Origin of the sequence: Kibdelosporangium aridum (assembly GCF_900176515.1) — a bacterium.
GTDB classification, from domain to species: Bacteria; Actinomycetota; Actinomycetes; order Mycobacteriales; family Pseudonocardiaceae; genus Kibdelosporangium; species Kibdelosporangium aridum.
The window spans coordinates 460,562-516,482 of record NZ_FWXV01000001.1 but is presented as its reverse complement, the minus strand read 5'-3'; the positions used below and the strand labels follow the sequence as shown (position 1 = coordinate 516,482).

Annotated in this window: 55 protein-coding genes (1 of these 55 only partly in view); 28 read left to right on the top strand and 27 right to left on the bottom strand. The window is 65.6% G+C overall.

Annotated elements, in window-relative coordinates:
- Positions 1-137: 137 nt before the first annotated feature.
- Entirely contained in the window at positions 138-542 is a 405-nt protein-coding gene (locus B9C43_RS01870; protein WP_143446027.1) for a hypothetical protein, read from the bottom strand.
- Positions 543-603: 61 nt separating this feature from the next.
- Positions 604-1,539, bottom strand: coding sequence for an SMP-30/gluconolactonase/LRE family protein (locus tag B9C43_RS01865; RefSeq protein ID WP_084424304.1), 936 nt, complete (start codon positions 1,537-1,539; stop codon positions 604-606).
- 350 nt (positions 1,540-1,889) lie between these two features.
- On the opposite strand from B9C43_RS01865, the gene B9C43_RS01860 reads away from it, so the two are divergent.
- The 6 genes from B9C43_RS01860 to B9C43_RS01835 are packed head-to-tail and all read left to right on the top strand — an operon-like array spanning position 1,890 to position 6,456.
- On the top strand, positions 1,890-2,432 hold the full coding sequence (locus B9C43_RS01860; RefSeq protein ID WP_033390506.1) for an RNA polymerase sigma factor: 543 nt from the start codon (positions 1,890-1,892) through the stop codon (positions 2,430-2,432).
- Between the two features lie 42 nt (positions 2,433-2,474).
- Positions 2,475-3,770, top strand: a complete 1,296-nt coding sequence (locus B9C43_RS01855) for an ABC transporter substrate-binding protein (protein ID WP_084424303.1) — start codon at positions 2,475-2,477, stop codon at positions 3,768-3,770.
- Between the two features lie 11 nt (positions 3,771-3,781).
- Positions 3,782-4,045 (top strand): Lsr2 dimerization domain-containing protein, encoded by a 264-nt coding sequence (locus B9C43_RS01850; RefSeq protein ID WP_033390498.1) that lies wholly within the window; start codon positions 3,782-3,784, stop codon positions 4,043-4,045.
- A 31-nt stretch (positions 4,046-4,076) separates the two neighbouring features.
- Positions 4,077-4,712, top strand: a complete 636-nt coding sequence (locus B9C43_RS01845) for a hypothetical protein (RefSeq protein ID WP_051897148.1) — start codon at positions 4,077-4,079, stop codon at positions 4,710-4,712.
- A gap of 13 nt (positions 4,713-4,725) precedes the next feature.
- Positions 4,726-6,093 carry a xylulokinase gene (locus tag B9C43_RS01840; RefSeq protein ID WP_200825399.1) on the top strand — a complete coding sequence of 456 codons (1,368 nt, stop codon included), beginning with the start codon at positions 4,726-4,728 and terminating at the stop codon, positions 6,091-6,093.
- A 30-nt stretch (positions 6,094-6,123) separates the two neighbouring features.
- Positions 6,124-6,456 (top strand): hypothetical protein, encoded by a 333-nt coding sequence (locus B9C43_RS01835; protein ID WP_033390497.1) that lies wholly within the window; start codon positions 6,124-6,126, stop codon positions 6,454-6,456.
- Positions 6,457-6,500: 44 nt separating this feature from the next.
- Here the strand turns inward: B9C43_RS01835 and B9C43_RS01830 are convergent, their stop codons facing one another.
- Complete coding sequence (locus tag B9C43_RS01830; protein ID WP_033390496.1) at positions 6,501-7,784, bottom strand: MFS transporter; 1,284 nt, start codon at positions 7,782-7,784, stop codon at positions 6,501-6,503.
- Between the two features lie 145 nt (positions 7,785-7,929).
- Positions 7,930-8,310: a hypothetical protein gene (locus B9C43_RS55360; protein ID WP_143446026.1), complete on the bottom strand. Its 381-nt coding sequence runs from the start codon at positions 8,308-8,310 to the stop codon at positions 7,930-7,932.
- Positions 8,311-8,391: 81 nt separating this feature from the next.
- Here B9C43_RS55360 and B9C43_RS57400 point away from each other — a divergent pair, with 81 nt between their 5' ends.
- Positions 8,392-8,841, top strand: coding sequence for a hypothetical protein (locus B9C43_RS57400; protein ID WP_200825398.1), 450 nt, complete (start codon positions 8,392-8,394; stop codon positions 8,839-8,841).
- Position 8,842: 1 nt separating this feature from the next.
- Here B9C43_RS57400 and B9C43_RS01820 read toward each other — a convergent pair whose 3' ends face one another.
- Positions 8,843-9,322, bottom strand: a complete 480-nt coding sequence (locus B9C43_RS01820) for a winged helix-turn-helix transcriptional regulator (RefSeq protein ID WP_084424302.1) — start codon at positions 9,320-9,322, stop codon at positions 8,843-8,845.
- A 77-nt stretch (positions 9,323-9,399) separates the two neighbouring features.
- Between B9C43_RS01820 and B9C43_RS01815 the strand changes: the two genes are divergently transcribed.
- The 3 genes from B9C43_RS01815 to B9C43_RS01805 are packed head-to-tail and all read left to right on the top strand — an operon-like array spanning position 9,400 to position 12,222.
- The gene (locus B9C43_RS01815; protein WP_160096245.1) at positions 9,400-10,251 is read left to right on the top strand and encodes a ketopantoate reductase family protein; all 852 of its coding nucleotides are present in this window, start codon (positions 9,400-9,402) and stop codon (positions 10,249-10,251) included.
- A gap of 34 nt (positions 10,252-10,285) precedes the next feature.
- Complete coding sequence (locus B9C43_RS01810) at positions 10,286-11,674, top strand: MFS transporter (RefSeq protein WP_084425529.1); 1,389 nt, start codon at positions 10,286-10,288, stop codon at positions 11,672-11,674.
- Positions 11,671-12,222 carry an NADPH-dependent FMN reductase gene (locus tag B9C43_RS01805; protein WP_084424300.1) on the top strand — a complete coding sequence of 184 codons (552 nt, stop codon included), beginning with the start codon at positions 11,671-11,673 and terminating at the stop codon, positions 12,220-12,222. The genes B9C43_RS01810 and B9C43_RS01805 overlap by 4 nt, the downstream gene beginning before the upstream one ends.
- Here B9C43_RS01805 and B9C43_RS01800 read toward each other — a convergent pair whose 3' ends face one another.
- A complete protein-coding gene (locus B9C43_RS01800; RefSeq protein WP_033390493.1) occupies positions 12,223-12,768 on the bottom strand; it encodes a TetR/AcrR family transcriptional regulator in 546 nt (181 codons plus the stop codon). It lies immediately after the preceding gene.
- Between the two features lie 91 nt (positions 12,769-12,859).
- Here B9C43_RS01800 and B9C43_RS01795 point away from each other — a divergent pair, with 91 nt between their 5' ends.
- Positions 12,860-14,239 carry an MFS transporter gene (locus B9C43_RS01795; RefSeq protein ID WP_084424299.1) on the top strand — a complete coding sequence of 460 codons (1,380 nt, stop codon included), beginning with the start codon at positions 12,860-12,862 and terminating at the stop codon, positions 14,237-14,239.
- Here B9C43_RS01795 and B9C43_RS01790 read toward each other — a convergent pair.
- The 3 genes from B9C43_RS01790 to B9C43_RS01780 all read right to left on the bottom strand — a co-directional run bounded on the left by B9C43_RS01790 (position 14,236) and on the right by B9C43_RS01780 (position 16,879).
- On the bottom strand, positions 14,236-14,862 hold the full coding sequence (locus B9C43_RS01790; protein WP_084424298.1) for a hypothetical protein: 627 nt from the start codon (positions 14,860-14,862) through the stop codon (positions 14,236-14,238). The two genes, B9C43_RS01795 and B9C43_RS01790, sit on opposite strands and share 4 nt — an antisense overlap.
- A 2-nt stretch (positions 14,863-14,864) precedes the next feature.
- Complete coding sequence (locus B9C43_RS01785) at positions 14,865-15,623, bottom strand: hypothetical protein (protein ID WP_084424297.1); 759 nt, start codon at positions 15,621-15,623, stop codon at positions 14,865-14,867.
- A gap of 125 nt (positions 15,624-15,748) precedes the next feature.
- On the bottom strand, positions 15,749-16,879 hold the full coding sequence (locus B9C43_RS01780; RefSeq protein WP_084424296.1) for a S1 family peptidase: 1,131 nt from the start codon (positions 16,877-16,879) through the stop codon (positions 15,749-15,751).
- Between the two features lie 202 nt (positions 16,880-17,081).
- Between B9C43_RS01780 and B9C43_RS57395 the strand changes: the two genes are divergently transcribed.
- The gene (locus tag B9C43_RS57395) at positions 17,082-17,264 is read left to right on the top strand and encodes a hypothetical protein (RefSeq protein WP_200825517.1); all 183 of its coding nucleotides are present in this window, start codon (positions 17,082-17,084) and stop codon (positions 17,262-17,264) included.
- Between the two features lie 82 nt (positions 17,265-17,346).
- Positions 17,347-18,063 carry an NPP1 family protein gene (locus B9C43_RS01775; RefSeq protein ID WP_235038394.1) on the top strand — a complete coding sequence of 239 codons (717 nt, stop codon included), beginning with the start codon at positions 17,347-17,349 and terminating at the stop codon, positions 18,061-18,063.
- A 352-nt stretch (positions 18,064-18,415) separates the two neighbouring features.
- Here the strand turns inward: B9C43_RS01775 and B9C43_RS01770 are convergent, their stop codons facing one another.
- Positions 18,416-19,471, bottom strand: a complete 1,056-nt coding sequence (locus B9C43_RS01770) for a hypothetical protein (RefSeq protein ID WP_084424295.1) — start codon at positions 19,469-19,471, stop codon at positions 18,416-18,418.
- 104 nt (positions 19,472-19,575) lie between these two features.
- Between B9C43_RS01770 and B9C43_RS01765 the strand changes: the two genes are divergently transcribed.
- Positions 19,576-20,937, top strand: coding sequence for an MFS transporter (locus B9C43_RS01765; RefSeq protein WP_084424294.1), 1,362 nt, complete (start codon positions 19,576-19,578; stop codon positions 20,935-20,937).
- On the opposite strand, the gene B9C43_RS01760 is transcribed toward B9C43_RS01765, so the two are convergent.
- Together B9C43_RS01760 and B9C43_RS01755 are read right to left on the bottom strand one after the other, a co-directional pair.
- Positions 20,900-22,288 (bottom strand): dihydrolipoamide acetyltransferase family protein, encoded by a 1,389-nt coding sequence (locus B9C43_RS01760; RefSeq protein WP_084425527.1) that lies wholly within the window; start codon positions 22,286-22,288, stop codon positions 20,900-20,902. The two genes, B9C43_RS01765 and B9C43_RS01760, sit on opposite strands and share 38 nt — an antisense overlap.
- Before the next feature lie 22 nt (positions 22,289-22,310).
- Positions 22,311-24,482, bottom strand: a complete 2,172-nt coding sequence (locus tag B9C43_RS01755; RefSeq protein ID WP_084424293.1) for an alpha-ketoacid dehydrogenase subunit alpha/beta — start codon at positions 24,480-24,482, stop codon at positions 22,311-22,313.
- Positions 24,483-24,578: 96 nt separating this feature from the next.
- On the opposite strand from B9C43_RS01755, the gene B9C43_RS01750 reads away from it, so the two are divergent.
- Both B9C43_RS01750 and B9C43_RS01745 read left to right on the top strand, forming a co-directional pair.
- Entirely contained in the window at positions 24,579-25,079 is a 501-nt protein-coding gene (locus B9C43_RS01750; RefSeq protein ID WP_084425526.1) for a VOC family protein, read from the top strand.
- An 11-nt stretch (positions 25,080-25,090) separates the two neighbouring features.
- Positions 25,091-25,741, top strand: a complete 651-nt coding sequence (locus tag B9C43_RS01745; protein WP_084424292.1) for a GntR family transcriptional regulator — start codon at positions 25,091-25,093, stop codon at positions 25,739-25,741.
- On the opposite strand, the gene B9C43_RS01740 is transcribed toward B9C43_RS01745, so the two are convergent.
- From B9C43_RS01740 to B9C43_RS01730, 3 genes are all read right to left on the bottom strand, one after another.
- Positions 25,738-26,367, bottom strand: a complete 630-nt coding sequence (locus tag B9C43_RS01740; RefSeq protein WP_084424291.1) for a hypothetical protein — start codon at positions 26,365-26,367, stop codon at positions 25,738-25,740. The two genes, B9C43_RS01745 and B9C43_RS01740, sit on opposite strands and share 4 nt — an antisense overlap.
- A 188-nt stretch (positions 26,368-26,555) precedes the next feature.
- Positions 26,556-27,110 carry an NADPH-dependent FMN reductase gene (locus B9C43_RS01735; RefSeq protein ID WP_084424290.1) on the bottom strand — a complete coding sequence of 185 codons (555 nt, stop codon included), beginning with the start codon at positions 27,108-27,110 and terminating at the stop codon, positions 26,556-26,558.
- Positions 27,111-27,213: 103 nt separating this feature from the next.
- Positions 27,214-28,662 carry an FAD-binding oxidoreductase gene (locus B9C43_RS01730; RefSeq protein ID WP_084424289.1) on the bottom strand — a complete coding sequence of 483 codons (1,449 nt, stop codon included), beginning with the start codon at positions 28,660-28,662 and terminating at the stop codon, positions 27,214-27,216.
- Positions 28,663-28,855: 193 nt separating this feature from the next.
- On the opposite strand from B9C43_RS01730, the gene B9C43_RS01725 reads away from it, so the two are divergent.
- From B9C43_RS01725 to B9C43_RS59540, 3 genes are all read left to right on the top strand, one after another.
- Entirely contained in the window at positions 28,856-29,470 is a 615-nt protein-coding gene (locus B9C43_RS01725; protein WP_084424288.1) for a hypothetical protein, read from the top strand.
- Positions 29,471-29,551: 81 nt separating this feature from the next.
- Positions 29,552-29,845: an antibiotic biosynthesis monooxygenase gene (locus B9C43_RS01720; RefSeq protein WP_033390486.1), complete on the top strand. Its 294-nt coding sequence runs from the start codon at positions 29,552-29,554 to the stop codon at positions 29,843-29,845.
- A 68-nt stretch (positions 29,846-29,913) separates the two neighbouring features.
- Positions 29,914-30,045: a hypothetical protein gene (locus tag B9C43_RS59540; protein WP_268811556.1), complete on the top strand. Its 132-nt coding sequence runs from the start codon at positions 29,914-29,916 to the stop codon at positions 30,043-30,045.
- A gap of 2 nt (positions 30,046-30,047) precedes the next feature.
- Here B9C43_RS59540 and B9C43_RS01715 read toward each other — a convergent pair whose 3' ends face one another.
- Positions 30,048-31,034, bottom strand: a complete 987-nt coding sequence (locus tag B9C43_RS01715) for a glutathione S-transferase family protein (protein WP_084424287.1) — start codon at positions 31,032-31,034, stop codon at positions 30,048-30,050.
- Positions 31,035-31,037: 3 nt separating this feature from the next.
- Positions 31,038-31,637: a DinB family protein gene (locus tag B9C43_RS01710; RefSeq protein ID WP_084425525.1), complete on the bottom strand. Its 600-nt coding sequence runs from the start codon at positions 31,635-31,637 to the stop codon at positions 31,038-31,040.
- A gap of 78 nt (positions 31,638-31,715) precedes the next feature.
- Here B9C43_RS01710 and B9C43_RS01705 point away from each other — a divergent pair, with 78 nt between their 5' ends.
- Together B9C43_RS01705 and B9C43_RS01700 are read left to right on the top strand one after the other, a co-directional pair.
- Positions 31,716-32,156 carry an MEKHLA domain-containing protein gene (locus B9C43_RS01705; RefSeq protein ID WP_084424286.1) on the top strand — a complete coding sequence of 147 codons (441 nt, stop codon included), beginning with the start codon at positions 31,716-31,718 and terminating at the stop codon, positions 32,154-32,156.
- 15 nt (positions 32,157-32,171) lie between these two features.
- Entirely contained in the window at positions 32,172-33,188 is a 1,017-nt protein-coding gene (locus tag B9C43_RS01700; RefSeq protein ID WP_084424285.1) for an LLM class flavin-dependent oxidoreductase, read from the top strand.
- Here the strand turns inward: B9C43_RS01700 and B9C43_RS01695 are convergent.
- Positions 33,185-33,916: a hypothetical protein gene (locus B9C43_RS01695; protein ID WP_143446024.1), complete on the bottom strand. Its 732-nt coding sequence runs from the start codon at positions 33,914-33,916 to the stop codon at positions 33,185-33,187. The genes B9C43_RS01700 and B9C43_RS01695 overlap by 4 nt on opposite strands.
- 14 nt (positions 33,917-33,930) lie before the next feature.
- A complete protein-coding gene (locus B9C43_RS01690) occupies positions 33,931-35,091 on the bottom strand; it encodes a hypothetical protein (RefSeq protein ID WP_235038393.1) in 1,161 nt (386 codons plus the stop codon).
- Between the two features lie 294 nt (positions 35,092-35,385).
- Here B9C43_RS01690 and B9C43_RS01685 point away from each other — a divergent pair, with 294 nt between their 5' ends.
- Positions 35,386-38,103, top strand: coding sequence for an ATP-binding protein (locus B9C43_RS01685; protein ID WP_084424283.1), 2,718 nt, complete (start codon positions 35,386-35,388; stop codon positions 38,101-38,103).
- Between the two features lies 1 nt (position 38,104).
- Here B9C43_RS01685 and B9C43_RS01680 read toward each other — a convergent pair whose 3' ends face one another.
- The gene (locus B9C43_RS01680) at positions 38,105-39,298 is read right to left on the bottom strand and encodes a cytochrome P450 (protein WP_084424282.1); all 1,194 of its coding nucleotides are present in this window, start codon (positions 39,296-39,298) and stop codon (positions 38,105-38,107) included.
- A gap of 227 nt (positions 39,299-39,525) precedes the next feature.
- Between B9C43_RS01680 and B9C43_RS01675 the strand changes: the two genes are divergently transcribed.
- The 5 genes from B9C43_RS01675 to B9C43_RS01660 all read left to right on the top strand — a co-directional run bounded on the left by B9C43_RS01675 (position 39,526) and on the right by B9C43_RS01660 (position 43,731).
- Positions 39,526-40,080: a hypothetical protein gene (locus B9C43_RS01675; RefSeq protein ID WP_084424281.1), complete on the top strand. Its 555-nt coding sequence runs from the start codon at positions 39,526-39,528 to the stop codon at positions 40,078-40,080.
- Positions 40,081-40,608: 528 nt separating this feature from the next.
- On the top strand, positions 40,609-40,767 hold the full coding sequence (locus tag B9C43_RS56555) for a hypothetical protein (RefSeq protein WP_160096243.1): 159 nt from the start codon (positions 40,609-40,611) through the stop codon (positions 40,765-40,767).
- 31 nt (positions 40,768-40,798) lie between these two features.
- Positions 40,799-41,068 (top strand): helix-turn-helix domain-containing protein, encoded by a 270-nt coding sequence (locus tag B9C43_RS01670; protein ID WP_037266345.1) that lies wholly within the window; start codon positions 40,799-40,801, stop codon positions 41,066-41,068.
- A 147-nt stretch (positions 41,069-41,215) separates the two neighbouring features.
- Positions 41,216-42,604, top strand: coding sequence for a hypothetical protein (locus tag B9C43_RS01665; protein WP_084424280.1), 1,389 nt, complete (start codon positions 41,216-41,218; stop codon positions 42,602-42,604).
- Entirely contained in the window at positions 42,604-43,731 is a 1,128-nt protein-coding gene (locus B9C43_RS01660; RefSeq protein WP_084424279.1) for an ARPP-2 domain-containing protein, read from the top strand. Before B9C43_RS01665 ends, B9C43_RS01660 begins: the two co-directional genes overlap by 1 nt.
- On the opposite strand, the gene B9C43_RS01655 is transcribed toward B9C43_RS01660, so the two are convergent.
- The 3 genes from B9C43_RS01655 to B9C43_RS01645 are packed head-to-tail and all read right to left on the bottom strand — an operon-like array spanning position 43,713 to position 48,399.
- The gene (locus tag B9C43_RS01655; protein WP_084424278.1) at positions 43,713-44,804 is read right to left on the bottom strand and encodes a glycerate kinase; all 1,092 of its coding nucleotides are present in this window, start codon (positions 44,802-44,804) and stop codon (positions 43,713-43,715) included. The two genes, B9C43_RS01660 and B9C43_RS01655, sit on opposite strands and share 19 nt — an antisense overlap.
- Positions 44,804-47,194, bottom strand: coding sequence for an FAD-linked oxidase C-terminal domain-containing protein (locus B9C43_RS60060; protein WP_084424277.1), 2,391 nt, complete (start codon positions 47,192-47,194; stop codon positions 44,804-44,806). Before B9C43_RS60060 ends, B9C43_RS01655 begins: the two co-directional genes overlap by 1 nt.
- Before the next feature lie 38 nt (positions 47,195-47,232).
- A complete protein-coding gene (locus B9C43_RS01645; RefSeq protein ID WP_084424276.1) occupies positions 47,233-48,399 on the bottom strand; it encodes a pyridoxal-phosphate-dependent aminotransferase family protein in 1,167 nt (388 codons plus the stop codon).
- A 158-nt stretch (positions 48,400-48,557) separates the two neighbouring features.
- Here B9C43_RS01645 and B9C43_RS01640 point away from each other — a divergent pair, with 158 nt between their 5' ends.
- Positions 48,558-49,691, top strand: a complete 1,134-nt coding sequence (locus tag B9C43_RS01640) for an SLC13 family permease (RefSeq protein ID WP_456077592.1) — start codon at positions 48,558-48,560, stop codon at positions 49,689-49,691.
- Between the two features lie 91 nt (positions 49,692-49,782).
- Here B9C43_RS01640 and B9C43_RS01635 read toward each other — a convergent pair whose 3' ends face one another.
- The 4 genes in view from B9C43_RS01635 to B9C43_RS01620 are tightly spaced (at most 39 nt apart) and all read right to left on the bottom strand, a layout consistent with a single transcriptional unit that may run on beyond the window.
- The gene (locus B9C43_RS01635) at positions 49,783-52,839 is read right to left on the bottom strand and encodes an AfsR/SARP family transcriptional regulator (RefSeq protein WP_084424275.1); all 3,057 of its coding nucleotides are present in this window, start codon (positions 52,837-52,839) and stop codon (positions 49,783-49,785) included.
- A 39-nt stretch (positions 52,840-52,878) separates the two neighbouring features.
- Entirely contained in the window at positions 52,879-55,161 is a 2,283-nt protein-coding gene (locus B9C43_RS01630) for a hypothetical protein (RefSeq protein ID WP_143446022.1), read from the bottom strand.
- 18 nt (positions 55,162-55,179) lie between these two features.
- Positions 55,180-55,500 carry a hypothetical protein gene (locus tag B9C43_RS01625; protein ID WP_143446020.1) on the bottom strand — a complete coding sequence of 107 codons (321 nt, stop codon included), beginning with the start codon at positions 55,498-55,500 and terminating at the stop codon, positions 55,180-55,182.
- Between the two features lie 32 nt (positions 55,501-55,532).
- Positions 55,533-55,921 carry the final stretch of a fumarylacetoacetate hydrolase family protein gene (locus tag B9C43_RS01620; protein ID WP_084424272.1) on the bottom strand. It continues 427 nt past the right edge of the window, so the window shows 389 of its 816 coding nt (coding positions 428-816); its start codon lies beyond the right edge, outside the window; its stop codon occupies positions 55,533-55,535.

The following is a 55,921-nucleotide window of genomic DNA, read 5'->3' as shown; positions in this document are numbered from 1 at the left end:
TCGCGCCGACTGCCACTTTTGGCGCGCCTACACTTTTGGGCTGGGCGCGCCTCCACTTAGGCCCGGGCGCGCCTACACTGTTCTTCGGGCGCGCCTTCGCTTTCCCCTTGGGGCGCGGTCTCTCTTGCACCTGTGCGTCACTCACTGAACCATTCGCGGACGTTGTCCTGGTTCAGCATCGACATCACGCCGATCGCCAGTGCGATCCCGGCGATCGCGGTGACTTGCCCGCTGAACAGGTTGATCGCTCCGCTGATCAGGCCGATCACCTCGATGCCGATCACCGTCATGCGGACCCATGCCCGCCGCGTTCCTGCCATCAGTACGCATGCCAGCAATGTCAACGCGATCGCGATGGACAGGAAGCCGATGAAGTAGAGCAGGCCCCCGTTGGGTGTTCTGGCGCCGTGGCTGGATCGTTCGCTGATCGCGTCGATGATCAGGAACCCGATGAACCCGTTGGCAAGCACCTGGAAGATCAGGATCCCCAGTGTCAGTTTGAGTCTGCCGGGCATCCGCTGCTGTGAGATCTCGTTTGTCATGGCCAGAACAGTGAACGTCGTTCTGGCCACGAACAACCGGAAATTTCCTCTTGTATCGCGTCTAACTATTGGTGACGACGACCTCGTAGGTGTCCGCGGTCGGTGGGAAGCCGGTGTCGAACTTCGCGTTCACCACTGCCAGCTTGTTCCCCAATTTCGCTGCTGTGGCAGGGGTTTGGAAGTTCGTGCTGGTGATGACCTTGTCCAGGACGCCTGCGCTTCCGTCGGCCGTCAGGCGGATCCGGCTCACCTGTCCGGTGACGGGATTTCCGCCGACGTGGTTGACGCCCTGCACCACCCATACGGTACGTCCGTCGCGGGCGACGCCGTCCGCTCCCGTAACACTAACGCCCGCAACGGTTTGACTCGTTCCGGTGCGTGCGTCGACCCTGATCAGCTCGCCGCGGGAGGAATGTGCCACGATCAGCGCACGGCCGTCCGGCGTTGTGTTGATGCCGTTGAGGTTGAAGGCTCCGCTCGTGTCGGCCGCCGGTCCGCTGAGCGCCAGCGTTTTCGCTGGGCCTGGCTTGCCGAAGCGGCTCACCGGCACGAAGTACAACCGCGGGTTCATCGAGTCGGTGAACCAGGCGCCTTCTCTGGTCAGTGTCACGTCGTTGATGAAGCCTTGGTTGGCGGGCACGAACTGGTACTCCGCAACCGTCGTTCCGCGTCTGGTGTCGTAGACGTACGCCTGGCCGGTGGTGCCGCCCGCCACGAACAGCAAGTCGTGCCGCAGGTCGGTGATCATTCCGACGGCGAGGCGGCCGGTGGGTGCGTCGATGAACAACTCCGCCTTGCCGCGCCGTGCGTCACCGCGGAAGATGTCGCCGCGGAACAGATCACCGGCGAAGAACTCGGTTCCGTACCCGGCGGCGATGCCCTCGGCCGAACTGGCTCCCGGCAGCACGATCACTTTCTCGGGCTGGGTCGCGGCCGCGGGTGCCGCCAACCCGATCACCAGCATCGACGATAGCAGCAGGGCTCTTCGAAGTCGCATTGATCAACTCCTTGTCCTCGGGTATGCCACAGGCCATCCTGCCGGGCCGGTCCAGCCCTTCCCGGCCATCGGGAAATTCCGCGAAAATGCCGGAAGAATCAAGCTCACCTGCTTGTGCGGTGCCGTTCAACTGCGTCCTTCGATATTCGGCGAACAGTACGCAAAGGCAATGATCTTTTCCGGCAATGGTCGTACAAATAATTCACATACACCGATCGGGTGACAGATATACATTTGGCGCGACATGACCCGTCAGATGTACGAGCACCAAGGACGCCTCGACCACCACCAACGCACACAAAGGCGAATGAAGCGTGCCGCATGTACCCCGGAGCCGGAACGACGATCCGATGCGAGATACCCAGCCGGACTTCTTCACGGACAGGTACCAGGACATCCGTGTACAGGTCCGCGTGTACCTGCGTCACCAGTTCAGAAGTCTGGTCGACATCGAGGAGATCGCCGACGCGGCGATGGAGCGGCTGTACGTCCGCTGGCACACGGTCGACGACCCGCTGCCGTGGGCGATCGCGGTCGCCAGGAATCTCGCTCTCGACGAGCTGCGCAAGGCACCCGTCGCGCGATTGGAGGAAGAGATCGTGAACAGCAACGGCACACTGGTCTCTGGTTTGGGTGTCGCCGACCAGCAGTTACGGGTGACCGCGATCCTGCAGTCGCTGCACGCCCTGCCCCGGTCGCAGTACACCGTGATCGTCCTGGCCGCGCTCGGTTTCTCCAATCCCGAGATCGCCGGCATCACCCGGCTGGCTGAGAATTCCATCGCCCATTACCTCTACGAGGGCCGGAAGAACCTGGAGAAGATCCTCCAGTACCGGCGGCGCCGCTCCCAGCGGCATCCCAATCGATCCGTCCGGCCGCCAGGCAAGGGTTAGCCCGCCTCGAAAGGATGCTCGTACAACGAAAGGGTCTTTAGGATGTTTCGTCGGACGCGGTCGCGATCGGACCGCCATGAGCGGCTCGTCGGTCCCCGCGATGTCGACCAATGGTTCGCAGAGCTGCGCCAGGCGGCCAACGCGGAACTGCCGCCGGGAATGGACCCTGACCACCGGGCGCGACTGCTGATCGAACTCGTCGACGCCATGCACCGGATGGATCCTCCCGATCCGCCCGAACCCCGGCCGCAAGGCCACAAACCCAGGCAGTACACCGTCCTCACCGAAGCCAAGCCCGGCCGCCGCTCGCCACGGCACGCGATGCCGACACGGCGGCAACTACGCAGGGCCGAGCCGAAATCACTGATGAACCGGTTGCACCGGATCCCGAAAACGGTGCAGGCGGGCATCATCGTGGTCGTCGTGGTGCTGATCGGAGTCGTCGGCGTCTTCATGACCCGGCCGGGGACCGATGGCAGCGCCACCGGGCTGACCAAGATCAGGGTCGCCGTGCTGCCCGTTGTCGACGTCGCACCGTTCTACCGCGCGTTGGACGCCGGATACTTCGCCGACGAAGGGCTTTCGGTCGACATGGTGGTCGCCGACAGCGGCCCCGCGGCGATCGAGAACCTGACCGCCGGCCGGCTGGACATCGCGTTCACCAGCTATCCCGGTGTGCTGAAGGCGCAGAGCGAGCGGCACGCCGACCTGAAGATCATCGCGCCCGCGTACACAGCGGACACCAGTCACCTGATGCTGGTGTCCAAACCGGGCGGTCCGATCGGCAAGGCGGAAGACGTCGCGGGCAAAAGGATCGCGGTGACGAGTGTCGGATCGATCTCCGACCTCGGCGCCATGTCGGAACTGCGGGCCCGCAACGTGGACACCTCCAAGATCCAGTGGGTGCAGCTGCCGATGCCGGAGATCGGCCCGGCCATCCAGCGTGGCGACGTGGACGGCGGCGTGATCGTCGAACCGTACATCCAGTTGAACAACAGGGCTTTCAACGCGTTGCCTATTCTCGACGTCGCGCTCGGCGCGACCGCGCGGATCCCGCTGTCGGGATATGTCGCGCGTAGCCAGACCGACGAGACCCCGAACGCCGTCGACAGGTTCGTCCGCGCGCTGCGGCACGGCATCGACGACGTGTCCGACCGCGAGGTGCTCGAGCCCCTGCTGGTGAAGTACCTGGGCATCGACGCCGACACCGCCAAGCACGTCCGGATCGCGCAGTTCCCGAAGGATCTGGATGCCGGCCAGATCCAGCGGGTGGCCGACCTGATGCTGCAGTTCGCCGTGATCAACCGACGGCTCGACGTCAAGCCGATGCTGCGATAGGGGAGTCCACAATGGCCATTCGAGTCCGTTTCCTGCTCATCGACGACATGGACGGCACCGCCGCACCCGACGTGCACCGGGTCACGTTCGCCCTCGACGGGGCCACCTACGAGATCGATCTGACCGCGGCCAATGCCGCGAGACTCCGGACAAGACTGGCGGCGTTCGTGCACGCCGCCCGGCAGACGGGGCGATCCCCGCTGCCCGTGCCGACACTGGCCGACCTACGGCGGTGGCCGACCGAACCTGTCTGGCACTACGAGAAAACCGCCTGACCACAACCAAAAGCCGAGGGGAACAACCGGCATGGCGAGACCACCTGCCGCGCATCGCACCATCTTCCTGGTCGATGTGGAAGCGTTCGGCGATCACAGCCGGACCAACAAGAACCAGATCGTCGTCCGGGAAGGCCTGAAACACGCGTGGCGGCGGGCCTTCCGCCACGCTGGGGTCGATCCGGACCGCTGCGCCGTGGAAGACCGCGGTGACGGCGTCTTCGTGCTCGTGCCAGCCGAAGTACCGAAATCCCTGTTCATCGACTACGTGCCGCTGGAGCTGGTGGCGGCGCTGAACGAGCACAACTCGTCGCATCCGAAGGCAGAGCAGATCCGCCTGCGGATGGCGATGCACGCGGGCGAAGTGGAGCTGGACGACAGCGGCTCGACCGGCGCGGCGATCATGCACGCGTTCCGGCTGCTGAGCTCCCAGCCGCTGAAGGACACCCTGGCCCGTTCACCGGGTGTGCTGGCGCTGATCACATCGGACTGGTTCTACAGCGAGGTGGTCCGGCACAGCGGGATCACCAACCCGACGGATTTCCGCGAGGTGCGCGTGTCGGTGAAGGAGACGACCGCGCGGGCATGGATCAGCCTGCCGGGGCAACCGATGCCGTGGCCTTTCCTGCGTGGCCTGAGGTCGATCTGGTCAGGGTCGCGCGTGTAGGTACTGTCGGGCTGTGGCTGAGTTGATCGTGGGTATCGACGTCGGGACAACGGCAGTCAAGGTCGCCGCGTTCACAGTGGACGGCACGCTGGTGCACACACACAGCGTGCCGTACCCGATCAGCAGGCCGAAACCGGGCTGGGCGGAGCAGGACCCGCTCGACTGGTGGCGCGGGACGCAAGCGGGCCTCGCCGCCCTGCCGCAAGGCGAGATCCGGTCGATCGGGATCGTCAGCCAGGTGAACACGCACGTGTTCGTCGACGCGGCAGTCAAGCCGCTGGCTCCGGCGATCATCTGGCAGGACCAGCGCTGTGCGTCAATCGCGGCCACGTTCGACGCACAGTTCAGCGCTGAGGACAAGACACGCATCTGGGGCGCGCCGATCGTCCTGGATGCGTCATTCCTCCCGGCTCGCGCGCAATGGCTCGCCTCGACCGCACCGTCCCGCTGGGACGCCACGCGGTGGGTGCTGAGCCCCAAGGATTTCATCGCCGCCCAGCTGACCGGCCGGGTGGCCACGGATTTGTTGTCGTCGGTCCGTATCGCCGGGCCGTCGGGCTACATCCCCGAGGCCGTCGCTCTGGTCGACGGCCTCAGCGACCGTCTGCCGCCAATGCTGCCGCCTGAGCAAGTCGGCACGATGGACGCCTTCGGCTCGGTGCTGGGTACCGGGCTGCCCTGGTCCGGGCGTCGGGGCATGGTGTTGTGCGGGACTTCGCTTGTTGTCGCCGGTGCTTCCACTTCCGGCGCCGCACCGGGCATTGTCACTTTTCCGCCGTATGACGGGGTTCTGGTGCATGCGGGGCCGACGCAGGCCGCAGGTGACGCGGTGCGGTGGTGGAGCCAGGTGAGCGGCCTGGACATCCCCGCTGTGTTCGAGTCCGCCGCTTCGGGTTCCTCAGGCGTGGTTTTCACGCCGTACTTGGCTGGTGAACGCGCACCGCTATGGGATTCCTCAGTGCGGGCAACGTTTCTGGGACTTCAGTCGTCCACTTCGCAGGCGGACATGTCCCGTGCGGTGCTGGAAGGCGTAGCCATGTCGGGCAGGCATGTGCTTGAGGTCGTCGAGCAGGCGTGCGGGTTCACGGTGGAGTCTCTGACCTTCTCGGGTGGTGGCGCGCGGAGTCCTTTGTGGGCGCAGATCTTCGCGGACGTACTGGGACGCCCTGTCGAGCGCTTGCGTGTCCACGACAGCGGCACGCTCGGCGCGGCATTGCTGGGCGCGGTCGGCGCAGGGGTCTATCCGTCGGTCGCGGAAGCCGCCGCGGCGACGGTCTCGGTGGACTCCGTGTTCTCGCCGACCAAGTCGATGGACACGCTCTACTCGGTATACCGCGACACGTACGCGGCATTGCGAGACATCCACGCGCGACTGGTTTGAACACCCCGGCGCGGTGGGCACCTGCATGCCATGAAGCGACTGCTCAGCATCCTGGCCGGCGCTCTGGCCGCCGGTGTGGTCGGATACGTCAAGAGCGGTGACGAGCCCACCGCGACCGGTGTGGCGTTGGCCTTCGCGATCCCGATCGCCATCATCGCGGTCGGCTTGCCGGGCTTCAGGTCCTTGGTGCCCGCCGCGGGCTTCGTGGCGTTGATGCTGATCTTCGGCCCGGCGGAGCGGACGGAAGGCAGCAACATCCTCACCGACTGGGCGTTCCTGTGGATGTGCTTCACGGTGGCCGCCCTGCTGGTGACGGGCTGGCTCGTGGTGAGTCGCCGGCGCAAGGCGTCGCGGACCCAGTAGGCGCCGCGGCCTTGCCATCACAGGGCAAGGCCGCAGCCTGCTCGTCAAAGAGCTTTCTCGTACGTCTCCTTCAATGCCAGCTGGCAGCCGAGCGTGATCAGAGATATCAGGAACACATAGGCCGCGATCGACCACGAAGAACCCGTGGCCCCGTAGAGCGCCGTGGCGATCAGCGGCGTCACGGCGCCACCGAGGATCGTGCCAAGCGTGAGGCTGAGCGAAGCACCGCTGTAGCGCATTCCTGTGGAGAACAGCTCGGCGAACATGGCCGGTTGCGGCCCGATATACGCCGACTGCAACGCCAGAATCATGATCAGGTCGATCGCGATCAGCGGGATGGATTTCGTGTCAGCCAACGGGAAGAAGATCAGCGCCCAGACCGCGTGTGCGGCGCAGCCCCACACCATCACCTTCCGTCTGCCTATCCGGTCGGACAGCCGCGCGAAGAACACCACCCCGATCGCGAACGCCACCGACGCGAAGATCAGCATCGTCAACACAGTCGGCGTGGGTATCCCGAGTTGGCGGTTGGCGTACGAGACGAAGTAGACGATGACGATGTACCCGATTCCGCTCATGCCGACGTAACTGCCCGCGGCCAGCAGCACCTTGCGCAGATCCGTGCGCAGCACGTCGACGATCGGCACGCGGCGGTGCTGCTCCAGCCGTTCGAAGACCGGGCTTTCGGCGATCCGCAACCGGATGAACAGGCCGACCACCACCAGCAACGCCCCGAACAGGAACGGAACCCGCCACGCCCAGTCGGTGAACTCCGACGGGGTCACCAGGCTGGTGACGATCAGGAACACCAGGTTCGACAGCACGATCCCGGTCGGCAGCCCGAATGCCACGAACCCACCGAAGAATCCACGGCGTTTGTCCGGTGCGTGCTCGACTGACATCAGCACCGCGCCGCCCCATTCACCGCCGAGCCCGAAGCCCTGCACACAGCGCATCAGCACGAGCAGGATCGGCGCCCACACACCGATTTGCGCGTACGTCGGCAGCAGGCCGATGACGACCGTGCCGATGCCCATCAACATGAGCGACCAGACCAACATCGATTTCCGGCCGATCCGGTCGCCGAAATGTCCCATCACGATTCCGCCAAGCGGACGCGCGATGAACCCGATGGCGAACGTCGCGAACGAAGCCAGCGTCCCGGTCAACTCCGAGACCTGGGGGAAGAACTGCGGCGCGAACACCAACGCTGCCGCCGTGCCGTAGATGAAGAAGTCGTACCACTCGATCGTCGTACCAATCGCGCTCGCGACCGCGACGCGCTTGGCTTCCTGATTCATCGATTTGGGTTGGGTGGAGCTCGTCATCGCACCTCCCGTTGTGCTCTTCGCACAGTGTCAGCGATTTCCCGACAAAGCGCTATGGCCCGAACGTGGCAGATTCCCGGCTCGCCGCCGCTGGTCAAATCGATCCTTTGTGGACAGGTAACGAAGTGTCGATCCTCCCGATGGGTTACGTGTCCGACGGCAGCCAGGAGATTTGATGACCGGTCTTTTCATGCTTCCGGCCGAGGTAACGGTGACCGTCACCCGCGAGGAGCAGCATCAGCAGGCGCTTGGCCGATATCCGGTCGCTGCGGGTGTCGCACGCCAAGTGGCCGCCGAACTCGCCTGGTGCACGATCGAAACGGGAAAATATCGCGGTGAACGTGCCGTCGAGGTCCGGCTCGACGGGATGCGTGTCGGTGAATTGACATACGCGATGTCGGAACGTTACCAAGACCTCCTGACCGAGATCACCGCGCGCGGCCACCAACCTGGTTGCCAAGCGCTTGTATACATTGGCAAGCGCGGTATCGAGGTCAGTTTGCGGATGCCCAAGGTCGAAAGCCACGTACCCATTCCATTGGCCCGGCCTGTGGCGTCCGCTCCTGCACAGGCACACGAAAAGAAACCACGTAACAAAAAGCGGCCGGTGTGGATTGCGGCCGCTGTCGCCGGGTTCTTGTTCCTGGTCGGTCTGATCAATTCGACCGACGAGAAGCCCACTTCCGGATCGACCGCGCCCGTCGCCGATGTGGCATCCGCGCCGCCGGCCACCACCACGACGACGACAACGACCACCGCGACCACGACATCATCCGCCGTTCCGGCGGCTCCTCCCCCACCACCGCCGCCACCGCCCGCAACACCGACGACAAAGAAGTCCACTACGACAAAGCAAGCCCCACCACCACCTCCCGTGCCGGAAGAGCCCGCGCAGAATTGCCACCCGAACTACGAACCGTGCGTGCCCGTTGCCAGGGATGTCGACTGCAAGGGTGGTAGCGGAAACGGCCCCGAGTACGTCGACGGCCCGATTCGCGTCATCGGCAAGGACGTCTACGGCCTCGACGACAACAAGAACGGCATCGGGTGCGAGTGACTCACGCGCCGGGCAGCCTGGCCTGCTTGGTGCTGTGCGCGGTTTTTGTTGCCGTGTAATGGAAGTTTTCGAGGTCGACTTCTTTGCCGGATTTCCGGTCGACGAGAACGGGATCGGCCAGTTCGCCAGTCTCCGTGTCAACCAGGCGGACCGCGCCTTTCCCGCTCGTCACGTGTTTGCGGCCCCACGCCGCAATGGCCTCGACGACGGGCTGAAGGTCACGGCCGCGCTCGGTCAGCCGGTACTCGTAGCGCGGCGGGTTGTCCTGATACGCCCGGCGCTCAAGCAAACCGTTGTCGCACAACTCTTTGAGGCGACGGGTCAGTGAGTTGGGCGAGATGCCCATGCTCTGCTGGAACTCGTCGAACCGGGTCAGGCCGTGCAACGCGTCCCGGATGACCAGCAGGCTCCACCACTCCCCCACCTGGTCCAGTGTGCGCGCCGTCGGGCACTCCATGGCGGCGAAGCTTTTGTGGCGCATGACTACACCCCTATGACTTCCATTGTGGAAGTCACTGTAGCAAGATGACTTCCATCATGGAAGCCACAGGAGGTCAGATGATCGGGGTTCTGGGACCGGGCGGGATCGGCGGGCTGGTCGCGGCCAGGCTGGCAGCGGCCGGGCACGACGTGACAATCGTCGCCAGCGAGCGCACGGCGGCCGAGATCACGGCGCGAGGGCTGCGTTTCACCGCACCCGGGATGCCCGAGGTCGTCTCGTATCCAGCAGCACGGGCGTACCTGACAGAGCCGGTCGACGTGCTGTTCGTCGCCGTTAAGGCAACCGACCTGCTCCCGGCGCTGCAGCGGATCCCCGCGAAGACGCTCGGAAACGCCACGGTTGTCCCGTTTCTGAACGGCGTCGACCACATGTCGTTGCTGCGGGCCACCTATCCGGAGGCGGACGTCGTCGGTGCGACCATCGCGGTCGAAGCCACGCGGCACCGCCCCGGTGTGGTCGAGCAGGTCTCGCCGATGACCAACGTGACCGTCACCGAAGGCAATGACGTAGCCGAACTGCTGGCCAAGGCGTCCTTCGACGTGGCGACCCACCCGGAGGAAACCACTGTCCTGTGGCGAAAGGCAGTCTTCCTGGCACCGTTCGCCCTGCTCACCACGGCGGCCAACGCGCCGCTTGGCGAAGCCCTCGAGAAGCGTGGGGAATGGTTGCGGCCACTGATCCAGGAGGCCGCGGCGGCAGCCAAGAGCCAGGGCGCGGACGTGGACGCCGACGCGATCGAGACGCGTCTGCGAGGCATGCCGTCCACGTTCCGGTCCTCGATGCTCAAGGACTTCGTCGACGGCCGCGCCCTCGAGCTCGACGCCATCGCCGGGCCGATCATCCGTGCCCTGGGCAGGGAAAACGCTCCTGCCACGGTGGACGCCGTCACGACGATCCTCGGGGGTTGACCTCAACATTACTTGAGGTTGCACGGTGGTCACCGTGCAACCGAGACGATTCCTCATCCTGACCGCTGTTCTGCTGTCGACTCTGTCGTTGTCGCTCACGGTCGCCGCCGCGTCGGTGGCGTTGCCCAGCATCGCCACCGATCTGCGAGCGGGACTCGCGGATACGCAGTGGATCGTGAACGGCTACATCGCGACCTTCGCCAGCTTCATGCTCGCCGCGGGTTCCCTCGCCGACCGGATAGGCAGACGACGGGTATTCACGGCGGGAGTCGCCGTGTTCGCCGTCGCCGGTGCGCTCAGCGCGGCAGCTTGGAACGTTGTCCTGCTTGATGTTCTCCGGCTGATCGCCGGGGTCGGCGGCGCGGCGGCGGCCAGCAGCGGCGTGGCCATCCTGGCGTCCGCCTTCGGCGGGCCCGCACGGATCCGGGCCTTCGGGTTGCTGGGCACCACGCTGGGTATCGGGCTGTCATTCGGCCCGACCATCGCCGGGTTGCTGATCGACTGGCTGGGCTGGCGCGCGGTGTTCGGCGCACCGGCCATCGCCGTCCTCATCGTCCTGTTCCTCGCCCCGACCCTGCCTGAATCACGGGCGCCGGGATCGCGCTCAGTCGACTGGGCAGGGACGACTTCGTTCACGCTTTCCTTGCTGCTGCTGGTGTTCGCGTTCATCGAAGGCCCAGAATCCGGCTGGTCTTCGGCCGTCATCCTGGCGGCGTTCATCGGTTCAGCGGTGCTGATGGCGGTGTTCGTCGCCGTGGAACGGCGCCAGCAGCACCCGATGTTCGACCTGAGCTTGCTGACCAATCCCCGGTTCATCGGTCTTTCACTGGCCGGGGCGGCGATCTTGTCGATCCCGTTCCCCCTTGTGGTCTATCTGCCCTCGTACCTCACCAACGTCCTCGGGATGAGCCCTGGCGCGGCCGGGGCCACGCTCCTGCTGCTCACTGGGCCCGTGCTGATCCTGCCGATGCTGGGCAGTGTGATCACCAAGTGGATCACGCCTCGGGCCGTGGTCGTCCTGGCAGTCGCACTGGCCGCGATCGGTGCAGGCTGGTTGACCGTGCTCGAACCCGATGCGTCCCTCACGACGTTGGCTGGCCCGCTGCTGACGATCGGGCTGGGGTTCGGGGTGGCTACCGGGCTTGTCGACGGTGTCGCGATCGGCAGCGTGCATCCCGATCGCGCGGGCACAGCAGCCGGCATGTTCAACACAGTCCGGTTGGCGATCGAGACGATCGCGATCGCCGTGGTCGGTGCGGTGCTGGCAGGCAGTACTGGCGGGCGGCTGGCCGAACCGGGCTTCACCAGCGGCATGAACACCGTGCTGTGGTGGATGGCTGGCATTGGCACGGCACTGGCGATCGCGCTGGTCCCCGTGCTGCTCAGGAAAAGCCGTGCGACGGAACTGGCGGTGGCGTCATGACGGACCCATTGCGGCTTGGAGTGATCATAGGCAGTATCAGGGAAGGCCGGTTCGGCCCGACCGTTGCCAACTGGATCGCGGCCCAGGCCTCGCAACACCCCGACATGGATGTCGACCTGATCGACCTGATCCATTACGCCACACCGACTCCGGACGCCCGGGCGTTCGCCGAACGGATCAAGGCCGCGGACGCGTACGTCATCGTGACACCGGAGTACAACCACGGCTATCCGGCGCCGCTGAAGCACGCAATCGACCTCTGCTACGCCGAATGGCACGCCAAGCCGGTCGGATTCGTGTCATACGGCGGGTTCGCGGGCGGCGTGCGCGCGGTGGAGCAGCTGCGTCAGGTTTTCGCCGAGCTGCACGCGGTGACGATCCGGGACTCGGTCAGTTTCGCCGGTGTGCACGGCAAGTTCGACAGGGACGGCACCCTCAAGGACCCGATGCCGTGCGAGACCGCTGCGAAGGACATGCTTGATCAGCTCGCGTGGTGGGCACACGCGCTGCGGGACGCGCGGGCTGTCAGGCCGTACGGCACCGCATGATCACTGCTTGCCCGCGCCCCTGAGGAGTATCTCGACGACCAGGTCGGCGGCCTTGGGCGGTTCCATCTCCGGGTTGCTGTGCGCCGCGAGCTTCACCAAGTCGTCCAGCAACTTCCTGACCCACGTCCTCGGCACGTCAGCACGGAAGAAGCCTTCGTCGACGCCGCGGTCGACGAAGGCGCTGAGCCGGGCACGCAGTTGCTGGCGACGCTTCTCGGTAACGTGATCAGGGCTTTCCAGGCTGGAGAAGTCCAACGGCCACTGCCGGGACACGGGCACGATGCCCTCGACGTAGCGGTGCAGCGCCACCGCGATCGGCGCCTCGGTCAGCCGGGCTTCGTCGAGCACCCGCTCGGCCTCGTCGAGCTTGGCTTCGAACAAGGCGACGAGCAGTGCCTCGCGGGTGGCGAAGCGCCGGTAGACCGTCCTGCGGTCCAGCCCGGCTTCGGCAGCGATCTGGGTTATCGACGCCGACGGGTCCCTGGCCAGCACTTTCGCACCGGTCTGCAGCAGGGTGTCGAGGTTTCGACAGGCGTCAGCTCTCACGCCGCCAAGTCTAGCTCTGTGACACCTGACATGCCTTCCGTCACATCTGCGTCGCTTTACTCGGCATAAATGTCGCAGTAGTGTGACAGTTATGAGCAGAACCATGGTCGTGCTGGCGATCGGCGCCGGCGTCTTCTCGCTGCTGCAGTCGCTGATCGCCCCGGTGCTCCCGACGATCCAGCAGGAGCTGCACACCTCACAGAACACCGCGACCTGGGTCCTGACCGCGTACCTGCTGTCCGCCTCGATCTTCACGCCGGTGCTCGGCCGCGTCGGCGACATGGTCGGCAAACGCCGCACGCTGGTGGCGGTGCTGACAGCACTGGCCGTCGGCCTGCTGCTGGCCGCGCTTGCGCCGACCATCGAGCTCCTCATCCTCGCCCGGGCCGTCCAAGGTGCCGGTGGCGCGGTGTTCCCGCTGGCGTACGGCATCATCCGGGACGAATTCCCCCGTGCACGGGTGGCCGGCGCGATCAGCACCCTGTCGGCGATCATCGCCGCGGGCGGCGGACTCGGCGTCATCCTCGCCGGTCCCATCGTCTCCACGCTCGGAATGCGTTGGCTGTTCTGGCTTCCGATGGTGACCGTGCTCGTGACAGCGCTCGCCGCGCACCGGTTCGTCCCCGAATCACCTGTGCGTACGCCAGGCCGGATCAACTGGGCAGCGACCTTGTTGCTGTCCGGCTGGTTGGTCGCCTTGTTGCTGGGCGTCAGCCAAGGCACGTCCTGGGGCTGGGGTTCGCCCGCAGTGCTGACGTTGTTCGCCGTTGCCGTTGTGCTGCTGGGGTTGTGGGTCCGACTCGAGATGCGTTCGGCCAACCCGCTGATCGACATGCGGATGATGCGGCTGCCCGCGGTCTGGACGACGAACGCCGTCGCGTTCCTGTTCGGCGCGGCGATGTTCGCGGCGTGGGCGTTCATCCCGCAACTCGCCCAAACGCCGCCGAGCCAGGGTTACGGCTTCGGCGCGAGCGTCTCCCAGGCCGGGTTGTTGATGCTGCCGATGCTCGTTGCGATGTTCATCGTGGGCATCCTCAGTGGACGGATGGCTCCGTTCTTCAGCTTCCGTGCCCAACTGGCTGCCGGATCCGTGCTGAGTGCGGTCGCATGCGCCGTCCTCGCGGTCGCTCACGACCGGGCGTGGGAAGTAGCCGTCGGTGGAGGTTTGCTGGGCCTTGGCATCGGCCTGGCGTACGCGACCATGACGAACCTCGTCGTGGAAGCAGTGCCGGTGACGCAGACAAGCGTGGCCAGCGGGATGAACGCGAACATCCGGACGATCGGCGGCTCGATCGGCGCCGGGGTGATGAGCAGCCTGGTGACCGCGCAGCTCGGGATCGCCGGCCTGCCACTGGAAGCCGGGTACACCACCGGTTTCGCGACGTTCGCGGTGATCTCGATCGTGGCGGCGGGCGCCGCGCTGCTCGTGCCCCGGGTCCGTAAGGCCGAACTCCAGCCAGCGGCTGCCTAGTGCGGCGCGCGCATCTCAAGGACTGATCCGTCAGCGAAGACGAACGCGGTGAACCTACGGAGATCGCTCAAGTTGCGGCCGTAGGTCACCGCGTTCACCGCGCGCAGGCGTGATCGGTCGATCTCCCACCACGTCACCAGTTCCTTGCGAGCCTCCTTGGCTTCCTTGTCCTTGGAGAACAGTCCAGCCACGCGGGTCATGGCGGAGACGCCGTCGACGTCCTGCTGTTCGATCACGACCGCGAGCCGCCTGTTGGTCGACACGAGGAAAGCGTTGCCGTGCCCGGCGATGAGGTGGTTCGCACAGCGCACGGCGTCCCGGTCAAGGTCAGCGGTGAGGATGCGGCCGTTGATGGACGGGTCGTACGCCCATTCGTCACGCTGGAACTCCTTGTTGGAGACCAGTTCACTGGGCAGCGGCCACTTCGGCGGTTTCATCCCGGACTTCGGCAGCTCCGCGTCCTCGGCGGGCTTGTGCGGCACGATCTGCTCGCCGTTGACCAGAGCCAGGAAGTGCCCGGTGTACGGCCGAACTGCCTGCAGGGTCTCGTCCCGCAGCCAGCCGGTCTTGTCCACCGATTCGGTCAGGCCCTCCACTTTGTGCTTGAACAAGCTGTCGTCCACCCTCAGCCCCCACTGATCCACTTGCGCGCCAAGTCGGCGACGACCGGGCCGCGTCCGAGGCTGAGCCGCAGTCCCGAGCCGTCCGCCAGGACGACCTGCAAGTAGCAGTGCTGATGCTCGGGGAGCGGCCGGGCCTGGTCGAAGAGCACGTCGACCGACCGGAAGGCTTCCCAGGGAATCTCCACTCCGGCCTCAAGCTCAGGGAACTCGACGGGCTTTCCTGCCGGGAACTCGTCGGCGAAGGCGGTGGCGACGTCGACGACCACTCCCGCGGTCGCCCGGACCAGGTTGCCGGTGAGCCCTGGCTTGCCCTTCTCCTCCACCTTGGCCAGCTTTCGGACGACTTCGGACTCCACCAGCCACGCCAGCCGCTGGGGAGTCAGCACCCAGGAGCCGCGGATGTCCTCCCAGCCGGGCAACTGCTTCTTGCGCCACGGCTGCACCGCTCGCACCGCCATGCACTCCGGGCCCGGCCCGAAGATCAGGATGTCCAGGAAGTCCGGTCCATTGTCCCTGTCGTTGCCGTCGTCGCTGTAGTTGTTGTCGGCGGACATGATCGCGTCGGCGGTGTAGAGGGTCGCGGCGAGCGCGCCCTTCCCCACCGCGCGGACCGCCTTCGTCAGCACGTTGCGCTTCGGATCACCGTTCGGTTCGAGGCCTTCGACCTCGAACTTCGGTTTGTCCAGTTTGCTGTTCCACATGAACAGAATCGGTTCGCCCGGGCGGCACCAGTGCTTCCGGGCGGACAAAACGACTGTCATCGCGCTTGGCCCCCTGTTTCGACAGCGCGGGAGCCTAATCGATGGTGCGCGTACGTGTCCGCCAGTTCACGCGAAAGGGAGCGTGCCGGGTCGGCACGCTCCCTTTTCTGTTTCTCAGACTGGCGTCACGAGGTCAGCAGCGTGACTCCGTAGTAGTTCGCCGCGTCCACGACCGGCTGGTAGAACGAGTAGGAGCCGGTGGCGTTCGCGCCCTGGTTCCACCCGCAGTCCACACCGATCGGGCCACCGGAGGTCATGCCCTGCGCGGTGTTGCCGGAGATGTAGGCACCACCGCTGTCGCCGCCCTCGGTGCAAACCGTGGCACGGGCAAGCCCCGTGGTGGTCGTCGACTCACCGGAGTACCGGACGGACTGGTTGTAGTGCGTGATCCGGCCGCAGGTCCAGCCGGTGGTGTTGCCCGCCTTGCAGATCGTGGTGTTGATCGGGGCCTTGGAGGCGCCGGTGATCCGGACCGTTGTGCCCATCCGGGTGTCCACATAGGCCCGCTGGGTGTCCTCGGCGTCGATGTTCACGATGCCCATGTCCACCGACGGGAAGCGAGTGCCCGCGCCCTTGCCGATGTGGGTTCCGTTGGCGTCAAGGATGTCCGGGTTGCCCTCGACGCAGTGGCCCGCGGTCAGCATGACCTTGGCGCCGTTGCGGGTGCCGTTGAAGCCGAGCGAGCAGTTGGTGCCCGGCTGCAGGTCCATGATCCGGCCGGGGACCACGTCGGCGTGCTTGACCAGCTCCGCGCCGGTCTCCACGACCACACCGTCCAATGCGGACAGCTTGCGGACCAGCGCCTCGCTCGCGTTCGGCTCGACGGTGACGACCACGCGGTCAGCCGCCACGTCCGGGCCCCACGACTGGACCTGGTTGATGTCGGCGCCGAGTGCCCGCTCGACCTGCGCGGACAGGGTGGTCAGCGCACGCTCGCCCTTGACACCGCTGCGCGGGGTCAGACCGGCGGCCTTGACCTTCGCCGAGTCCGAAGTGTTCACCACGAGAGCGCCGTTGTTGTCGAAGAACGCGCCATCCGTGGGAACTCCACTGGCCTGCAGGTCGGCCAGCTTGCGGGACAGGCGCTGCTCGAGGTCGAGGCGCTGCGCGGCCTTGGCCGGCGAGACACCCAGCTCGACCGCCGCGGCCTGAACCAATGCCTGATCGAATTGCGGCACGGCTTGTGCGGTCGGTGCGAAGACAGCACCGACCGTGGCGCCTACGGCAAGGCAGGCGCCGACAATACGCGTTTTCATTTGTTTCCAGCCTTCTTCGCAGGGGAAAGAAGCGGGAATTGCCCTCACGATTCCCGTTGTCGATCACCGTAACCGCGAGGTGCCGGTCCTCAGTACCCGACGAAAGTAGGCCGTTGAGCGAGACACGGCCGGGCTGAACCCGGGTCAACCCGGTATGCACCAGATGCCCGATCTCATTGCGTCCCAGCGATGTTGACCTTCCATGACCGACCTGTTCATGATCATGAAACCTGGCTGGGCTGTCATTGCCTTCGCACCGGTGACGATCCGGCATCGAGTCGACGCCCGTTCTGGCGGTAATGATCTTTGGCGTGGTCTCCTTGGCGGCGCGTCGCCTGTTCGGCCGCGGCATGTCGGTACCGCCGCGGTATCCCTGCCGAACTGACAAGGAGGTCACCTTGCGACCGTCGGTCACCCGGCCGCGCCTTCGCCGATCGATTTCAGTGGTAGTCGCGACTGCCGCCGGAATGCTGTTTGTTTTCACCGGAGTGGCTTTCGCCGAACCGCCGAAGGCCTTGGACTGGAACGCACCATGGCCGGACCGCACGTACGAACCGGCATTCGACTATGACAGCGACGGCTGCTACCCCACGCCCGCGATCGGCTCGGACGGGACCATCGCGCCCGGCCTGAACCCCAGCGGCGCGGTGAACGGCCAGTGCCACGACCAGTCCGATTTGGACAACACCAACGCGTACTCCCGAGTGAAGTGCAACAACGGTTGGTGCGCCTACCTTTACGCCCTCTACTTCGAAAAGGACCAGGCAGTCGCCGGGTCCGGCCTCGGTGGGCACAAGCATGACTGGGAGCACGTCGTGGTGTGGGTGCCGGACGGCGGCTGGCCGCAGTACGTCTCGGCATCGGCGCACGGCAAGTACAACACCAAGTCCCGCAACGACATCCCGTGGGACGAAAGCGGAACCCACCCGAAGATCATCTACCACAAGGACGGCATCGGCACCCACTGCTTCCGGTTCGCGGGCTTCGGCGAGCAGCCGGAAAACCACGAGAAGGCCTGGCAGTACCCGCCGCTGATCGGCTGGAACAACTACCCAGCCGGTTTCCGCGACAAGCTCACCAGCGCCGACTTCGGCGCAGCGCAGCTCGGCATCCGCGAGGGATCGTTCAACTACGAGCTCTCCAAGGCCAAGCCAGCCGGAATTCCGTTCGACCCCAACGCATGACAACAGCTCCCCATGCCCCCGATGCCAGTCGGCGTCGGGGGCATTCCTGTCCCGTCGTCGGTGACCACCAGCCGGTCGAGAAGGCCCGCGCCATCCGACGAGCCAGGCTGTCCAGAGACAACGATGTGCTGGACCACGCGCATCAGGCGCCGCAGGCGCGGTTGCACGATGGCACCGTGGCTATGCCCCGGCCAGGGTCGCACAGACAGTCCCGCTGCTACCCCTCGCGCCAGAGTTGGTCGCCAGCAACGACGTAGAATCTTCCGCCCACCTTCACCGCCGCGGGCGCGGTCGCACAAATGGCGCCGCACGCGGCTATCGGTCGGGCGGGGTCGCACAGACAGCCCCGCTACTACCCCTCGCGCCAGAGTTGGTCGCCAGCAACGATGTAGAGCTTCCCGGCCACCTTCGCCGCTGACGTCACCGTCCCACTTGGACCGGGCACCGCATCGGCTGTCCACTTGTCGCCGTCGGCTCGGACGATCTTCACTTGTCCGTTCTCGGACAACACCTGCGTCATGTTCTCGTCGATCGGCGCGGCCAGTTTGTCGCTGTCCTTGACCGGAATCGCTGGCAGACTCGGCACTCGCTTCCATGTGCCATCGGTCAACCGCCACAGCGCCAACGTTCCGTCGACCGACCCGGCGACACCGCACACCGAACCCCAGCACCGGATCCCTGAAGCCACAGCGATCTGGCCGGCGTCCGGCAGCGGAGTCACTGTCCACCCGGTATTGCCATTGCTCGATTGCCACACGGCCGGAATCTGGCGCCCGCCCGCCAACTGCATGCCCGCGACCAGAATCCCTTGCTTGTACGGCGTAACACTGTTGGCGAACCCCAGTGTGTCCCGGTTGCTTTCCAGAACGGTTCCCGCGGAGTCCTGGCGGGTCCATGTGTCCTCTTGGGCCGTCCACACTGCGATGTCCAGGCCGGCCTTCGCGCTCTGCCATGAGCCGATCACCAGTGGGCCTGCGGGCGTGATCGCCGCGCCGACCAGTTCACCGGCGCCCCAGCCGCCGAACGTGCTGAAGCCTTGGAGCTTCTCGGCGATCCCCGCCTGCGTTCCGGTCCACACCGACCACCGCACATTCGCGTGCGCCCCACCGCGTTCGCCGCCGACGGCCAGGATCTGCGTCCCGTCCGAGTCGATCGCGTACCACTTCGCCAGCATCCCGTACGGACTTTCCGGGCGGACCGGGATCTCGCTGACCGCGCCGTCCCGTCCGATCCGGATCAGTCCTGGCACGACTGGTTGGCCGTCACGGCGTACGCCGACCAACAGCGAGTCGCCCATCGCGGTCACCAGAACGGGCTGTCCCGGCAGCTCGATCCGGCTGAACGCGGACACTTCCGGGCCGCATCCGGCCACCGCCGCCACCAGCAGGCACACCAGGAGCAAACGCATGCCGACATCGTCCCCGATTCGCAAGGCCCCGTCTCGAAGTCGGGATTTGTCACATCCGGTTAATCCGGTGGCGAGACCGGACAAATGCTACATACTGTGACACGATGGCACCCAAACAACGCCTGGACTTGCGTGCGCCAGGGGCACGCACGTTCCTGCGACTACTGAGCAACACGTTGCTCGTCTCGGTCACCAACTACACCGTGTGGTTCGCCATCACGTTCTACGTGTACTTGGAGACCCGGTCGGTCTTCGCGACCGGTGTGCTCGCCGGTCTGTTCCTGGTTTTCACGGCGGCGACAGGCATCTGGTTCGGCAGTCTCGTCGACCACCACGACAAGAAAACCATGATGCTGCTGTCCGGCGTCGGGTCGTTGGTGTTCTACGTGATCGCGTTCGTCATCTACCTGGCCGCGCCCGAAGGCACGTTCAAGGACGCGACGAGTCCATATCTGTGGACGCTGGTGGTCGTGCTGATGTTCGGCGTGATCGTCGGCAACATCCGCACCATCACGCTGCCGACCATGGTCACCGCGCTGATCGAGGAAGGGCAGCGAGACCGGGCCAACGGCTTGACCGGTACGACGGCGGGTGTGTCGATGCTGGTCACATCCGTCATCAGTGGTGTGCTCGTCGCGCAGGGCGGCATGACGTACGTCCTGATCGGCGGCATCGCCGTGCTGACGTTGGCGAGCCTCGACGTCATCATCACCCGCGTTCCCAGGATCGTCGCATCGGAGGGTTCCGACGAGCCGAAACGGGTCGACGTCCGCGGCACGGTGAAGATCATCAGGGGCATTCCCGGCCTGATGGCGCTCATCCTCTTCGCCACCTTCAACAACTTCCTCGGCGGCGCGTTCATGGCGTTGCTTGACGCTTACGGCTTGTCGCTCGTGTCCGTCGAGGTCTGGGGTTTCCTGTGGGGCGGGCTGAGCTCGGCGATGATCCTCGGCGGTCTGCTGATCGCCAGGACCGGGCTGGGCAGCAACCCGGTCCGCACCCTGCTGCTGGTGAACCTCGTGCTCTGGACGATCACGCTGGGCTTCCCGATCCAGCCGTCGATCGCACTGCTGACCGCCGGGTTGTTCATCTACTTGCTGCTGATCCCGGCCGCCGAGGCCGCCGAACAGACCATCCTGCAGAAGGTCGTGCCCTACGAAAGGCAAGGCCGGGTCTTCGGCTTCGCGCAAAGCGTCGAGCAGGCCGCGTCCCCGTTGACCGCGTTCCTGATCAGCCCGATCGCGGAGTTCCTGGTCATCCCGTTCATGACCACCGGCTCGGGCGCCGACCTGATCGGCAACTGGTTCGGCACCGGACCCGACCGCGGCATCGCCCTCGTCTTCATCATGGTCGGCTTCCTCGGCATCATCACGACCGTCATCGCGCTGCGGTCCAGGCCGTACCGGAACCTGTCACGGCAGTACGCGGTCAAGCCACCAGTCGAAGTGGCTCCTCAAGCGCTGTGACCACGGCTGCCATCCACTGGGCCGCCAACGCTCCGTCGATGGCCCGGTGGTCGACGGACAAAGTCAGCGTCATCTGGGTCTCCACCCGGACTTCGCCGTCGACGACGACAGGGGCCTGACGGCCCGCGCCGACCGCCAAGATGGTCGACTGGGGAGGATTGATGATCGCGGAGAACTCGTCGACGCCGTACATGCCGAGGTTGCTGACGGTGATCGTGCCGCCTTCCAGATCGGACTGACGCAGTTTGCCCTCGTCCGCCTGCCGCGCGAATTCCTTGACCTGACGGGAGATCGCACTCGGTGAGCTCTGCTCGACACCGCGCAGCACAGGCGTGACGAGGCCGCGGCTGGACGCGACGGCGATCCCGACGTCCACAGTGGAGTATCGGGTCATGCCGTCGCCGGTCCAGATGACGTTGGCATCGGGCACCTGCGTGTGGGCGACGCCGACGGCGCGCACGACGAGGTCGTTGACGGAGATCTTCGCCGGTGAGACCTCGTTGAGTTGCTTGCGCAGCACCAGCAATGCGTCGATCCGGGCGGTCCGGCGGACGTAGAAGTGCGGGATGTCCCGTTTGCTTTCGGTGAGCCTGCGCGCGATCGCCCGGCGCATCCGAGTGAGCGGGATCTGCTCGCCATGGCCCGGCGCTGGCTTGACCCCCACCGACTGGGGTTCAACCGGCTGGGATTCAATCGGCTGGGCGCCAACCGACTGGGGTTCAACCGGATGAGCGTTAACGGACTGGGCACCAACCGGATGAGCGTCAACGGACTGGGCCCCAACCGGCTCGGCCCCAACCGACTGGGGTCCAACCCGCTTGGCGTCAACCGGCCTGGACTCAACTGAGTTGCGCGCAATCGAACTGGGCCCAGTCGACTTGGGCTCGGCCGACTTGGCCTCGATCGCCTTGTCCACATCCCGGCGCACGATCCGGCCGTCCGGGCCGGTACCGGTGACTTGGTCCGGAGTCATCCCGGCTTCCTTGAGCAGCTTGCGCGCCAACGGACTGGCGAAGACCCGCTCGCGCTGAGCGGGCTCCGGACCGGCCTCTTCAGCAGATGTGGCGCCGACGCCGAGCTCGGCGAGCAGCTTGTCCACGTCACCAGCCTCGGCCTCGGAGCCGAGCAGCGCGATCGGGGAACCTGTCTCCACATTCGTCCCGCCGGGCACCAAGGCCCGCAGCAGCACGGCGTCCACTTCGGCCTCGACCTCCACCGCGGCCTTGTCGGTCTCCAGCACGACAAGCGGGTCGCCCGCGGCGAACCGGGCGTTCTCGGCCACCAGCCACTCGGTCAACAAGGCCGACGTCGAGCCGGTCGCGACTTCGGGCACGCGCAGCAGCGTCGCCATGATCATGTCTCCCTTGAACGACTCAGTACGCGGCGATGCGACGCAACGCGGTGACGACTTCCTCGGTGCGCGCGACCGCCGCGCGTTCAAGCACCTTGCTGATGCTCGGCGACGCCTCGCCGCCGGTGACCCGTTCGACCGGCGCGTCCAGCCAGTCGAACAGGCGACGCTGGATCTCGTCGGCGAGCCGTCCGCCGTACGACGTGCCGATCGCGCCTTGCTCCACAATGAGCACCTTGTTGGTCTTCTTCACGCTGGCCTCGATCGTGTCCCAGTCCAGGCTCGCCCGGTCGAGCCAGCGCAGGTCGATCAGGTCCGCGCTGATCTCGGGCACCTGACCGAGCGCTTCCAGGCAATGCCCGACCATCGACAGGTACGAGATGACCGTGACGTCGTCACCCTGCGACCGCAGAGCGGCTTTCCCTACCGGGATCCGGTAGTCCAGGTCGTCGATCGGCCCGGTTCCGGTGGATGTGTAGAGGTCCACGTGTTCCAGCACCACAACGGGGTCTTCGCACGCCAAAGCGGTGTTCATCAGACCCACGTAGTCGAACGGGTTGGACGGCGCCACAACGCGCAGGCCTGCCGCCGTGGTCAGCACCCCGGCCGGATCCATCGAGTGCTGGGAGCCGTATCCCGTGCCCGCCGCCAGCTTGCTGCGCAGGACGAAGGGGACACTCCCCTGCCCGCCGAACATGTGCCGCGCCTTGGCGATCTGGTTGAACAACTGATCGGCGGCGACCCACATGAAGTCGGCGTACATGAACTCGACGACCGGTCGGCCGCGGCCGTCGATGGCCATCCCGCCACCCAGCCCGGCGAACGCGTTCTCGCTGATCGGCGTGCCCAGAACCCGGTCGGGGAACAGTTCGAGCGGGCGTTTCGTCGCGCCGTTCGTGCCGCCTTTGAGCCGGTTGACGTCCTCACCGAGGATGACGATCCGTTCGTCGGTCTCCATCCGGCGGGCCAGCACGTCGCTGATGGCGTCGACGAACTTGCGCTCCCCCAACGTTCCCGAGTACGTGTCCGCTTCCTCGTACCTGCTTCCGTCCAATTCGGACAGATCACCTCGGACACCGACGTCCACGAAACTGACGTCCGGCCAGGCGGATTCCTTGATCCGCCGCTTGCCTGCCGGGTCGGCCTCCAGGAACGAGTCGCCGATCTCGCGCAGTGTCTTGACCACTTCGTCGTGTGCGGCGGCGATCTCGTCCGCCGAGGCGATGCCGCGCCGGATCACGTGGGACCGCAACAGCTCCAGCGGGTCACGCTCGCGCCAGGCCTTCTCCTCGGCTTTGGTCCGGTAGCCGAACGCGCTGCCCGGGTACGGCCCGTTCTGGTGGAAGTACCGGTAGACCTCGGCTTCGATGATCGTCGGGCCGTTCCCGGCCCGCATGTGCTCGAGGGCCTCGGTCATCGCCAGGTGGACGGCCAATGGATCCATTCCGTCGACCCGCCAGCTCGGGATGTTGAACCCCAGCCCCCGCGCGGCGAGCCTCGGTTCGGCCGTCGCCTCGTCGACCGGCGTCGACACCGCGTACAGGTTGTTCTCGATGAAGAAGCACAGCGGCAGCTTCCAGGCCGCGGCCAGGTTGAACGTCTCAAGGACCGAGCCGATGTTCACGGCACCGTCGCCGAAGTAGGTGACCGTCACCGCGTCGGTGCCCGCGCGACGTTGGTTGAACGCGAATCCAGCGGCCTGCGGCACGCCACCGCCGACGATCGCGTTGGTGCCCATCGCGCCTGCTTCACGCCACTGCAGGTGCATGGATCCGCCCCGGCCACGGCAGTAGCCGTCGGCCAGGCCACAGATCTCAGCCAGCGTCCGGCGTAGCACGGTCCGCACGTCGTCGGTCAGTTCCGGCAAGCCGTCGGTTTTGCCCGGCATGACGTGGCCGAATGCCTTGGCCAGGAACTGGTGGTGGCCGCGGTGGGATCCATTGACGAAGTCGTCGGTGCGCAGCGGCACGATCGAGCCGACCGCACCGCCCTCCTGCCCGATGCTGGAGTGCGCGGGGCCGTGCACCAGCCCTTCCCCGGCCAGTTCGAGCACGTACTCCTCGAACGACCGGATCCAGGACGCCTGGCCGAGCAGGCGCAGCAGCAGGCCGGGATCGGCGTCGTCCCAGTCAGCCGCCGTAGTGCTCAGCGCAGTCAGCGGCGACGAAGCGGACAGGGGTTCACGGGTAGCCATCTGAGCTCCAAATGGATCCATTTTGAGCGTCTCGTGGAGTACTATCCGAGAAAGCGAGGACGAAATCAAGCCGAATGGATACATTTGGAGGTGTCGATGCCCATCCCGGGACTTAGCCGCGTCGACCACATCGGGCTGACCGTGCCCGACCTCGACCAAGCCAGGGAGTTCTTCGTCGACGTGCTCGGCTGCGAGTACATGTACACACTCGGGCCCTACCAGGACGACGGCACATGGATGAGCGAGCACCTCAACGTGGACGACCGCACGGTGATGCGGAAGCTGCACTTCTTCCGGCTCGGCGGGCAGGCGATCTTCGAGATCTTCGAGTACGAGGCTCCCGACCAGGACACCGAACCGCCGCGCAACAGCGATGTCGGCGGGCACCACATCGCGCTGTACGTCGAGGACCTTGACGCCGCGGTCGCCGACCTGCACCGCCGTGGGCTGCGCGTTCTCGGCGAGCCGACGGTCAGCAAAGGGCCGAGCGGGGGACAGCGCTGGGTGTACTTCCTCTCGCCGTGGGGCCTGCAGTGTGAGCTAGTGTCCTATCCGAACGGAAAGGCGTTCGACCACCATCCAGAGGCCTTCCGATAGAGGGGGAAGCTGTGTCCGAGGGCGCCGGCGTGGCGAGTCAGCGGATCGCCGATCAGTTGCGTGAACGCATCCTGACCGGTCAGCTGGCGCCCGGAACGCGGATCATCCAGGACGAGCTCGCCGAACAGCTGCAGACCAGTCGCCTGCCCGTCCGCGAGGCGCTGCGCATTGTGGCCTCGCAGGGCTTGATCACGTTGCGCGCCAACCAAGGCGCGTGGGTGACCAGGATGGACATGCGCGAGTGCGACCTGATCTACCGAATGCGTGAACGCCTGGAACCGTTGCTGCTCACCGAGTCCGCGCCGCACCTGACCGACGAGGACATCGACGAGATGGACCAGCTGCAGGACACGATCGAACGCAGCCCGGACGTCGAGGACTTCCTGGTACTCGACCGGCGTCTGCATTGGACGGTCTACAAACACCACAACGCCGAGGAACTCGCCTCGATCGTGGCGCGGCTGTGGGACACCACCCAGCACTACCGCCGGGCGTTCACCAGACTCGCCGGGTCACAGCGCAACTGGATCATCGGTGCCGAGCACCGGCTGCTGATCCAGGCGCTGCGCGACCGTGACCACACTTCGGCGGAACAGGTGCTGCAGATGCACATCCGGCGGACCAGGGTGGAACTCTCCCGTCATCCCGAAGTCTTTGTCTAGGCGCTCAGCGGAACGTGCGTCATGTCCACGCCCCACTGCTTGCGCAGGTAGATCTCCAACGAGTCGACCATCGGCTTCTCCCGCATCAGCCGCGCGAAATACCAGGCAAGCCGCGTGTCAGGGGCGTCGGTCAGGTGGACCATCCGCCGCCGCAGGAAAGGCCGCATCTCGGTACCGGTCACGACCCATTCGACGTGGTACAGCGGCTGATCAAGACCGGCCCACACGTACTCACCGTCCGGTGTGGTCATGTGGGCTGTGCCGAGGTGGAGCACCGCGCGCCGCTCCTCATCCACGAACACGCGCTGGATCACTTGCGTGTAGACGGTGTCGTCAGTCCACACGGGCTGGTCGGACACCCGGATGAAGTCGGACTCTTCGGTCGGATAGGTGCGGATCGAGCCCGGCTTGATCCGCCCGGGGAGGTAGACCTCCATCGCGTGCGCCTTGCGCACCAACAAGTCCCACACCATGTTCTTGGTGACCACGAGCTCGCGGCCGAGCCGGAAATGCCGCTTGACAAGGGCGTTCACGTCCATCGGCGGGAACTCGACCGGAGTGTTCTCCGCGGCGGTCCACTCCCGGTGAAACTCCGCCGCGTAGTCCTGCGCCAGTTCCGTCGCCATGCCCGGCTCCTGTCCCCGACGGGCCGCCGGTGGTCAACGACCCTGACTATCAGCAACGTTAACCGCAAACCCGTTGCCAGCCAATGACTCGTAGCTCACAAAGATCGTTGACCAGGGCTTTCATTGGCACAAACCCGCCAAGGCACGAGGAAGGGCGCCGGATCGCGGCGCCCTTCCCGGGTACGAAGTCAGCTTCCGAGGTTGCGCTTGATGTGCGTGGCGAAAGCGTTCAGGAACAAGGCGAGGAACTCGGCGGTCGTTTCATTGATGACCTCACCGTCGTCAGTGATCAGTCCCTCGGCGAACTGGATGTACGCCTCCGGCTGACCGAGCACCGCCGCGTTGCTGAACAACAGGATGCTCTTCAGCTGCTGCTGTGCGACAGCAGTGGAGATCGAGCCACCCGAAGCGCCGATCACCGCGGCGGGCTTGCCGTTGAACGAGTTGGTGCCCCACGGGCGGCTCGCCCAGTCGATCGCGTTCTTCAGCGCGCCGGGGATCGACCGGTTGTACTCCGGCGTGTCGACCAGGATGGCGTCACTTGTTTCGATGTCCTGCTTGAGCTGCTTGGCGACCTCGGGGTAGTCCGCGTCGAAGTCATGGTTGTACAGCGGCAGGTCGCCGATCGGGATCTCGACCAGCTCGAGGTCGTGCGGCGCGATCTTGGTCAACGCCTTCGCCAGCTTCCGGTTGATCGAACGCTGGGACAAGCTGCCGACGATGTAACCGACGCGGTACGTCATGACGGTCTCTCCTGTGGACTATTTTCGCTCAAGAAGTCACTTTCTCTGACAGTTCCGAACTTGGACCATCTTCGGATTAGTCCCGCGTGACCTGTTAGCTGGCTCACACGTGCAGGCTCTGCCCATACCGGAACACCTTGCCGGGGTCGTACTTGGCGGCGATGGCGCGCAACCGGGACAGGTTCGGCCCGTAGTAGGCGTTGGCCCAGTTCGGCATCTGTGGATCGATGTAGTTGACGTAGGCCGACTCACCGAACATGCGGCCGAGTTCGTCACGGACTGGATTCACCGCCGCTCGCGCCCCGGCCTCGTCACCGTTGTTCACCCACTTGATCAGCTGGATGCTGGCGATCGCCGTGCGATGCGAGAAAGCCGAGTCGCCGCGGGCAATCGCGCCACCGAAGGAATCGAGCAACGTCAGCATTCCGGGAACGCTCGACAGCAGCCGCACGAACGCCTGCGGGTCGGCGATCTGCTTGGTCAAGATCCGGGACGTCGCGACATACGTTCCCCGGCCGAGCCCGCCGCCACCGCCGTTCCAACTCGGAGTACAGCCACCATTGGACGGTTCACAGTGCGCAAACGACACCATCGCGTCGAAATAGGACCTCTCACGGACGTCCCGGCTCGTGGGCTGACTGCCGACTCGCCGGACGAACGTGTCCAGCAAGCCCTGCACCTGATTGGCCGGTCCGGCGAACGTGCCTTCGACCTGGGTGTTGCCGCTGACGCTGAGCTGCGACCAGAGCTCGTCGGGGACCTCTTGGCACCACGTCTGCCAGGCGTTGACCACGGCGGCGGAAGCACCGGACGGGAACGACAGGTTGAAGGTGGTGAAGTCGTGGCTCGGCGCGGTCTGGAACGTGAAAGAAGTGACGATGCCGAAATTGCCGCCACCCCCGCCTCTCAACGCCCAGAACAGGTCCGGACTCGACGCCGCGTCTCTGATGGTGCCGTCCGGAGTGACGATGCGGGCGTTGGTGAGGCGGTCACACGTCAGCCCGTATTTGCGGCCGATCACGCCAATCCCACCGCCCAACGTCAACCCGGCGATGCCCACTGAGGGACAGGTTCCGCCCGGAAGTAACCGACCCGCCTTGGCTACCGCGTTGTAGACGTCGAACAATCTGGCGCCCGCCCCAACGACGACCGTGCCATCGGGACGGACCTCGACCGAGTTCATCCGGCTGACGTCGATGACAAGCCCACGATCCAGCGTGGAGTATCCGGCGTAACTGTGGCCTCCGGACCTCGCGGCGAGCGGGAAGGCGTTGGTCACGGCGGTTTCGATGCAGGCCTGGACGTCTTCCTGACGCGTGCACCTGGCCACCGCGGCCGGACGGTGCCGGTCGTACATGGTGAAGAAGCCCAGCTTCGCGTCGTTGTAGCCGGAGTCGGCCGGGAGGAACAACTGGCCACTGAGCTTGCCGCGCAGAGCCGCCCAATCGGGCTCGGCTTTCGGGTGGGCCGCCGCAAAGGCCGGCAGGGATGTGGTTGCGGCGACGACACCGAGACCGGCGGTCTGCAGGAACCGTCGACGATCGAGTGTCATGGGGAGAGTGCCTTTCCTTGGGTGACAGCACTTCCCATGAAGGTACTCACCCTGTCATGTCCCACTCTCCGGAAACCTGTCCCAGCAGGCCAGTTGTTCCAATGGCCGCGCTCATCCGCTGGTTGCCCGGGAATAACCCGACGCCTAGCCCAGTTAGTAAGATTTAGTGACTATCACGTTAGGAGACGACGACATGACCGCGACAGTGGACCTGGTCACGGAGTTCGACCGGGCATGGGCCGATCCGCGCAACACCGCGATCGACCTGCCACCGGTGAACGTGAACCAGGTGCTGAGGGACCACTACGACGTCGAGGACGACCTGCGGTACACCAGGACGAACTTGTGGGATATGGAGATCCGGAAGGCCTCCGCTCCCGACATCTACCTCCCGTCGGTCGTCAAGCCGGGCAGTGCCAAGAAGTGGCAGTCCGACGACCCCGATGTGTTCACACGCGCGTCCGAACAGCGCCTATGGCTCAACCCCAGCGAATTCGACCTGATCATCGAGCATGTTCAGCTCGACCACGCCAAACAGTCCGTCTACTTCATCGGCGCGCCCGACTACACCACACCCGACGGTCGCCACCTTGTCGCGGACACCCGCCAACCGCTCTTCCACGTCGAGCACTGGGTCGAGGGCGACGAGACCGAACCGGTCAACCGGTGGCGCATCGTGCACGTGACCGAGCAGCCGGACCAGGCGATGCTCGACTTCTTCGCCGAGATGGGACGCAGCGTCCACCTGCGTGACTTCATCGAGGTGCACATCCGCGAGGTGCTCGGCTACCGGATCACCCGCAAGTGATCCGCCCGGCGGCGAGCACCATTTGAACCTGACACGCCGGAAATATATAGTCATCGATATTGACTAACTGGAGGGGTGGAGATGACCACGACGGTGGAGCTGACCCGGTTCCGGGTCGCGCCGGACAAAGTGGACCAGTTGCTCGCCAGCAGGCAGGCGATGATCGCGGACTTCAAGGCCGACCGGGAAGGCTTCTTGAGCGCGCGCTTGGTCCGGCTGCCGGACAACGAATGGCTCGACATCGTCGAGTGGCGCAGTTCGGCGGACTTCGCCGCGTCCCGTGCCAAAGGCGCGAACCTGCCAGGGATCAAGGCTTTCTTCGAAAGCATCGAGTCGCTGGTGTCCGCCGAGGAAGGCACGACCGAGGAAGGATGATCCCCTTGCGTCGCCGCCCGCGCGGGTGGAACGAACGATCACACTGACCTGAGTGTCCAATGAGGTCGGTGCGCCGCACGTGTCCCGTCGAGTGCCGCGCCACCGACAAGGCGGGATACACGCAGACCGATCAGCGTGTCCCGCCGATCCCCGATGGCACGACCGGCTGGCACTCGACGACGTTCACCGCCGAGGCCTGAGCTCACGCTGGGCTGGGGACGCGTTCGGCGTCGAGCGGCGGGCCGGGCGGTGTTCCGTCGCCGAAAGGCTTGCCGCCCAGCTCTTCCCGGCCGTGCGGGGTCAACCACCCGGACTCGTCCGGTCCTACTGGGACGATGCCGGTCGGGTTGATCGTCCGGTGCACCACGTAGTAGTGCTCCTTGATCTGCGGGAAGTGGATCGTGTCGCCGAAGCCCGGGGTCTGGAACAGATCGCGCACGTACGCCCACAGCACCGGCATCTCCGCCAGCTTCTGCCGGTTGCACTTGAAGTGGCCGTGGTACACCGCGTCGAAGCGGGCCAGAGTGGTGAACAGCCTGATATCGGCCTCGGTGATCGTGTCGCCCACGAGGTAGCGCTGGTTCGCCAAACGGTCGGACAACCAGTCGAGGCGGGCGAAGAGCCGTTCGTACGCGGCTTCGTATGCCTCCTGCGTGCTGGCGAAGCCGCAGCGGTACACGCCGTTGTTGACGTCGGCGAACACCTTGGCGTTCACCTCGTCGATCTCGTCCCGCAAGTGCTCTGGGTACAGCGCTGGGGCGCCGGGGCGGTGGTACTTGGCCCATTCGCCGGACATGTCGATGGTGATCTGGTTGAAGTCGTTGGTCACGACCTGCCCGGTCGGGATGTCCACGATCGCGGGAACCGTGATCCCTCGTGGATATTCGGGGTCGCGCTTGAAGAACGCTTCCTGCAGCCGCTCGATCCCCAGCACGGGGTCCTTTCCGCCCGGGTCGAGGTCGAATGTCCAGCTTCGCTCGTCGTGCACCGGCCCGGCGATGCCCATCGACAACACATCTTCAAGGCCGAGCAGCCTGCGCACGATCGCGGCCCGGTTGGCCCACGGGCACGCACGTGCGATGACCAGGCGATACCTGCCGGGTTCGACGGGGTAGCCGTCGCGCCCGTCGGCCGTGATCCTGGTGGTGATGTAGTTCTGGTCGCGCTTGTAGTCGCCGTCGTCAGCCATGGCTCAATTCTCCCAGCGCTCTGCCGCTGCTCGCGCGCTGTGTTCGAGGCGCTGACGATATTCGGCCCACCACGCCCCATCTTCCGAGGCCAGGTTGGAGTAGGCCGTGGTGTGGCCGGCCGCCCCGTCGATCGTCTCGCGGACGATGTCGGCGTGCCCCGCGTGCCTGTGCGTCTCGGCGATCATGTGGACGAGGGCCTTGTGCAGGGTGATTTCGGCGCGCTCCGCGGGCCAGTGCGGCACACGCCCCACCGAGTCGAGGTCGAAGGTCTCGAAGGTCACGTCCGAGTGGGCCCAGATCCGCCGGTACAGCGAGACGATCTCTTCCCTCGACTCGTCCTCGGTCGCCCACATGTCCGAATTGAGCTCGGCGCCCTGCTCCGACCACGGCAGCCGCTCGTCGAACGGCCGCCCGAACGTCCAGCCGAAGTAGCCCAGCTCGCACGCGGTCACGTGTTTGACCAGGCCGAGCAGGTTCGTCCCTGTCGTGGTCACCGGACGGCGGATGTCGTACTCGCCCAGTCCGTCCAGCTTCCACACCAGGGCGTCGCGGGCGATCTGCAGGTAGCGTCGCAGTTCTGTCTTCTGGTCCGATGCACTCATGGCCAACAGCCTGCCAACGGGGTACGACAATGTCATCGGACACAGCGGGAAAGTGTTCACACCGGGTTAGAGTGCGATGTGGACATTCGGCGTGATCAAGCCTTTGCCCGGCTGCTGAACCTGAGCCACGGCAAGCTCGTCGGCTATCCCCTGCCCAGTGACGACGCTGAGTGGCTCTACGAAGAAGCACCGTTCGTGCTGCTGGCGCACAACACCGATCCCGACCCGGTCTTCATCTACGCCAACAAGACCGCGCAGAGGTGTTTCGAATACGACTGGGAGGAGTTCGTCACGCTCCCGTCCCGCCTGTCGGCACTGCCGGACAACCGGGAGGATCGGCAGCACCTGCTGGACACCGTCAGTGAGAACGGCTTCATCACGGGCTATCGGGGCATCCGGGTGGCGAAATCCGGCCGACTTTTCCAGGTCGAGGATCTCACCTTGTGGAACCTTCTCAACGAAGATGGTCAGTATGTTGGCCAATCTGCGATGTTCCCCAGGTGGTCATCCATCGGCTAGGAAGGAACCGATCCCGTGCCGTTGCCTACGCAGTCACTGCGCAAACTGGGTTTCCTGACCATCGGCCTGTTCGACGAGCACAACCCGCGGCCCGGACATGAGTCGACTTTGGACGTCATCGCACTCGGCGAGCAACTGGGCTTCGACAGCGCGTGGGTCCGCCACCGGCACCTGCAGTACGGCATCTCGTCACCGGTAGCCTTCCTCGCGGCGGCTTCGCAGCGCACCAGCCGGATCAGCCTCGGCACCGCGGTCATCCCGCTGGGCTGGGAGAACCCGCTGCGGCTGGCCGAGGACCTCGCCACGGTCGACATCCTGACCGGCGGGCGGCTCAACCCAGGCGTCAGCGTCGGCCCGCCGATGCGGTATGAAACGGTCAAAGCGTCCCTCTACCCGGACACCGGTGACATCGAGGATTTCAGCTACGCCCGGGTCACCAGGCTGCTGGACTTCATCAGGGGCGAGCAGGCAGGCGAGGCGGCGACCGTCGGGATCGAGGAGTTCTCGGACCGTGTTCAGCCGCACTCCCCCGGCCTGATCGACCGGATGTGGTACGGCGGCGGCAGCACGCGATCCGCGCGATGGGCGGCCGAAAACCGAATGAACCTGCTGATCAGCAACGTGGTCAGGGCCACGGAGGTCGAGGATTTCGCGGAGCTCCAGCTCGCGCTGGTCAACGCGTACCGCGCGCATCACCCTGACGTCGGGCAATCCCGTGTCTCGCAAGGGCTTGTGGTTATCCCGACCGACACCGCCACGCCGGAGCAGCGCGCGAAGTACGAGGCCTACGTGGAAAAGCGGACGCCTCGGACGTCGACGCCGCAGGGCCCGGCAAGGGTGATGTTCGCGCGCGACATCATCGGCTCGTCGGCGCAGATCGCCGAGCAGCTCTACAACGACCCCGCGTTCCGTGAGGTTCACGAGGTCGCGTTCGCGCTGCCGTTCACCTTCGAGCACGAGGACTACGTGCAGATCCTCACCGACATCGCCACGAAACTCGGCCCGGAACTGGGCTGGAAGCCGGCAGGCTAACGGAACAGGGCGATCGGGTGCACGAGCAGCAGGCCGTCCGAGGTCAGTTGCTGCGGACGGGCCAGGCAGCGGGCGGGGAACGAGTCGCTGAGCCAGTCCGGGTCTTCGAGATATGACTTGGCACAGCGAAATCGCAGATGCCCCGCGGCGAGGGTGATCGTTTTGTCGTCTTCCTCGTCGATCCGGAACTTTCCTCGAACCGACACGAACGCGTCGACTTCGCTCAACGCCACCTGAGCCGGGGCCCTGCCGTCGACCATGTCCAGCGCCGCGGACAGCGCGTGGTCCCCGGTGACCGCACCGGCCCGCAGGTCCACGTGCACGATGTCGCCCGCGCGTTCGAGAACGTCCATCACGATCCGGAAGATCGTGATGGCTTCGGTGGTCTCGACCCAGCGCCGGAAGACCTCGTCCTGCTTGCCACGCTTGGTGGTGATCCGGCCGGGCCCGCCGTCGGCCGCCAGTTCGGTCTCCCGGCTCGTGGTGGACCTTTCCTCGACTTCCTGGCTCAGTGCGGCGCGGTATTTCCCGCCGTACATCTGGTACAGGTTCATGACGTACTTCTCGTCGAGGTAGAACACGCTGCCGTGGGTGTGCGGCGGTATCCGCCCGCGACGCTGCGCGCGCACGACCTGGTACGCAGCTGTGGCAATGAGTGTGACGGTGGCGAACCACAACAGCAGCCACGGCCACCATTGCCCCCACCACTGGTCGTCGAGAATGGCCATGGAACCTTCCGACGTCATGACAGGCACTGGCCCACACGCACGATGAGCCGTTCGAACAGGTCAATGCTCGCGGGCAACAAGGCCTTGGTATCGCCGTTTTCATCCTCCGGGACCGGCACGCCCGCCTTCGCCAACTGCTCGGCCAATGTGGGCGTGTTGGGCACGTCATCGGCCGCGACCACCCGGAAACCCAGTTCCACCGCTCGCCTGCGCAGGTCGGGATCGGTCTCCAGCAGCGTGCCCAGCCGCCGGCCCTCGGGGTTGAGCGAGATGAAACCTGGCTCGGTCATCAGCCCGGTATCCGGGTACAACAGAACCCGTCTGTCATCGACTCGTCCGGTCGTTCGCGTGCGATTGGCCTGGTACTGCAGGTACTGGTGCTCGTACAGGACGCTGATCGGCGCGGTCGCCTGGCCGTCCTCGGCGAAATACGTCTGTTTCGGGGACTTCAGCGGCAGTCCGGCCGCCCGGATGAGCGGCGTGACCGCCTCCGCGACTCTGTCGACCTCCTCGTCGGTCGCGACCGGCTTGCCGCCGTTTTCGATGTACGCCAACAGACCGAGGTAGTTACCGCCTCCGTTGGAGGTGCAGACACTGGATGTGTGCACCGTGATCGGATTGTGGTTTCTGTCGCCCGACCACTTGTCCCCACGCCGCATCGCCTTGACCAGTTCGGCGAATCTGAGGTCGTAGTAAAGCGTATTGCCTTGCCGTGCGACCGCGATCCCACTGCGCTCGAGTTCCTCCGCGTAAGAACGGTAGGTCGCCAGCACAAGCGGACTCGTCAACACCGGGCGGTGCGGTTTCACGTCGGGATTTCCCGTGGTACGCCGTTGGATCAGCTCGGCAGTCGGCTGACCGGACGGGAAGACGAAGTCGTAGCCGTCCAGGCCGGTGGTCGCGACGTCACGCGAGCCCATCGCCGTGACGTGGACCCGGATGTGGTGGCGCAAAAGGATTTCCTGCACCTGCGCGTCGTTGAAGAAGTCCTCCTTCGACGCCATCTTCCCCTGTAACACCGTCAGTGTCTGGAACGGCAACGCCGCTGTGCCAGTGGCCATCAAGGTCCCGAGGCCGAGCAGAGCCGCCAGTGCCGTGGGTAGAAATACCCGCAGAAAACCCCTGCGCCGCAACGGAGGCGGCTGTGGCCGTCGGACCGTCAGCAGCGGTTCCATCGCATTCCCCTCGAGATGTGGACCAGTCGATCCTGCCAGCCCGCACCGCGAAAGCGATGAAAGTTCATGAAATCGTGCCGATATCGCCGAGCACGATCGGTGCGGGCTGATGTGACCCCGGTACCCCCGGCGAACCGGGTCACATCAGAGTCATCCCACTGCCCGATCGAGCGACTGCGTTTTACAACGAAAGGATGATGGCCCCCGCTGCTCACCTGCCGGTAACGTCCTGGTCACGTCCGACGGATCCGACGGCCATTGTGGACGAGTACGGACGCGATTCCGGGGGAGAACGTGAACTATCAATTCGGGCTGCTCGGTGCACTGGAGGTGCGTTCAGGCAGCGAACCGGTCACCATCAACGCGGCGAAACACCGTGTGCTGCTCGCGTCACTGCTGGTGGACGCCAACCGGGTGGTGTCGTCAGAGACGTTGCTGACGCGGCTGTGGGGCGAAAACCCGCCGTCTGGTGCCCGCAACACCTTGCAGAACTACGTCATGCGATTGCGGCGGGCCTTGGGGGAGGCCGCGCCGATCAGGACGCGGCCAGAGGGCTACGTCATCGAGGTGGACGACGACTCAGTCGACCTGTTCCGGTTCTACCTGCTGACCGCGCAGGCGAAAACGGCCTTCGCGGCAGGCGAGGTGAAGAAGGCTTTCGCGTTGTCACGTGAGGCTTTGGGCCTGTGGCGGGGTGACCCGCTGTCCGACGTGCCGTCGGAGGTACTGCGTTCGGACGTCGTGCCCGCGCTTGTCGAGCGCAGGCTGGCCGCCGTCGAACTGCGCCTGGACATCGATCTGAAGCTGGGCAGGCACCAGGACGTCCTGCCCGAACTGCAGGAGCTGACGACCGCGTACCCGCTGCGGGAGCGGTACTGGGCGCAGCGGATCCTCGCGCTCTACCGCGCCGGACGGCAGAGCGAGGCGTTGGAGTGCTACCGCACGGTCCAGGCCAAACTGGCCGATGAGCTGGGTGTCGATCCCTGTCCTGAACTGCGCGAAGTCCATGCCCGTGTGCTGGCTGCCGACCCTGCGGACACCGTGGCGGCGCCGGTGGTCAGGTCAGGCAACCTACCGGCCGAGCTGACCTCGTTCGTCGGCCGCGGCACCCACCTTGAGCAGGCCAAACAGCTGCTGGCGTGCCATCGGCTGGTCACCGTGACCGGGGTCGGCGGGGTCGGCAAGACGCGGTTCGCGATGCGAGTCGCGGCAGGTCAGGTCTTCCCAGACGGCGTATGGCTGGCGGATCTGGTGTCGTTGACCGACTCGCACCTGCTCGACCGGGCCGTGGCGGACGCGCTGGGCGTCAAGGACCACTCGGCCAAGCCGCGGCTGGACGTGCTGGTCGACCACCTGCATGACAAGGAACTGCTACTTGTCGTGGACAACTGTGAACACGTTGTCGGCCCGGTCGCCACGTTGATCACCACGCTGCTGCGTTCGGCGCCTGGGCTGCGCGTACTCGCGGCCAGTCGTCAGCAATTGGGCGTGCAGGGCGAGAACCTGTTGCCGTTGCCGCCGCTCACCGAGGACGAAGCCGTCCAGATGTTCATCGAACGGGCGACTGCGTCCGCCCCGAATTTCCAGACCACGCCGGAGAATCTCCACACCGTGCGCCGGTTGTGCCAACGGCTGGACGGGATCCCGCTGGCGATCGAGCTCGCCGCGGTCCGGCTGAGTTCGCTGTCCCTCAACGACATCCTTGACCGCATCGACGATCGGTTCCGGCTGCTGGCCCGGCCGGGCCACCAGATCACGCTGCGCGGGGTCCTGGACTGGAGCCACGCCCTGTGTTCACCGGCCGAGCGCTTGCTCTGGGCACGGGTATCGGTGTTCGCCGGCGGCTTCGAACTCGTCGCGGCCGAGGCCGTGTGCGCTGGTGGCGAGATCCGCTCCGAGGACATCGTCGACCTGCTCGCCGGACTGGTCAGCAAGTCGATCGTGACCGCGGTGACCGACCTCGACCGCACGCGGTACTCGCTGCTGGAGACACTGCGCGAGTACGGCGCCCAGAAGCTCGACGAACTCGGCGAAACGGAGGCCGTGAAGGACGCGCATCGGCAGTTCTACCAGTGCCTTGTCCGCTACGGAGTCACACACAACTGGTGCAGTCCGCGGGAACTCGAGTGGCAGCACCTGTTGCAGCAAGAGATGCCGAACATCCGGGCGGCGCTCGATGCGGGCCTTGGCACCGAAGAGGCACTGGAGATGGCCACGAACCTGAGCCGGTGCTGTTTCTTCAGCGGGAACGTCAGCGAAGGCAGGCACTGGCTGGCAAAGACGATCAGCCACCACCCGGCGAGAAGTCCACAGAGGACAAATGCGATCGCGCTGCAGACCTGGATCGCGACTATGCAAGGCGATCTTCAGGCAGCCGACGAACTCATCGGCATCTGCCGGACGCAGGAGCCGACCCCCGCAACCCTGTTCGCCGAGGGTATCTACACGATGCTCGTCGAGGCCGACCCGTCGTGCATCGCATTGCTTGACCGTGCCCGCACAGAAGCGATCACCATTGGCGACAGCTACATGGCGACGCTGTTCTGGGCCATCGGGGTCATTTTGCTGTCCGACGCCGCCAGCGCCGAGGACGCCAGGTCGGTCTGCCTCGCTGAAGCTGAGAAGCAAGACGCGCCATGGTCGTCCTCGTGGGCTGTGTGGTGTGGCGGGCTGACCGAGCTGCGCCACGGTGACCCCGGCAAAGCCGTCGACCTGCTCCGTGAAGCCCTGCGCAGGCAACACGAGTTCGGCGACCGCTGGGGTCCACTGTGGGCAGTCGAAGCACTGGCCTGGGCGAACGCCGCGAACGGCCACTTCCCGCACTCAGCCCGGCTGCTCGGCGCCGCAGGGCAGATGCGTCAGCGAACCGGCGTGGTTCCGATCGGCCTGTTCGGCGGAGCGCACCTGCAAACCGCCGAGCTAGTACGGGCAGCTCTCGGCGCGGAGACATACGACGCCGAATTCAAAGCAGGCACCGAAGCCCCCGACCCGATTGCCTTGGCGCTTCGGTAGATCACCAAGCGACCGGCAACGACCGCACCCCGCGCACGAGGCGATCGGTCCGCCACGGCACTTCCTCGGCGGGCACGCCAAGCCGCAGGTCAGGAAACCGCTCAAGCAACGCGGAAAGCACGATCCGCAATTCCAGCCGCGCCAACGAGACTCCGAGGCAGTAGTGCACGCCGAACCCGAACGCGATGTGCGGATTGTGTGTACGGGCCAGGTCAAGGTGGTCGGGATGGCGGAAAACCGTGCTGTCCCGGTTGGCGGCGTGGACTTGCACGAGCACCGCCTCCCCCGCACGGACAAGCTGTCCGCCGACCTCGACATCCTCCCTGGCCACCCGGGCGAAGTCGGCGGTCGCGGCCATCGGGACGTACCGCAGCAGTTCCTCGACGGCGGTCGGCACTGACGCGGGATCAGCCATCAACTGCCGCCAGCCGGCGCGGTCGTTGTCCAGCAACACGAACACGAAGTTGCCGATCTGGTTGGCGGTGGTCTCGTGGCCTGCGATCAGCAGTGTGACGCCGAGCCGGACCAGTTCCTCCTCAGACAGCCGATCGCCTTCGTCGCGGGCGGCGACCAGGTCGGACAGCAGATCAGCGGTGGGACTCACGCGGCGCTGCGCGATCAGTTCGGCGAGATACGCGTTGAGCCTCGCCCGCGCATCGACCATTTCCTCAAGTGTGGTCTCGCCGCCGAGTGCGAGCACCAGCTCGGTCCACCGGCGGAAGTTGTCGCGGTCAGCCTCGGGAACCCCAAGCATTTCGCTGATCACCATCATCGGCAGCGGCCACGCCAACGCTGTGGCCAGATCGGCAGTCCGCGACGGGACATCCATGCGATCGATCAGGTCGTCGACCATCTCGGTCACGCGCGGCCGGAGCTGTTCGACGCGATGCGCGGTGAAAGCCTTGGCCACCAGGCGACGCAGGCGGGTGTGATTGGGCGGGTCCATGCTGATGATCTGGTCGGGTGAGTCGATCGACGGCCTCGGCCGGGCGACCTCGTCGCGGCCAGCGGCCAGCTCACGGGAGAACCGCGGATCACCCAGTACCAGTTTGACGTCCTGATACCGGGTGGCCAGCCAAGCCGTGCCGCCCCACCGGGTCTTGATCAGGCCGAGCCCGCTTTCCTGCCGCAACGCCGCATATCGCGGATGTGGGTCGATACTGTCCGCCGCACCAAAGGGATACGCCTCCGCCATCGTTGCTCCTCCCAAGCAAGCGCCGGGTGTCCATCGTTCTCCAGTGCGCACCTGATGTCATCGGCCAAGCCGTTGAACCTGAATCATATTCAGATATAGATATTGCCGAGTCCTAATACCTACTATCGTCGTATTGATGCAGTCCCCGTTAGGGGTTTACGTTGCGGATGTCCACTTGGTGAGGTTTACCCTCGCCGTCACTCCCCTGCAAGTGAAGGACACTATTCATGCTGAAAAAGCTGTTGTTCAGATATGGCTTGGCAGCCACAGCCGGTGTCGCCTTGGCAGTCATGGGCCCGGCCGTCCAAGTCGATCTCGGCCATGACGAGAACGAAGCACACGCCACCACGGCCGTCGAAGTCGAAGCCAGCTCGCTGCCCAAGGCGCTGGCCGACGACGTGGAGATCCAGGCGTGGCCGGTGCCGACCCGGCGCAGCTACTACATCACCGCCTCCTGCTCGCAGCACGCTTCCGCGATCAGGCGGGGCGCGGCGGCGTGGCAAGGCCTGACCGAAGGCGGCGGCACACCGGTGGAGTGCCGCAACAGCTACATCACCGACTGCGGTGGCGGCGGCCGGATCGTCGGCTGCAACTGGGGCCGCGGCCAGCGCATCGCGTTGTACATGGGCGGCGTCGGTGACGACGCTTTGCTTGCCGCACACGAGTTCGGTCACAACTGGTACGGCCACTCGACCTACCGTTGCGCCGGCTGGGGCAGCCCACAGGAGGTAATGGCGCCGTCGATCTGCACGTTGCGCGGATCACCGGACGCGAGGCAGTAGTTTCTCCGTTTCTCCCGCCCCCTGGAAGGCCCGCGTTGCCCTTTGGCGCGGGCCTTCTCCTATGTCTACGCCATGGCGTTGAGGGTCTGCAGTGGACGCCGGAACCGCCACGCCGCGTTACTTCACCAGCAAGCCGCCAGACCAGACGAGTCACCCCGCGCCGCTACACGGAAAGCCCCTGCGCTGCCGCACCAGGAGTCAACCTGCACACCGGACAAGACTCGTTTGCGATTCACGCTGCAGCCACTTCCACTTCGCGACACTTCCCCTTCCCAGCCCGTCTTCCTGCATTTTCGTCACTAGTTTATCAACACCGTCCGTAGTACTATCCGCCGTACCGACCGTCCACATTTGACAGTGCAGCTCGGCGCTCACCCAGTTGAGCCACCGATCAGCCCATTACCGCGCAGATTTGCTGGCCCAGCGTGTCCAGAGTGGAGTGACAACGCACCTGCCCGGCCGATTGATCAGCTCGGCGCCAGCCGTGTTTGCTGGAGGGACTATCCGTTTTTCTCGCAGGGAGTCCATATGCGTAGAACGCTGGTTGTCGCCGCGGCTTGCACCACCATCCTCATCGGCAGTCCGGCGTCCGCTGAGCCTTTGGTGTCGATCGGCGACATCACCATGAACTTCGGTGACATCGACGTCTTCGAGGATGTTCTTGAGCACATCACAGTCTTGAGGTGACTCGCTTCATGATCTGGGTTACCGTTGATCCATGGTGCGGGCTCCCCTGACACCCCAGGAACGGGAACGCGGCAAGCAACTTGCCGCAGTGTTGCGCGCGGCGCGTGGCTCGATGAGCCTGGTGCAGCTGGCCGGCGAGACAGGCCTGTCGCATGAGACGTTGCGCAAGATCGAGGCAGGCCGCATTCCGAGCCCCTCGTTCTTCACCGTCGCGGCGATCGCAGACGCTCTGGACATCTCACTGGACTACATCGCCTCGCTGTGCACGGATGCCGACGAACACTCGCAACTACCAGCGTAATTCGGCTCGCGTGCGATCACGGCTGCTGCTACCGTTCGCGGGCCGGCCGTGGGACTTCGGCGCGACTTCCGGAACCCGCCTCTGAAGCGTTGTTTAGCTGCTCGTGCTCCCATTCCCCGGCCGGCGCCTGGTTTGGGGGAGGAATGGATGGACCGCGTCACCGCTGAGGACATGCTCATGTTCGTCAACGCGGCGATCACGTCGAGCGGTCAGCGTGAGTTCCACAGTGCGGCCAGTGCCCAGCGGTTCTCGCTGGACTTCCTGCATGAGTACATGATCGGCAACTACCGCGACCTGTACGCCGCGACATTGGCGCTGGACATCAACGACCACAACGCCACGTTGATCGCGCATCGCCTGCTGGTCACCGCCGCCGATGCCGACGACGACCAGAAGCGCCTTGAGGGGCAGCTCATCGGCCGTCGCCTGCGTCTTGTCGCGCCGCAACGGGTGTACGAGCTGTTCCGCAGGCTGCGACAGTCGCGTGTGAACAATCGACGGACCAGGGCGATCATCCGGGACTGGTTGTCGCACCGGCCCGATCCGGCGTTCGACGCCGTGAAGTACCGCACACCCCTCAAGCAGGCGGTGCGGCACGCGCATGTCAAGCCGGACGGCGACGAGCTCGGTCCATTCCTGTTCGCCGGTAAAACCCGTTATGCGACGCCGATCCTGGAATCGTGGCGGCGCGCTCACTACGAGCAGGCATCCATCTACGACCTGCCGTACACGGTCGCGGAAGGCTTTGCTGCCAAACACAACATTGACCGGGCCACCTTCCTCGAACGCATCGAGCCCCGGATGACCCGGGTGGAACGCTTGCGGCTGCAGGAATCCGCCCGTCGAAGCAAGATCGACCTCGGCGTGGACCTGGGATCGATGCCGTTGACACGACTGTCGTCCTATGTTCTGTCCTTGCCGGTGACCGAGCGCGTTGAGCGACGCGCCGAGCTGACACGTGCCCTGCGCGCTGCCGCTGCGAAGGTTGCTGCCGGTCATCGGTGGGGCCGGGTCGCCGCGGTGCTGGACGACAGCTTTTCGGCGTTCGGATCCAGGCAGAAGCGCAGGCGGCCCTTGGCGGTCGCGCTGGCCTGCCACTACCTGTGCGAGGCGATGGCGGACAGCTATGTTCCACTGTGGACGTCCGGGCGGACCGACGCACTGCTGGTGTACCCACGCGGTGTGACACCGCTGGGTGAGCGGGTGCTCGACGCGTTGGAGCACAACCCGGACAGGCTGCTCATCGTGTCCGATGGCTGGGACAACGCGCCGGGCGGAATGGCTTCCGAGGTCCTGCGGGTCTGGCGGACCCGGCTGGATCCCGAGCACGAGGTCATTGTCGTGCACCTCAACCCCGAGTACGACGCGGACACCTTCGACGTGAAGAAAATCGGGCACGTGCCCACGGTCGGTGTGCGGGACGCCGAGGACGTGCCCGCCTTGGTGGAGTTCGCCCGGTTCACCGAAGGCCACACCGGCCTTGCCGAGCTGAAAGCCCACTTCGACGACCGGATCGCCCGATTCCTGGAGGGATGATGGCCACACTCGACCTGACCGGCCTGTCCGTCCGGCCTTCCCAGGTGTGGGGCGGTGTCCGGCTGGTGCCGCTCGTGCGCGACGAGCCGATCGAGACCTTGCGGCTGCACGCGCACGTTTACGGTGACTCCATCGGCATCGTGAAAGTCCATCGCCGCACCGCATACATGTCCTACATCCCGCATGGGTTCGTTGCGACGTGGTCAACCGACGGCACTCCCGCTGCCGCGTACGGCACAGAAATCACCGAGGGCTCACCGTCCGCGTGCCTGCGCCTGCACTTCCACCGCAGGATGGCGCGGCGCGCGGACAAGAAGCGGCTGCGCTTCCTGCCGATGCATCTCGCTGTCGAGGGATATCTGGCGTTGCACTTCGGCGGGCCGCAGATCGTGTGGGACGAGTGGTCACAGCGTGCGATCCGCAACGGCCTTTCGCCCCGTGTCGAGGAGGCGTACTCCGGGGCCGAGGTGGAAGGCCTCGGAGACGCGTTGCGCATCTTCGAAATCCACCCCGGGCAGTGCGGGGTGCTGGTCTACGTGGCCGACGCGCTGGCGGCTGCGTTCGTCGTACCGCATCCGGACGACTACCGGGCGCTGCACGCGACCCTGATCCAGGATCTCTACGGCGAACTGGTCTACCAGTACGCGATGTTCGCCTCGCCCGTGCCGCAGTTCCAGGTGCGCCTGAACGAAAGCCATGTTCAGACACTGGCCGACTTGCGAGCCGAAGCCACCCGGCAGCAACTCGCCTGGCCGCAGTTCCATTCTTCGGCCATGGCCGCAGGCCTGCTCGACGCCAAGTACGACATGCGCCGCGTGTACCGGATGGGCGACTACACGTTGACCCGGTTCCTGCCTGGTTTCCAGCTCAAGCAGGAAAACCACATCGGTGAGGTGATCACCGATCAACGCGGCCGCACGGCGTACCTGAAGACCTTCCGGCTGTCGGAGAACCAGGTCCGCCGTGGCCACCTGCTCACCCACCTCGCTGTGCACGACTGGCACCTGCCGACGACCGCGTCGGCACTCGGCGTGACGGAGGCACAACTCGGCATGCGCCTGGAGTCCGCGGGGTTCGGGGCATTGCTGCGCGAGGACGTCCTGGCCCGCTACCGGCGAACTCGTTGAGCGATCTGCCTGCCGATGTGTTCCAGGATCGGTCCCGGTCTGGTCATGCACATGTCCAGGTCGGATTCGATGTCGGCAAGGGTGAAGGCTGACGTGATCCCGATGGTCCGGAGCTGGCCGGAATCGAGCGTCGAGCGCCCTGCGACGGCGAAGACCGGCACCTCGGCTGCCCGCGCTCGCGCGGCGACTCCGGCAACGGCTTTGCCGTGCAGGGTCTGTTCGTCCAACGATCCCTCGCCGGTGACCACGAGTTGGGCGTCGGCAAGGGCTTTGTCGAAGTCGGTCATGTCGAGCACGATCTCGATACCCGGCCGCATGGTCGCTCCCAGCGCGGCCATCAGGCCATAACCGACGCCTCCGGCCGCGCCCGCACCTGGCGCGTTCGCGAGGTCCGTCCCGAGATGCCTGGCCCAGACAGCCAACGCGGTGTCGAGCAGGGCGACTTCCTCTGGTGACGCGCCCTTTTGCGGACCGTACACAGCGGCCGCGCCCGTGTCCCCAAGCAAGGGGTTGTCGACGTCGGAGGCGACGGTGATCTCGGTCGTCGGCAACGCAGGATGCAACTGTGACAGGTCAACACCCGTCAGGCTGAGCAGACCGCCACCACCCCGCCCGGCCCCGTGCAGCGTGGCGCCCAGCGCTTCCAACAGACCTGCGCCGCCGTCCGTGCAAGCACTTCCGCCCAGTCCGATCAGAATGCTGCGGCACCCCGCATCCAGTGCTGCCCTTATCACGAGCCCGGTGCCGTAACTCGACGCTGTCATGGGCGCGGGCGTGCCGTCAGGCAACGCTTGTAGACCGGCCGTGTCAGCCAGTTCTATGACGGCTACATGGTCGCGTTCGCCGTATCGCGCGAGGATCGGCTTGCCTGTCGGACCTTCTGCCGGGACAGTGATTTCCTGATAGCCAGCCGCCAGGGCGGCGTCCAGGAACCCGTCGCCGCCGTCCGCGACGGGCAGGCTGACCACCTCTGTGTCCGGTGAACCGGCGTGGATGCCGGTCGCGAGGTGGGCCGCGACAAGCGGAGCCGACAGCGAACCCTTGAACTTGTCAGGTGCCAGGACAACTTTCATCAGCTCACCCCGGATAGTTCGTCGACCAGCAACCGCAGCGCCGAGTGGTCTTTCGCGCCGTGGCCACGGGCACGCAGCGCACCCATCAATTGGGCCACGACAGCGCCGAGCGGGATCGCCACGCCGGCTTCCCGAGCCGCCGACAGTGCGATTCCCAAGTCCTTGTGGTGCAGGTCGACCCGGAAGCCTGGCGAGTAGTCACCCGCGATCATCCCTGCCGCCTTGCGCTCAAGGATGCGGCTGCCCGCCAGCCCGCCAGCGAGTACCTCGACCGCAGCCTGTGCGTTCACGTGATGTGCCGCAAGGAAGACCAAGGCTTCGGCGACCAATTCGATCGTGCCTGCGACGATCAACTGATTGGCCGCCTTCACCGTCTGCCCGGCTCCCGACGGTCCAACGTGGACGACGGTCGACCCGAGGGCTTCCAGCACCGGCCGTGCGGCCTCGACATCCGCCACCAGACCGGCTGCCTTCTTCTTGGCGTCGTCCAGCAGGCCTTTCGACAGGCTTGAGCGTCCGCAACAACCACCGCTGGCCAGTCGCACGGCCCAGCCTGCCGCCTCAAGCAACTCGATCGCGGCCTTGCCGATCTGCGGTTCGGTGTAGGTCGTGAACGAGTCCGCCAGCCAGTTGACTGTGCCAGCCGCACCTTTCGCCGTGGCACGTTTCCCGTTCCACCGTACGAGGTTGTCACGGACGAACTTCGGCAGCGGACGCTCGGCGGTGATGCCGACGGCTCGTTGCATGATCCTGCGCAGGAAACGCACTCGCCCGGGGATGTTCGACAGGGGTGCCGTGGCCGAGCCCATCCGGTTGAGAAAGCGGATCGTGCCGAAGATACGGGACCGCAACGGAATACCGTGCACCTCATGGTGGTGGTGCAGGGTCTCCGCCTTGAGTGCGGCCATGTCCACGCTCATCGGGCACTCGCTCTTGCATGCCTTGCACATCAGGCACAGGTCGAGGATCTCGTGCAGCCGGTCGTCGGCGAGCGCTTTGTGCGGGTCCGGTTCGGACAGTGCTTTCACCAGCGCGTTGGCCCGGCCCCTGGTGGAGTGCTCCTCCTGCAACGTCACCTGATACGACGGGCACATGACGCCTGCGGTGGTCTCGCGGCACAGGCCGATGTTCATGCACCGGTCGGCCGCGTCGCGCATCCCACCGCCGACGACTTCGAACTGCAGCACTGTCCGCAGTACGGGTGCTGGCGGCAGGGCATCCCGGTCGCGCAGGTTTTCGGTCATCGGGGGCGCGTCGACGATCTTGCCGGGGTTCAGCACGCCCATGGGATCGAACAAGCGCTTGACCTCACGCATGGCCTCGTACAGCGAGTCACCGAAGATCTCCCGGTTGAACTCGCTGCGCGCCAGGCCATCGCCGTGCTCGCTGGAGTTGACGCCGCCGTATTCGGCCACCAGGTCCTTGATCTGCCGTGCGACCCGGCGCATCGTGTCCACTTGGGATGGATCAGTCAAGTCGATGAAGGGCCGGATGTGCAGGCAGCCAACCGAGCAGTGCCCGTAGAACCCCGCCTCCAGCCCGTTGGCGTCCAGGATCTGCTTGAACCGCTGGGTGTATTCGGCCAGGTGAACAGGCTCCACCGCGGTGTCCTCGATGAACGCCAGCGGACGCCGGGTCCCCTCCCCCGCTGCCATCAGCAACCCAAGGCTCGACTTGCGGACCTTCAGCAACGCGGCCTGTTCGGCCGTCGTGACGGCCTTCACCGTGTGGTAGCCGTGGCCATTCTGCTTCCATAACGCAGCCACCCGGTCGAGCTTCGCGACGAGCTCGGTCTCGTTGTCCCCAGCGAACGAGACGAACAGCAGCGCGGCGGGATCCCCCACGAGGTGGTTGCCCAAGTCGGCGTACTCGATCTTCTGCCGGGACAGGTCGAGGATCGTCTTGTCCATCAGCTCGACCTGATGTGGATCGCACGACAGCGCGTCCTCAGTCGCCGAGATCGCGGCGTGCGTCGACTCGAAGTGCCCGATCGCGTAGACCGTCTTCTTAGGCCTGGGAACGAGATCGACCACTGCTCGCGTGACGACAACCAGCGTGCCTTCCGCGCCGACAACGAACTTCGCGAGGTCGAAGGTCTTGTTCATGTGCCGGGAGAAGTCGAGTACCAGGCCGGGACCGACGGTCTGACCGGCGAGACTGGTTCCCGCGCCGCGCGGGACGACGGGGACACCGAACTCGGCGGCGGTGCGGACCACCTCCGCGGTGTCGTTCTCGTTTCGTGGAAACACAACCCCGAGCGGCATGATCGAGTACATGCTCGCGTCCCTCGAGAACAGGTGGCGGGTGTAGTCGTCGAACGCCACCTCACCTGTCACTCGTGAACGCAGTACCTCGTCCAGCCGCGTACCGTGGCTGAGCTCGGCGGTCATTGTGGTCATTCCTCTCGCGTCGTTGCGAACAGGTTCGGTCAGTCGGACTGCAGCACCTCCAGCGCGGCGTCCATCCCCCGCGCGTCGATCCGGACCCCGGACAACACCAGTCCCATGTGGACACCGGCGAGCGTGCCGGCGAGCGTGAGATCGTTGAAGGCGCCGAGATGGCCGATCCGGAACACCTTCCCAGCCAGTTTGCCCAGACCCGCACCCAACGACATGTCAAACCGGTCGAGGATGACGGCCCGCACTTTGTCCGCGTCGACACCCTCTGGCACAAGCACCGCGGTCAAGGACCCGGAGTGCTCACGCTCGTCGAGGCACAACACCTCCAAGCCCCAGCCGCGTACCGCTGCCCTGGTGGCCGCCGCATGCCGGGCATGGCGGGCGAAGACGTTCGGCAGGCCTTCCTCGTAGAGCAGGCGCAAGGCTTCCTTGAGCCCGTACATCAGGTTTGTGTTGGGTGTGTACGGGAACAAGCCGCGCTCGTTGGCGGCGAGCATCGGCTGCCAGTCCCAGAACGTCCGCGGCAGACGGGCGGTTTTGCTCGCTGCCAACGCTTTCTCGCTGACCGCGTTGAAACTCATGCCTGGCGGCAGCATGAGTCCCTTCTGCGATCCGGCGACCGTGACGTCGACCTTCCACTCGTCGTGCCGGTAGTCGATGGACCCCAGCGACGAGATCGTGTCGACCAACAGCAGCGCAGGGTGATCGGCGTCGTCGATCGCCGCCCGGATGTCGCCGACCCGGCTGGTGACACCCGTGGAGGTTTCGTTGTGCACCACGCACACTGCCTTGATCTCATGCGCGGTGTCGGCGGCGAGTTTCTCCGCGACGATCTCCGGGCTCGCCCCGTGCCGCCAGTCGCCGAGCACGAAGTCGACCTCGAGACCGAAGCCATGGGCCATCTCCTGCCAGAGGGTGGCGAAGTGGCCGGTCTCGAAGCACAGCACCTTGTCGCCCGGGCTCAGCGTGTTGACCAGAGCCGCTTCCCACGCACCGGTTCCGGTCGCGGGATACATGATCACTGGGCCTGTCGTGCCGAACACCGGCTTGATGTCCCGCAACAGTTCCCGGCCCAGTTCGGCGAATTCGGGCCCCCGGTGGTCGATCGTCGGCGCCGACATCGCCCGCAGCACCGGGTCGGGAACGTTGGTGGGCCCTGGGATCTGTAGGAAGTGACGACCGGACGCGTAGGTCATGAGTCCTCCGCACGCTCAGTGAACTCTGATAACAAATCCATAATGTGGAAATACAATGTCGCTAGTCGAAAGCGTAGACCTCAGGACTGGTCTCGTCGAGGCGGTTGACGCGCATATGTGACGCGCGTAATACTCGTTTTACGGAAATGATCACGGTCGTGACACTCGCGTTGGTGTTCCTGACAGCCACGGTCTTACCCGTCCACATGGGAGCGTTGGCCTTCGTGGCCGCGTTCGTGGTGGGCACCGCGTTCGTCGGGGAGAGCACCGACGACATCGTCGCCGGCTTCCCCGGTGACCTCTTCATCATTCTGGTCGGCGTCACGTTGCTGTTCGCCATCGCCATCGCCAAAGGCAACGGCACGGTCGACTGGCTGGTCCAAGTCGCAGTTCGGGCTGTCGGCGGGCGAATCGCCCTCATCCCGTGGGTGATGTTCCTTGTCACCGCGGTACTCACCGCAGTCGGGGCCGTGGTTCCCGCGGCGGTGGCCATCATCGCGCCGATCGGCATGGGCTTCGCCGCGCGTTACCGGATCAACCCGGTCCTGATGGGACTGCTGATCATCAACGGGGCCAGCGCAGGTGGCTTCTCCCCGATGAGCATCTTCGGCAGCATCGTCAACGGAGTCGTGGGGCGCAACAACCTGCCGAGCAACCCGAGCCTGCTGTTCGTGTCGTCGTTCCTGTTCAACCTGACGCTGTCGGTCATCGTCTTCTTCATCTTCGGCGGCCGGGAACTGATGCGCCGCAAGGCAACCGCGATCAGCTTGACCCCTGCACGAGCCGCGGTCGCCACACCGGTTTCCGCGCACGTCGAAGACGTCACCCGGACCGAGGGCCTCGTGTCGACGGCAACCGAGGAGGCTGCCGAACGGAAGCCCGGCACCGGTTGCGGGGACTCCATCGAACCGGGCAGCCGCGATGAGACAGTCGAGCGGCCGAAGCCGTTGACCCGTGAGGGAATCTGCACGCTGATCGGGCTGGCCGGCCTCGCGGTCGGTGCGCTGGCGTTCGGCCTCGACGTTGGTTTCACCGCACTGACCGTCGCGGCGCTGCTGTCCATTGTGTGCCCGAGTTCAGCCAAGGCCGCTGTCGGTCAGGTCGCCTGGCCGACTGTGCTGCTGATCTGCGGCATCGTCACGTACGTGTCGTTGATGGAACGCGTCGGGACGATCGACTGGCTGGGCAACGCGGTCACCACGATCGGTGCGCCTTTGCTCGCGGCCATCATCATCTGCCTGATCGGAGCGCTCGTCTCTTGTCGTGGCCAACTCACCGGAGGCCGAGCGTGACCGGGTCTTCCGGCGCCTGATGGTGTGGGGGTTCAGCATGTGCGCGATCGCGCCGACGGCGACGTGGATCATCTTCGTCGCTCCTGGCTGGCTATAACTCCGCGAGCCGGGCGACTTCGGTCGCCTGGTCGATGTTCCCGACCTGGACGAAAAGATCATGCGCGGCACGGAACGCCGCCCGCGCGGCCCGCGGGTCGACGTCCGTGTACGCCTTGCCGAGGCTGGTCAGCGCGGTCGCGTGGAAGGAATGCCAGCCGCGGGTGCGCCAGAGCGCGACGGACTCCTCGAGGTACGGAATGGCCTTGGCCGGGCGGCCGTCGGCGATTTCGATCGAGCCGAGGATCTCCAGCGCCTCGCCGAGGTGGTGGCTCATGTTGTAGTCGCGACTGAGCGAAATCGCCGCCTCGGCGGTCGGACGTGCCTCGGGGTCACCGGTGTTGAAGTACAACCGTGCCAACGCCAGCAACGTGAGCACCTCGGTGTAGTAGTCGCGAGAGGACCGGGAGAGCTCGAGCGACTCGTCCAGCATCTGTTTGCTGACGTCGAAGTCGCCGATCACGCGGTAACCGATCCCGGCGAACTGCAAGGCGGTGGCGATGCATCGGGTGTTGCCGAGTTCACGGGCCTTGACGAGTGCGTTGTCGGCGTGGCCGATCGCGACCAGCACGTCCCGGTTCTCGAAGTACGCCAGAGCAAGCGATAGCTCAGCCCTGGCCTGACCCCCGAGATGCCCGGACTCGGTCGCGAGCCGCAGTGCCTCGTCGGCCAAGGTGATCGCATCGGTGTAGGCGGCGTTCGCGGTCAACGACCACGAACCCATCAGTGCCGCGTCCGCGACTCCTTGGGGCAGGCCAAGTTCGGTGAACATCTCCCTGAGCCTGAGCGATTCGTCGTACTGACGTGCCATCGCGTCTTCGTGCGAGACGTCGGCCCAGGTCGTGACGTCGATGAGGCCGCGAAGCATGACCGCTTCGCCCAACGCGTTGCCGGATTCCTGGCACAGCGCCATCACCTGGGTGTTGAGCGCGATCCAGTCGGTGTACATCCCGCGGACGTCGAAGTACTTCTCCATCCGCTGCGCCAGGTCGAACGCGAAGTCCGTCATGCCGAGGCGACAGGCCTGGCGGACAGTCGACAACAGCGCGCCCCGCTCCGCGTCGAACCAGTTCGCCGCCCACTCCGGCCGGAAGTCCTCGAGCAGATGGTCCGTCGGCGGGCGGGGCGCCGGGCTGGCGATCGGCGCGAAACACGGACCGGGCACCAACGCCGACATCCGCTCAGCAAGTCCGAGCCAGCCACCCATCCCCTGTTCCAGTGCACGGGTCCGGCTTTCCGCGGTCTCCTCATCGGCGGCGCGTTCCGCCGCGAACAACCTGACCAGGTCGTGGAACCGGTATCGGTACTGCCCCGCGGCATCCGTGCCGGACGTGGCGAGAAGCTGGGCGTCGACCAACGCCTCGGCGTACTCAGTGGCCTCGTGCACCGGGCACTCCAGCACCATGGACGCCAGCCATGGTGGGAAATCCGGCGCGCTGAACAGTCCGAGCAGACGAAAGAGCCTGCGCGGCAAATCATCGAGGCCTCGGTAGCTCAACGCGAGTGAGGCGCGGACCGCAAGATCACCCGCTGAAAGCTGGTCCAGCCGGCGACGTTCGTCGCTGAGCATCTCGGCGAGGTGCGCCAACCGCCACGCGGGTCTGGCTGCCAGGCGTGCGCCCGCGATCCGGACAGCCAGCGGCAGTCCGCCGCAGAGTTCGACGATCTCGGTCGCCGCCGAGAGTTCAGGCGTGACCCGGTCTTCGCCGACGATCTGGGTGAACAGGTCGATGGCCTCGTCGGTGGCGAACACGTCGAGGTCGATGCGGTGCGCGCCTTCCAGCCCGACCAGCCTGGCGCGGCTGGTGATCACCACCGCGCACGTCGGAGTCCCTGGCAGCAGCGGCCGGACCTGTTCCTCGGAGGCGGCGTCGTCCAGCACGATCAGGATCTTCCGGCCGTTCACCAGCGTGCGGTACGTCTCCATGCGCTCATCCGGGTCGGCGGGAATCGCCCGATCCGGAACACCCAGCGCACGCAGGAATCGCGCGAGCACATCGGTGGACTTCGCCGGGGTGTCGCTGGCGCCACGAAGGTTCGCCCAGAGCTGGCCGTCGGTGTAGGACGCGCCCGTGTTCTGGGCGACGTGCACGCTCAGCGCGGTCTTCCCGATACCGCCCATGCCGACGATCGTGGTGACGGACGATGCCGAGCCCCAGTCGTCGGTCAAGTGCTTGCACAGCGAGGCGATCTCGGCCATCCGGCCGGTGAAGTCGGGAACGCTCGGCGGCAGCAACGCCGGCGCCGACCAAGCCCTTGCTTGCACAGCGGGCGCCCGCTCACCGGAGGCAGGCAGCGCGGTCGGCACGAGTTCCGGGTCGGCCTCAAGAATCCGCTGGTAGAGCCGCTGCAGCTGCGGACTCGGCGGCACGCCCAGCTCGTCGGCCAGCCGGGAGCGCATCCGGTCGTAACACGTCAACGCCTCAGCCGACTGGCCTTGCCGGTACAGCGCGAGCATCAACTGACCGGCCACGCGCTCGTTCAACGGGTCTGCCTCGAAGGCCCCACTCACCTCGGTCAGGACCTCGGCGTGCTGGCCGCAACGCAGTCGCAGGTCACGCAAGTCGAACTCAGCGGACTCCCGTTCCCGCAACAACGCCACGCGCTGGCTGTTGAACCACGGATTGTCGAAACTCGCGAACGGTTCGCCGCGCCACAACGCCAACGCCTCATGGAACAAACCCATCGCCCGCGTCGGCTCGTCGGTGCTTCGTGCGCGTGCCATCAGCTGCCGGAAACGGTGCAGGTCAACGTTCGCTGGGTTGACCGCGGCCATGTATCCGCCCGGTTGCCGGACAATCCGGACACTCCGCTCGGCGGGTGCGAGCACATGTCTTAGCCGGGACAGATAGCCGTACAGGGGCGTGAGACCGCTGTGTGGCGTCTGCTCACCCCAGATGCGGGCGGCAAGATCCGCGATGGGCACCAACCGGTCGGCGTCGACGAGCAGCGCAGCAAGGACATGTCGTTGCCGCGCATGACCCAGCTCGATCTGCTGGCCGTCGATGCGCGCCTCGATCGCGCCGAGCAGACCGAACTCGACTGCCGTCACTGTTTCCCCCAGCGCGTGCCTGTTCCGCGGAGAACGCCTTCAGCCTAGCTCCAGTCCTTGCTCTTTCCGGAACGTGAGCAGCAAACGCCTGGCGACCTGTGGCTCGACCGCCATCTGCTGACGGACCGTTGCCAGCGTCTCAACCTTGGTGTCCCGCAACGCCTCCTCGTCCAGCTCGTCGGTGAACACCTCAAGGACCGTGGCGCAGAACAGCAGAAACGTGCTGCTCTGCGCGCGTAACCGGGGATAGCTCTCGTCGGTCTTGCTCAGGCTGCCGGCGAGTTCGATCATCTCCCCCGCCGTGGTCACCGACCGTGCGGTGAGCAGGTCGGCCATCAGGTCCGAAAGCCCGTCGGCGACTTCCTGCGCCCGGGCCGTCCCGGCGAACGCGTGGGCTTTCTTCACAACCTCGTGCCGGACCATCCTGGCGACGACCGCGGACAGCGGCGGGTTGTAGAGATCGAAGGACACGTCGAGCATTTCCACGACGCACCGCCGCAGGTCACGCGGCAGACCACCAGACATGCAATGGCACAGGACGGTGAATTGCTCGGGCGCGCCGGGCAGGCGGCGGCCGATCCAATGCCTGCTTTCGTCCAGCGTGAAGTGCTCCATCCGGATCATTTCGGCGAACGCGCTGTCGAAGGCGTCCCGCACGGCGATCCCACGCTGTTCGAACGTGGTGAAGGCGTCGTCGGACACGGAGACAAGGAAAAGACAACCGGGAACACCGAAAACGCCTTTGATGTCGTTGACGAACTCGTGCGCCTTCTCCGGCTCACCGATCTTGTCGAGCTCGTCGATCGCGATCACGATCCGGTCGATCACACCGTGCCGGATGAAAACCTGTGCACTGCGCTGCGCGAACTGCCGGAACTTCTCGACCACTTCGGGGTGTGTCAGCTGCTGCTCGGCACGCTGGGCCTGCCAGGTCCGGCCGGCCTCGCCCTTCAACGGCGTGCTGATCTTGCCGGACCAGCCGGAGGTGAACGTCTGCAGGAAGCGGATCCGCTGCAGCTGGTCCTTCGCTTCCGTTTTCAGGGCCCGCAGCGGGTCCCGGCTGCGCCTGCTGATTCTGCGCCACACCCAGCGCAACGCTTCCAAGACGCCGACCAGTATGGAGAACGCGAGCCTGACGGTGTACGCCGCGACCAACACACTGGCCACGAGGACGATCCCGCGCAGTATCGACCCGCCGAAGAAAACGCCTGGGACAGCTTCCGGGAATCCGTTCCATACCGCGACTGCGGACCGCCTGAGTTCCTCCAGAAACGCAGGGACCGTCATGCCTAAAAGTTGACTGCCGCCGAACACCGCGGCTGCGATCATGCCCATCGAGATCAGGATGGCCACGGTGCGGGCCCACGCTTCTGCCTTGCTGTCCCACGATTCCTCGCGGCGCTTGTGCACCAGATCGTCGATCTTGCCGACAACCGCGTGGCACAGCAAGGCATGCAAGTGCAGCACGAAATCACGCGCTTCGTACAGGGCCGGGGCGGCCGCCACGACGGTCAGCGAGGGAGGCCCGTCCGGTGACTGGAAACGCCCCTGCAGGATCGCTTGGATGGCGGTGGTCTTACCGGTTCCTCGTTGCCCGGCCAAGGCAATCGCCCCGGAGCCCGCTCGTTTGAGCGCACGGACAAGCCGTTCCGCCGGTTCGGTGATGACGACGTCGACTTCGTCGTCGATATAGAGATTGGTCACCTGCCGGGAACGCAACGTAGTGCTGTACTCCCGTGTACGGCGACGTTCGATGTACCGCATCAACTCCGGCACAACCAACGTCACCAGAACGACATTCCGCCGCTCGCCAAGCCCAAGGGTGTCGTCGGCCACGCCCTCCGGTTCGTCGAAACCGAAGTAGGTCAGGATCTCAGGCACCCGCGCGATGGCCATCCTCGCGGAGATGGCGATCGTCGCGACGAACCCGATCACCACCAGAACGTGATCGACGAATGCCAGGTCCGCCCACGTCGCCCGCATCAACGACAGGTATCCGACCCCGAGCAGGAACACGACCAGCAACTGCCGGATCTCCCGCAACGACAGCCGGGACCGACCGGTGCTGTCCTTCCCGGCGCCGAACGTATTGGTCTCATGCCGGCCGCGGCGCGCCTCATCCAGCTCCATCCGGACCCGGGCAAGGACCGTCTGGTCGTCGAGCACGGCCTGACCGGCCTCGAGATCCGTGATGTCCGATTCGGCCAGCGCGGCCTCGATCTCCGGCTGCCGCAGCGCTTCGTAGAGCAAAGCGGACAGCGTTTCCCGCGTCACAGCCCATTCGTCGAGGTTTACGGGATCGGGTTCATCCTCCGGGCGCACCGGCCGATTCTAGGGTTTTCACCCGAGTTGAATGACCGTAACCGCCGAACCGTCGGTGTGCGCGAACCTCGAGTTCACCGGATCGACCGCGATCGTCGCCGGACCTGAGAACCAGCCATCCCCGACCAGAGAGGATTTCGCCTCCCCCGTCGCCAGCTCAGGCCATTCGGCCAGCACGTCACCGGTGCCCACGTCATGCAGTGCGTCCTCGATGTCCAGCTGACCGCTGTCTTCGGGGCAATGCACGACTCCCGTTCGCCCATTGGGCATTGTCAACAACGCCAACGGATACCGATAGAGATCGGCGTCGTTGTCGAACCGGCTCAACTCCCGGATCACACTGCCATCGGGTGCTATCACGAGTGTCCCGGCTATGGCTGCTCGCTGACTACTCGATTTGTCAGGGTGCCGACCCCGTCGACCTCGACGGTGATCACGTCGCCGTCCTGCAGGAAGAGCTGGGGGTCGCGGCGGTAGCCGACGCCGCCGGGCGTTCCGGTCAGGATCAGGTCTCCCGGCAGCAGCGTGGTGAACTGCGAGATCGTCGAGATCAGGGCGGGGATGTCGAAGATCAGCTTGGACGTGTCCGACTCCTGCAGAACCCTGTCGCCCAGCCGGGTCCGTACGCCCGCGGCCGTCAGGTCCACCTCCTGCGGCAGCACGAGGTACGGGCCCAACGGTGTCGAGTTGTCCCACGTTTTGCCTTGCAACCACTGGTGGGTCTTGTATTGGTAATCCCGCATGGTGATGTCGTTGGCGA

What these genes read in the sequence shown, in the direction of transcription:
- B9C43_RS01870 (WP_143446027.1), bottom strand. Translation starts at nt 542, where the DNA reads ATGACAAACGAGATCTCACAGCAGCGGATGCCCGGCAGACTCAAACTG.
- B9C43_RS01865 (WP_084424304.1), bottom strand. Translation starts at nt 1,539, where the DNA reads ATGCGACTTCGAAGAGCCCTGCTGCTATCGTCGATGCTGGTGATCGGG.
- B9C43_RS01860 (WP_033390506.1), top strand. Translation starts at nt 1,890, where the DNA reads ATGCGAGATACCCAGCCGGACTTCTTCACGGACAGGTACCAGGACATC.
- B9C43_RS01855 (WP_084424303.1), top strand. Translation starts at nt 2,475, where the DNA reads ATGTTTCGTCGGACGCGGTCGCGATCGGACCGCCATGAGCGGCTCGTC.
- B9C43_RS01850 (WP_033390498.1), top strand. Translation starts at nt 3,782, where the DNA reads ATGGCCATTCGAGTCCGTTTCCTGCTCATCGACGACATGGACGGCACC.
- B9C43_RS01845 (WP_051897148.1), top strand. Translation starts at nt 4,077, where the DNA reads ATGGCGAGACCACCTGCCGCGCATCGCACCATCTTCCTGGTCGATGTG.
- B9C43_RS01835 (WP_033390497.1), top strand. Translation starts at nt 6,124, where the DNA reads ATGAAGCGACTGCTCAGCATCCTGGCCGGCGCTCTGGCCGCCGGTGTG.
- B9C43_RS01830 (WP_033390496.1), bottom strand. Translation starts at nt 7,784, where the DNA reads ATGACGAGCTCCACCCAACCCAAATCGATGAATCAGGAAGCCAAGCGC.
- B9C43_RS01820 (WP_084424302.1), bottom strand. Translation starts at nt 9,322, where the DNA reads ATGCGCCACAAAAGCTTCGCCGCCATGGAGTGCCCGACGGCGCGCACA.
- B9C43_RS01815 (WP_160096245.1), top strand. Translation starts at nt 9,400, where the DNA reads ATGATCGGGGTTCTGGGACCGGGCGGGATCGGCGGGCTGGTCGCGGCC.
- B9C43_RS01805 (WP_084424300.1), top strand. Translation starts at nt 11,671, where the DNA reads ATGACGGACCCATTGCGGCTTGGAGTGATCATAGGCAGTATCAGGGAA.
- B9C43_RS01795 (WP_084424299.1), top strand. Translation starts at nt 12,860, where the DNA reads ATGAGCAGAACCATGGTCGTGCTGGCGATCGGCGCCGGCGTCTTCTCG.
- B9C43_RS01785 (WP_084424297.1), bottom strand. Translation starts at nt 15,623, where the DNA reads ATGACAGTCGTTTTGTCCGCCCGGAAGCACTGGTGCCGCCCGGGCGAA.
- B9C43_RS01780 (WP_084424296.1), bottom strand. Translation starts at nt 16,879, where the DNA reads ATGAAAACGCGTATTGTCGGCGCCTGCCTTGCCGTAGGCGCCACGGTC.
- B9C43_RS57395 (WP_200825517.1), top strand. Translation starts at nt 17,082, where the DNA reads ATGACCGACCTGTTCATGATCATGAAACCTGGCTGGGCTGTCATTGCC.
- B9C43_RS01775 (WP_235038394.1), top strand. Translation starts at nt 17,347, where the DNA reads ATGCTGTTTGTTTTCACCGGAGTGGCTTTCGCCGAACCGCCGAAGGCC.
- B9C43_RS01770 (WP_084424295.1), bottom strand. Translation starts at nt 19,471, where the DNA reads ATGCGTTTGCTCCTGGTGTGCCTGCTGGTGGCGGCGGTGGCCGGATGC.
- B9C43_RS01765 (WP_084424294.1), top strand. Translation starts at nt 19,576, where the DNA reads ATGGCACCCAAACAACGCCTGGACTTGCGTGCGCCAGGGGCACGCACG.
- B9C43_RS01760 (WP_084425527.1), bottom strand. Translation starts at nt 22,288, where the DNA reads ATGGCGACGCTGCTGCGCGTGCCCGAAGTCGCGACCGGCTCGACGTCG.
- B9C43_RS01755 (WP_084424293.1), bottom strand. Translation starts at nt 24,482, where the DNA reads ATGGCTACCCGTGAACCCCTGTCCGCTTCGTCGCCGCTGACTGCGCTG.
- B9C43_RS01750 (WP_084425526.1), top strand. Translation starts at nt 24,579, where the DNA reads ATGCCCATCCCGGGACTTAGCCGCGTCGACCACATCGGGCTGACCGTG.
- B9C43_RS01740 (WP_084424291.1), bottom strand. Translation starts at nt 26,367, where the DNA reads ATGGCGACGGAACTGGCGCAGGACTACGCGGCGGAGTTTCACCGGGAG.
- B9C43_RS01735 (WP_084424290.1), bottom strand. Translation starts at nt 27,110, where the DNA reads ATGACGTACCGCGTCGGTTACATCGTCGGCAGCTTGTCCCAGCGTTCG.
- B9C43_RS01730 (WP_084424289.1), bottom strand. Translation starts at nt 28,662, where the DNA reads ATGACACTCGATCGTCGACGGTTCCTGCAGACCGCCGGTCTCGGTGTC.
- B9C43_RS01725 (WP_084424288.1), top strand. Translation starts at nt 28,856, where the DNA reads ATGACCGCGACAGTGGACCTGGTCACGGAGTTCGACCGGGCATGGGCC.
- B9C43_RS01720 (WP_033390486.1), top strand. Translation starts at nt 29,552, where the DNA reads ATGACCACGACGGTGGAGCTGACCCGGTTCCGGGTCGCGCCGGACAAA.
- B9C43_RS01715 (WP_084424287.1), bottom strand. Translation starts at nt 31,034, where the DNA reads ATGGCTGACGACGGCGACTACAAGCGCGACCAGAACTACATCACCACC.
- B9C43_RS01710 (WP_084425525.1), bottom strand. Translation starts at nt 31,637, where the DNA reads ATGAGTGCATCGGACCAGAAGACAGAACTGCGACGCTACCTGCAGATC.
- B9C43_RS01695 (WP_143446024.1), bottom strand. Translation starts at nt 33,916, where the DNA reads ATGGCCATTCTCGACGACCAGTGGTGGGGGCAATGGTGGCCGTGGCTG.
- B9C43_RS01690 (WP_235038393.1), bottom strand. Translation starts at nt 35,091, where the DNA reads ATGGAACCGCTGCTGACGGTCCGACGGCCACAGCCGCCTCCGTTGCGG.
- B9C43_RS01680 (WP_084424282.1), bottom strand. Translation starts at nt 39,298, where the DNA reads ATGGCGGAGGCGTATCCCTTTGGTGCGGCGGACAGTATCGACCCACAT.
- B9C43_RS01675 (WP_084424281.1), top strand. Translation starts at nt 39,526, where the DNA reads ATGCTGAAAAAGCTGTTGTTCAGATATGGCTTGGCAGCCACAGCCGGT.
- B9C43_RS56555 (WP_160096243.1), top strand. Translation starts at nt 40,609, where the DNA reads ATGCGTAGAACGCTGGTTGTCGCCGCGGCTTGCACCACCATCCTCATC.
- B9C43_RS01670 (WP_037266345.1), top strand. Translation starts at nt 40,799, where the DNA reads ATGGTGCGGGCTCCCCTGACACCCCAGGAACGGGAACGCGGCAAGCAA.
- B9C43_RS01665 (WP_084424280.1), top strand. Translation starts at nt 41,216, where the DNA reads ATGGACCGCGTCACCGCTGAGGACATGCTCATGTTCGTCAACGCGGCG.
- B9C43_RS01660 (WP_084424279.1), top strand. Translation starts at nt 42,604, where the DNA reads ATGGCCACACTCGACCTGACCGGCCTGTCCGTCCGGCCTTCCCAGGTG.
- B9C43_RS01655 (WP_084424278.1), bottom strand. Translation starts at nt 44,804, where the DNA reads ATGAAAGTTGTCCTGGCACCTGACAAGTTCAAGGGTTCGCTGTCGGCT.
- B9C43_RS60060 (WP_084424277.1), bottom strand. Translation starts at nt 47,194, where the DNA reads ATGACCGCCGAGCTCAGCCACGGTACGCGGCTGGACGAGGTACTGCGT.
- B9C43_RS01645 (WP_084424276.1), bottom strand. Translation starts at nt 48,399, where the DNA reads ATGACCTACGCGTCCGGTCGTCACTTCCTACAGATCCCAGGGCCCACC.